Below are 56,144 nucleotides of genomic sequence, written 5' to 3' on the forward strand. Positions count from 1 at the left end.
AGGCCATTGATGACAGCGCCGATGCCCTGCGCCACACCGGCGGTGCCCGGGGTCATTTGCGGGTCAGCATGCCCAGTGAAATCGGGCGATTGCTGATGCCGCGAATTCACTCGGTGTTCCTCGCCGATCACCCGCAGGTGGAGCTGGACCTGACCCTGGTCGATCATCGTGTCGAACTGATTCGCGAGGGTTACGACGTGATCTTTCGCGTCGGCAGCCTGGCCGACAGCGACCTCAAAAGCCGCACCCTGGCCCAGCTCGACATGGCGCTGGTGGCGTCCCCGGCGTTTCTCGATCAATGGGGCAATCCCTCGTCCATCGACCAATTGCGTGCCCTGCCCTTTGTGCGTTATCAGCTCAATGGCCACACCCTGCCCATCGTTTTCGCCAACGGAGAAACCTTGGTGGCACGCGGGCGCATCGGGCTTGATTCGGGGTTCGGCCTGCGGGCTGCGGTACTGGAAGGGATGGGCGTCGCTTATTTGATGAAGTGCACGGTGCAGCAGGATCTGGATCGGGGTGATCTGCTGCAGGTGCTGCCCGAGGAAAAACTGCCAGCGCGGGCGATCCATTCGCTGCATGCGTTTGGCACGTTGACGCCGATTCGGATCAAGTTGTTTGCCGATTTTGTACAGCAAGAGTTGTTGCGACTGAACGAAGATTGACGGTCCAGCACCACCCAATCTGTAGGAGCTGTCGAGCGAAGCGAGGCTGCGATCTTTTGACCTTCAAAAGCAAAATCAAAAGATCGCAGCCTGCGGCAGCTCCTACAAAAAGCGGGTTATTTGTCGGATTTGATCGCCGTCCACACCCGCGTGCGCACCCGCTCCAGCTTCTGCGGCAACGGCTGTACCACGTATAGCGACGCCAGGGCCTGTGGCGTCGGCGTCAGGTTGGGGTTGCCGGTGATTTCCTTGTTGATCAGCGGCAACGAATCCTGGTTCACGTTCGGGTAACCAAGGAAGTCGCTGATCGGTGCAATGACTTTCGGGTCGAGCAAGGTGTTGAGGAACTCGTGAGCTTCCTCGACGTTCTTCGCGCTTTTGGGGATGGCGAAGGTGTCGAACCAGATCGGCGCGCCCTCCTTCGGCAAGCGCCAGTCGACCACCACGCCGTTGCCCGCTTCCTTGGCGCGATTGCCGAACTGGTAGAAGCTGCCGGAGTAGCCGATGGCCACGCAAATGTCGCCGTTGGCGATGTCGGTCATGTACTTGGCGGAGTTGAAGTAGGTGACGTACGGACGCACCTTGAGCATCAGCGCCTTGGCCTTCTCGTAGTCAGCCGGGTTCTGGCTGTTGGGGTCAAGGCCCAGGTAATGCAGGGCCAGCGGCAGGATTTCCGACGGCGAATCGAGCATGGCCACGCCGCAGGATTTGAGCTTCTCCATGTTTTTCGGGTTGAACACCAGGTCCCAGCTGTCCACCGGCGCATTCTCGCCCAGCGCCGCCTTGACCTTGGCCGGGTTGAAGCCGATCAGCACGGTGCCGTACATGTAGGGCACGCCGTACTGGTTGCCGGGGTCATTGGCGTCGAGCAGCTTGAGCAATGCCGGGTTCTGGTGGTTCCAGTTGGGCAACTTGGACTTGTCGAGTTTCTGGAACACGCCAGCCTTGATCTGGGTTTCGATGAACTGGTTCGAGGGCACCACCAGGTCGTAGCCGGAGTTGCCGGTCAGCAGCTTGGCTTCCAGGGACTCATTGGTGTCGAAGGTGTCCCAGGTGACTTTGATCCCGGTATGGTCGGCGAAGTCCTTGGGTACCGCCGGCAGTATGTAGTCGGCCCAGTTGTAGACCCTCAACTCGCGCTGTTCGGCGTGTACGGCGCTGGCCAGCAGCGACAGCCCGCAAACCGTGGCGCCCAGGATGCGTTTCATGGTGTCCATGGATCAGTTCCCCAATGTCAGCTCGTTGGTATTGTTTTCTGTTTTGTCGACGGCAGTGGCCTGAAAATCGGCCAAGGGTAAAGAAGATCAAGGTTTCTGGTTGTGGCGTCGATTCTTGCTGACTGCCTGGAGGGTTCACAGCGCGAGGCAGGCCAAAAGGGGATCAATGTGGCCAATATCCGTGTCCGGATGGATCAGGGCGTTGCCTTTGGGGGGAAGTTGATGGACATAAAAAAACGCCAGTCCCTTTCGGAACTGGCGTTTCTGATACCACGAATATGGCAGGGGCGGCTGGATTCGAACCAACGCATGGCAGGATCAAAACCTGCTGCCTTACCGCTTGGCGACGCCCCTGCAAATGTTGCGACGAATGCCTGGCATTCGACTCCTGATTCACAACCTGTTTAAGGGTGTGTTTCGGAATGCGCGGAAATTTACCAACATTTGTTTCGTCTGTGAAGCCCCTCCCCCACAATTTTTCTTTTAAAACAGCGACTTGTTAGTAGAGCCGATTCCGACTGGTAAAAAAATTTAACGCCATGGTTGAAATCCCGCCTCGGTCGAGTAAGGCTGTGCAACCAGAAACGTTATGAAAAACCTTTAAAGAGAAGTGAAGTTCCTGTGCCCGAGATCCACCGCCAGGCAAACACTCATCGTATTCCCTCTACTGCCGGTACTGACCGCATGATCCAAGTCACTGAAGTTTCCATTGCCCAACTGCGTGCTGCCCTTGAAGCTGGCCAGACCACCTCGGTCGAGCTGGTGCGGGCCTACCTTGCCCGAATCGACGCCTACGACGGCCCCGAGACGCCCACCGCGCTCAATGCCGTGGTGGTGCGCAACCCCGAGGCGCTCAAGGAAGCGCAAGCCAGCGACGAACGCCGCGCCAGGGGCCAGACCCTCGGACCGCTCGATGGCATTCCCTACACCGCCAAGGACAGTTATCTGGTCAAGGGCCTGACCGCCGCGTCGGGCAGCCCCGCCTTCAAGGACCTCGTCGCCTACCGCGATGCCTTCACCATCGAACGCCTGCGCGCTGCCGGGGCGATCTGCCTGGGCAAGACCAACATGCCGCCGATGGCCAATGGCGGCATGCAGCGCGGGGTCTACGGCCGCGCCGAAAGCCCGTACAACGCCAACTACCTCACCGCGCCTTTCGCCTCCGGCTCGTCCAACGGTGCCGGCACTGCCACGGCCGCCAGCTACGCCGCTTTCGGCCTGGCCGAGGAAACCTGGTCCAGCGGTCGCGGCCCGGCGTCGAACAATGGCCTGTGCGCCTACACCCCTTCGCGCGGGGTGATTTCGGTTCGCGGCAACTGGCCGCTGACGCCGACCATGGACGTGGTCGTGCCCTTCGCCCGGACCATGGCCGACCTGCTCGAAGTGCTCGATGTGGTGGTGGCCGAAGACACCGACACCCGTGGCGACCTGTGGCGCCTGCAACCCTGGGTGCCGATTCCGAGTGTCGCTTCGGTGCGCCCCGCTTCCTACCTGGAATTGGCCGTGAAGGCTGATTCACTGGCCGGCAAGCGCTTCGGCATTCCGAAGATGTACATCAACGCCGACCCTGAAGCAGGCACCAGCGAAGCACCGGGCATCGGTGGCCCGACCGGACAACGCATCAACACCCGCCCTTCCGTCATCGGTCTGTGGCAAGACGCGCGCAAGGCCCTGGAAGCCGCCGGCGCCGAAGTGCTGGAAGTCGATTTCCCGCTGGTGTCCAACTGCGAAGGTGATCGCCCGGGCGCACCGACCGTGTTCAATCGCGGCATCGTCTCCAAGGAATTCCTGCACCACGAGCTGTGGGACCTGACGGCCTGGGCCTTCGATGATTTCCTGCAGGCCAACGGCGATCCGAAGCTGAACCGTCTGGTGGACGTCGATGGCCCGCAGATTTTCCCGCACGACCCGGGCACGCTGCCGAACCGCGAGGGCGACCTGGCGGCGGGCATGGACGAGTACGTGAAGATGGCCGAGCGCGGCATCACCCCGTGGGATCAGATCAGCACGGTGCCTGACGGCCTGCGTGGTCTGGAACAGACCCGCAAGATCGACCTTGAAGACTGGATGGACCGCCTGGGTCTGGACGCAGTGCTGTTTCCGACCGTCGCCGATGTGGGACCTGCGGATGCGGACGTCAACCCGGCGTCGGCCGACATCGCCTGGAGCAACGGGATCTGGGTGGCCAACGGCAACCTCGCCATTCGCCACCTGGGCGTGCCGACGGTCACCGTACCGATGGGAATTATGCCGGACATCGGCATGCCGGTCGGCCTGACCTTCGCCGGTCGCGCCTATGACGATTCGGCGCTGTTGCGTTTTGCGGCGGCGTTCGAGTCCACCGGCAGCAAGCGGCAGATTCCGCCGCGTACGCCGCCGCTGTCCGGCCAATAACTGATGCTGTAGGAGCTGTGTAGGAGCTGTCGAGTGCAACGAGGCTGCGATCTTTTAAAAGCAAGATCAAAAGATCGCAGCCTTCGGCAGCTCCTACATTGGGCTGTGCAACTTCCCTCAGGTCAAAACGGCACCGTCAATTTCATCCAGTACGCATTCCCCTGCGCCCGGTTGCGCACTTCGGTTTCCTGCTCCCATTTCCCCGTGACAAACCAGCCCGACTTGCTGGTGTATTTGATCGATGGCCCGATGGCCAGCGACCGTCCCTTGTTGTCCTTGATCGTCTCGCCGTCCTGACGGTCATCAGTGGTCTGGCGGTAGTAGTAACCGCCGACGCCCAGCACCCAGCCATTACCCAACCCCCAGCCAATGGCATAGTCGACGTGGAATTCCTGGCCCGAGCGGTAGTCGGTCGCCGGGTTTTCGCGGTTGAAGTCGTACATGAACTTGGCGTCGAGGTTGAGCCCGTCGGGGTCGACATAGGTCATGGCGTAGACCGGCTCGATCACCCAGTAATTTCGCCCGATATTGGCCAGGTCGCCACGGTCATAACGGCCGGTCGGGGCGATCATGTCCAGGGACAGGATGCTGTGGAACTTGTCGCTGTGGTGAAAGCCCAGCGCCGAGCCGAAGATGATGTCGCCCATGCCTTGCTTGCTTTGCGACTGGCCGTTCAATTCAACCTTCAAATCCACCAGCGGCACGATCGCATGCAGTGCGACGCTGGCGCCGAACAGGGTGTAGTCACTGACCCATATGAACCGTGGGGTGATGGCGTTGGCGCGAACGCGAAAGTCCACCGGGAGTTTCTTGCCATCGTTGCCGCGCAGGTTGTCGGCCTCGTAGTGGTTGACGAACAGTTGCCCGTAGAACCCCGGCGGCGGCATCGCCCCGGACATGTAGTTTTCCGCGCCCAAGGGGTAGGAGGTTCCGCCGCCTTCGGTGGCGTGGGCCACCAGTGGCAAGGCGGTCAAAGCAGCGGTCACGATCAGTGATTTTGTTGTGCGAGTCATGCAGTTCAACCTTTCTTGTTGTTATGGGTCGGGCACACCCTGCCCCCTCGCTGGCAGCCGAGATTGCAGGATTGAAATGGGTAACTGACTGTCACCCGGATACCTGTGGGAGCGGGCTTGCCCGCGATAGCGGTGGATCAGTCACAAACAATGTTGGATGTGATGGCCCTATCGCGGGCAAGCCCGCTCCCACAGGGTTTAGTGGTGAAGTCAGATGCGCTTGAACAACGCCGAGCGCTGGGTCGACTCGCTGCCATCGGCGGCGCTGTAGAAGCGTTCCATGAAGATGTCGCGCTCGAACAATCGCCCCTGCATCAGGCAGGTGATGGCCGAGTCGATCATCACCGGCGGCCCGCACAGGTAGGCCTTGCGACTGCTGAAGCGACCGTCGAAATGCTGTTTGGCCGCGTCATGCACATAGCCCTTGAAGCCGGTCCATTCGGCATCCTCCACTGCCTGGCTGAGCGCCGGCACGTAGGTGAAGTTGGCGTGATCACGGGCCAGTGCCTCGAACAGTTCGCGGTTGTACAGTTCGGCGCGGTTGCGTGCGCCCTGGAACAGCGCGATCTGCCGGGTATCGCCGGCCTCCAGCAGGTCGAGAATCATCGACTGCGGGCTCGACAGACCCGAGCCGCCGGCGATGAAAATCAGGTCACCGCTTTGCGAGCCACGGACGAAGAACTGCCCGTAAGGTCCGGACAGGTCCACGGTATCGCCCACCTTCAACTCATCATGAATCATCCCGGTGGCGAGCCCACCCTCGACCCGCCGCACATGCAGTTCGACTTCATCGGCACGGCTCGGCGGATTGGCCAGCGAGAAGGCACGCGTGCCCTCGATGCCGGGCAATTGCAGATTGATGTACTGCCCCGCCTGGAAGGCCATGGGCCGATCAAGCTTGAGGTGCACACCCTTGATGGTCGGCGACAGGTCCACCAGTGCGCTGACCACCGCGCGGTAATCCTCCACCGGATGCCCGAGGAAATCCGGATCGGCATCGATGTCGGCCTCGATCACCATGTCGCTCTGGGGGATCGCGCAGCAGGCCAACACCTTGCCTTCATCACGCTCCATGTCCATCAGCGCAAAGGAAGACGCCGCGCCCAGGTCCGCTTCCCCTTCCAGCACCTGGACCTTGCAGGTGGCGCAGGTGCCATGGCCGCAGGCAAACGGCAGCCAGACACCCTGGCGCAAAGCAGCCTGGAGAATGGTCTGCCCTTCTTCCACTTCGATCTGCTCGCCAGTGGGTTCGATGGTGACTTGGTAGCTCATGACCTTGTCCTCAGTTGAAGCTGCCGGCAATGCCGTTCAAGCCTGGGGTGTAGAGGTGCAGCAGGCTTTTGTGATCAATGCCGTTGGCGATCAGGCTTGCTGTGGTGTCCGGGGTGAACGGTCGTTCGTTGAGGCGCCACTGCGCCTGGCTGAAATCGACCTGTGCCGCGTCCGGGTGAGCGGAAATCGAAGGCTTGACCACCTGTTCGATGAAGTCGGCGAAGGGCATGGCCGGTGGCAGTGGGAAGGTGAACGGGGCGCAGAACATCAGGTGTTTTTCCCAGCACAGGTACACCAGTTGCAGGCCGTGGAAATTGTCCTGGCGGTCCAGGGGTTGGGCGCTGTAGGCGCCGATGGCAGTCACGGGCATGATCGTTTTCCTTATTTTTGTTCGGATGAAATGTAGGAGCGAGCCTGCTCGCGATAGCGGTGCAGCAGGCGCTGAATAAGGTGAATGTGATGGCCTCATCGCGAGCAGGCTCGCTCCTACAGGGATTTGCGGTGGTCAGCCGGCCTTGGCCGGGTGCCAGTCCTGCCAGCGTCGATGCTCGGTGGAGCCCAGGTACTCGAAGTTGTCCTGGCCGGGGTTGATGTTGTAGTAGTCGCGCACCACCGACTCGACGTCGCCGCCACCGCAGTTGCCCTGCAGGATCTGGTGCACCGGCAGCCAGGCCTGGATGTACTTGGTCGGCTCGTATTCGAAGATGTCGCAGCAGCCCTGGGAGCAGAAGTGATAGCGCTCGCCCTCGTGCACCGCGCTGCGATGGCTGAGGGTGGCCGGGTCATCCGGCTCGCTGAAGGACAGCGGGATCTGGCAGATCTGGCAGAGCATCGGCAGGGTCGGATTGTAGAAACGCTCGCCCTTCTCCTGCAGTGCGCGCCAGTGCTCGTAGCGTGGGCGATAGATCTTGTCGAAGGTGTCCGGGTACTTGGACGACAGCCAATCCAGCTCCTCGTCGGTCGGCATCCAGGTGTGGAAGTTGGTGGCCTGGCTGTATTGGTAGAAGATCGACCAGGCCTGATGGCTGATGTGATCCTTGCCGATGTTCGCCTCTTCGACGTGCTTGGGTGGACGGATGCCGTAGCGCTCCAGGTCCTTGAACAGCGCCCCGCCCGCCTCTTCGAAATACACGCCCCAGGCTTCCGACCAGGACATGACTTTGTTGGGCAGCATGTAGTCCATCATCATTCCCACCAGCGTCAGCAGGCGGTAGCCGCGCCAGAACCACTTGTCGATCCAGCGCTGGATGATCGGCACGTTGTCTTCGTGCTGCTCCAGCAGGAACTTGATCACTTCCAGACCCAGGGTCATGTGCCGGGCTTCGTCGGACTGCGCCGAGAAACCGAAGGTCACCGTGGCCATGTCGCCGTTGAACGCAGCACCGGACATGAACGGCACGAACAGCAGGTTGGTCAGCACGTACTCGAAGGAAAACGAGATCGCCGTGAGGAACTCGAAGGGTCCTGCGGTGCGCGCATCCTCGAAAAACGACTTGGGCACCGAAAGGAACCACACGCGGTCGTGCATGTGGGCGAAGTCATGCAGGCCGTTGAAGTGCTTGTTGTAGTGACTCATGGCGTGGATCTGAGTCTGCACGTGGCGCAGTTCGTCGATGGCCTGCATCTGGCAGGCGACCCGCGCACCGGCACCGCTGAACTGCCGTCCGACCCGGGCGAAGCCCTGATAGGCCTGGTATTCCAGCGGCGTCACGCCGGACAGGAACAGCTTCAGCGCGTTGACATAACGGGCGTCCGAGAGCGTGGTGTGGCCGTTGTTCTGCGAGAACGCATCGAAGATCGCGTAGAGCTTTTTCTCTTTCTCGGCCTGGTACTTCCAGTAGGTGTCCATGGTCAGGCGGAACGGGTCTTCCCACTTGTCCCAGTCGGTGATCTTGATCCCCTCGAAACGCTCGTGGGGGTAGATGGCCTCATGGGTCTGGTAGCTCGGCTCCCAGTCCAGGTCACGGGTCATGCAGCGATATTTTTCTTTGGCATTGAGGCGTTTTTTCACGGCCATGATGGCGCTCCCGAATTCTTGTTATGGATCGGTGGATACCGGCGATCAGCTGTTCCAGTACAGGGAAAAGCTGTCGTCCTCTTCCACCACGTTGCCGCCCAGGGTGATCACGTACATCAGCATTTCCTGGATGTCCCAGGGGCTGCCGGTGAGCTGCTCCACCGTGTCGCGACGAATGTCCAGGCGGCCCTTGGCCTCGATGCGGATCATCGACGGCTGGTGCTGGATCTCGGCATGGGGGTTGTCCTGCACGATGGCGTCGACGATCGAGCGGGCGTAGTCGGTGTCCTGCAGGTTCATGTAGACGAGGGAAGTCATGGGCGTGCTCCAAGTCCGATTTTCTTCAGGCGGGCGGCGAACTCGCTGCACACGGTATCCAGCGCGGAATCATCGAGCCCCAGCCCGGCCAGTGGACGCAGGGCCTCGACCGAGCGCTGGCTCCATTGGTCGATCCAGCCCTGCACCAGGTCCTTGTTGGCCTGGCTTTCGTTGACCACGGTCTTGAGCAGGCCATCGACCCAGCGCTGGCTCTCGGCGAACCACAGACGCATGAACTCGGTGAGCATGCCGACCTGGCCGGCGCCGTTGGCGGTCAGTTGCTCGTCGAGTTTGTGGAACAGCAGCGGGTACACCAGGCCGTCGCTGACCAGATTCTGCGCCACGGTCAGTTCGAACCAGTCGCGCACCACCAGGGTGTCCTCGACGTAGCGGCGCATGCCCTGCCATGCCGGATCGTTGAGCCACTGCTGCTTGGCCTGGGCCAGCAGCAACACGTCGCCGTCATCGAGCATCAGGCCGATGCGCGACAGGTACTGGGCGATGCCCAGACGGTCCATGGCCTGGTACATGTGCATCTGCGTGACGCTGGTGCCGAAGCCGTCGGCGGCGATGTTGCTGTTGTTCATGTTGGCGCCCATCTCGGCGTGGCGCAGGGGCAACAGCAACTGGCTGATCAACTGGATATTGGCCGCGGACAAGCCGGCGAGCATGTCGCGTTTTTCGCAGAAGGCGTAATCGTGCTCGGCGTTTTCCTGCATCTTGGCCCGGGCCTGAACGTAGGCGCCGTAGTAGTACTGGCGCGGGTCACTGACCGCGTACCAGTCGGCCATGACCACCGCCGTGCGGGTGGCATCGTTGAGCAATTTGTCCGGTTGCCATAGCGGCCGGTAGTGAAAATTGGTCGCCGATTCCAGGTCGAAACTGGCTTCCTGATAACGGCTGGCGACCTTGTCGCCAAACCGGCGACGGGTGTGGCTGAAGGTGTTGCGGATCGTCTCGACGGTGGCCGTCTTGATCTCGACACTCATGGAGTGGACTCCTGTGGTTATTGTTCTGTTGGGGGTACTGGCGGGAGAGCCGGCTCAATCGGCATCGCGGCCTTCGCCGTAGCGCCACTTGCGCGCATCGGCATCGAGGGCCTCGCACATCTGCGTGTCCATGTGCTGCACCTGGTTGACTTCGCAGAACTGGGCGAACGCCTTGCGCGGCAGCACCAGTTCGACGAACAGGTCGGGAAAACCGATGGCGAAATCGAATTCGACGAAGGTGTCATCAGGTGCGCTGCGTACGCGGACGTAGCGCGGCATCTGGTCGAAGTGGCTGGCAGGTTGGCTCATGCTCGGGTACTCCCTTGTTCTGTACGGGGTACTCAGCAACAAGGGTGCCAGCGCTGGAAAATCGACTTGAACTGATTTTTTATTTGTTTGATAACAACGAGTTATGAGTTCATCTTTCGAAAATCGAAGGATCGATTCCCGGTAAGGAGTCCGCTCCAGAGACCGGCAAATTGATCATTTGCTCAATCGTCCGCGGCGCCTTCGATCAAATGAACCAATCACGCGGCGATTGACTTTTTGCGCGCTTTCAGGCCGCTTAGAAAAAGAAAAAACGACCTTGCCTGCCTGCAAACACCGGTCGCTATCGATGCGTAAAAAAGCCGCCACGGCCTGAGCGGAACGCATCACCACCCCAATAACTACAACCCCAGGGGCGCAGTGAATGATCACCACGTACAAGGCTTCGCAACAGCCGCCATCGCTCAAGGACCTGAGCGACCAGGTGCGCTTTCTCGGCCGCGAGGGAAAGATCTGGCTGGACGAGCAACGCATGCTGCTGATCCAGGTGTCGATGATGGCGTCGTTCCGGCGCGAGCTGATCGAGATGCTTGGCGTGGAGCGCGCCAAGGGCTTTTTCCTGCGCCTGGGCTATCAGTCCGGGCTCAAGGATGCGGAGCTGGCGCGCAAGCTGCGGCCCCATGGCAGCGACGTCGAGATGTTCTTTACCGGGCCTCAGTTGCACTCGCTCAAGGGCATGGTCAATGTCCGCCCGCAGGCCATCGACATCGATCTTGAGAACGGCCAGTTCTACGCCGACATCGAATGGCAGGACTCCTTCGAGGTGGAAAACTGCCAGACCGAAAACCTGCATTCCGAGCAACCGGTGTGCTGGATGCTGCTGGGCTATGCCATCAGCTACAGCTCGTTTTTTCTCGGCCGGCAGATCATCTACAAGGAGGTCAGTTGCCGGGGTTGTGGCGATGCCCAGTGCCGGATCATCGGCAAGCCGGCGGAGCAATGGGAGGATGCCGACGAGATCATGCGCTACTTCCAGAGCGACCCGATCATCGATGAACTGCAAGCCTTGCAGGTGCAGGTGGCGAACATGCGCCAGCGCCTGCAGATCGAGGCAGGCAAGTTCTACGGCATCGGCCAGTCGCCGATCTACCGCCGCACCTGCGCGTTGATCGACAAGGTAGCGCTGGGCAAGGCCTCGGTGTTGCTCTTGGGCGAGACCGGCGTGGGCAAGGAGGTCATCGCCCGCAGTCTGCACCTGCGCAGCGAGCGCGCCGGCGGGCCGTTCATTGCGCTCAACTGCGCGGCGATCCCGTCGGATCTGATCGAAGCCGAGCTGTTCGGCGTGGAAAAAGGCGCCTACACCGGGGCCCAGCAGTCGCGCATGGGCCGCTTCGAACGCGCCAACGGCGGCACGCTATTCCTCGATGAAATCGTCGAATTGACCCCACGGGCGCAAGCCACTCTGCTGCGGGTGTTGCAGGAACAGGAACTGGAACGTGTCGGTGATTCGCAGACGCGCAAGGTCGATGTGCGGGTCATCACCGCCACCCACGAAGACCTGGAAAACGCGGTCAAGCAAGGAAGGTTCCGCGCCGACCTGTTCTACCGCCTGAACGTGTTTCCGGTGCGGATTCCGGCCCTGCGCGACCGCCGCGAAGACATCCCGCTGCTGATCGAACACTTCCTGGAAAAGCTCCACGCCAGCTACAAGAAAAAGACCCTCGGCCTGTCCGACCGCGCCATGGAGGTGTGCCTGCACTACGACTGGCCGGGCAACATCCGCGAGCTGGAAAACCTGATGGAACGCGGGGTGATCATCACTGACGACAACCAGAGCATCGCCGTCGATGCGCTCTTCCCGCACTCACCGCAACTGGCCGACAGCATTGGCGTGGCCAGTGACGGGCGGCTGGTCAAATCCACCCCGGCAGCCGGTCAGGGCTGGATCGACACCATCATCGACAGCGGCATTGCCCTGGACTCGGTGGAGGATGCGCTGATTCACGCGGCCATGGAACGCAGCCACCAGAACGTTTCGGAAGCGGCGCGCCTGCTGGGCATCACCCGACCCGCGCTGGCGTATCGCTTGAAGAAATCCCCCACGGGTTGATCATTTGCTCAACGCCGACCACTTTTCTGTAGGAGCGAGCCTGCTCGCGATGGACGTCAACGATAACGCGCGCAACCTGACACCCCGCGGCGCCATTGGGTTTATCGCGAGCATGCTCGCTCCTACAGGGAATGCATACGCCTGCAAGCGTTACATCAACGGAATCGCGTAGTTGATGATGAACCGGCTCTGATCCACATCGCGCCCTGCCTCGGTGTTCGACTGGCCATTGCGCAACGAGAAGCCGACGTTCTTGAAGGTGCCCGACTGGATCACGTAGTCCAGGGTCATATCACGCTCCCATTCCGATTGATCCGCGCTGTTCTGTGCCTGGATCCCGGTGCCCTTGAGGTAAGCAATCGACGCCCGCAGCCCCGGTACGCCCAGCGCCGCGAAGTCGTAGGTGTACTGGCCGAAACCGGTTTTTTCGCCGGCACGGGTGAAGCTCTGGATCATGCGGTCGGTGGGCAGATAGACGCTGCCGCCACCAGCGCCCTTGTCCGGCAGGCTGCCCTGGTTGGGCTGGACGAAGTTGCTGCCATCCCCCACCTGCTGATACCCCAGCGCCAGCGCATGGCCGCCGTTGGCGTAGGTGACCATCGCGGCCCAGGTGCTGTTGTCGATTTCGCCATCGTTGCCGTCGGTATAACCCGACACCCGATACCCCGCCGCCCTCCCCGCCGCTGAACTATTGGCCCCGCTGGAGGTGGTGCGGAAGTAACGCAGGTCGGTGGTGAGCGAACTGCCGCCGTCCAGCGGCAGCGTGTGCATCAGGCCGACAAAGTTCTGGTTATAGAAGTCTTCCAGTTGCGCGAAGTAATACTGGGCCTTGAGGTTGCGGGTGACCTCGTAGTCGCCACCGGCGAAATAGAACTTGTTGCTGTCACGGGTCGCGCCGGCCACCGACAGGCCGGTGCGATCGGTCGAGGCACGGCCCACCGCCTGCTCCAGCAAACCACCGGTCAGGGTCAGGCCGTCGATGTCTTTGGACGTGACCTGGGTGCCGGTGAAGGACTGCGGCAGCACGCGGGCATCGTTGGACAGCAGGATCGGAAGCTTGGGCAACAGCGTGCCGTAGCGCAGTTCGGTTTTCGCCAGGCGCATCTTTGCGGTCGGGCCGAAGCTGCTCCAGCTGTCCACCGCATCGTCGCCGTCCGAGGGGATCATGCCACTGCCAACGTGGCGGCCTTTTCCGCTATCGAGCGTTATGCCCAACAGCGCCTGGGCATCCAGGCCTAAACCGACGGTGCCCTGGGTGAAGCCGGACTCGTAACGCAGCACGAAACCCTGGGCGGTTTCCTCGGTTTTCGAAGGGTCCGCCGCGCCGTCGCGGTTGTCGCTGTTGAAGTACAGGGTGCGCATCGACAGCGTGGCTTTGCTGTCTTCCAGAAAGCCGTGGCTGTCGGCGGCCTGGACGCCTGCCGAACTGCTGGCAAGAAGGATGGCGGCGGGGATTGCTCGTTTGAACATACGGGGTTCCTGGGTGGTTTCTTATCGTTATTGGGGTGTTCTGTGGCTGGTTTCAGGCGCGCAGGATCCCGCGCCCGATGGGTGAACATGGGCTTGAAAAGTTAGAGTTGAGATTCGATCCCCCTGTAGGAGCGAGCCTGCTCGCGATGCACGACAGAACAACGCGGGGTGTCAGGCCGCCAGCGTTATCGTTGTCCTCCATCGCGAGCAGGCTCGCTCCTACAGGAGATGACGTGAAAGTCTTAAAACATTTCGAGAGGCGATTTTCAAACGCGGTGAAAGTAGTTTTCGTGGAGGGATAAGGCTTGTCGTGCAGAGGCATGGATCGCGGTCGTATTTGAAAATCCACCCCGCAGGTTTTCATCGATGGTCAATACTGCTTGCACACCCGTACCGAGGTGACCACCCATGTCCCTGACCCTGTACTACCACCCGCTCTCGTCGTTCTGCCACAAGGCGCTGATTGCGCTTTACGAGCACCGGATCGACTGTGAAAAGCTCCTCATCGACCTTTCCAGCGAAACCGATCGCGCGGAGCTCGAAGCGCTTTGGCCGCTCATCAAGTTCCCGGTGATCCGCGATCACGCCCGGCAACGCACCGTGGCCGAGTCGAGTGTCATCATCGAATACCTGGACCATTTCCATGCCGGTCAGCACCGGCTGATCCCCGAAGATTGGGACACGGCGCTGCAGGTACGGCTGTGGGATCGCTTTTTCGACCTCCACGTGCAGCAGCCCATGCAGCAGATCGTTGCCGATCGCATACATGCCAGCGCCGGCGACCTGAGCAAACAAAGGGCCGCCCTGCTCACTGCCTACGGCATGCTCGAAAGCCAGCTGGACGGTGCCGGCTGGATCGCCAGCCCGGACTTCAGCATGGCCGACTGCTCCGCCGTGCCCGCCCTGTTCTATGCGCGCACCCTGGTGTCGATCCCCGACGATTGCCCAAGGGTGCATGCGTACTTCGAGCGCCTGATTCAACGTCCTTCGGTGCAACGGGTGCTCGACGAAGCCCGGCCGTGGTTTGCCTGGTATCCGTTTGCCGAGGCGCTTGAGGACCGCTTCCGCTGACTGTTACATAAATTTATCACCGCCTCCCGCCGCTTGGCCTGCCCCTTGCTTTGGCACCTGTCGCCGGGGAGCGTCAGCCGACCTCCCTATGGCGCAATCGTCTGCGGAGGTGTGCATGGCGGGGCAATCGACGTTGGCAGTCTTGTTGGCTGCACTGGTAGCCATCATGGTCGTCACTGCTGTAGTTCTGACCGCCGCCGCGGCGGCGCTGGTGAGCGCGGCAACCCTTTCGGCCATTGGCCTTGCCGAACGGTTCATGCCGGACATCCAGCCCCTGGCGGGCCTGGCCCTGACGCCCTACCAGGCGACGCTCATGGCCGGCATGCAGGCCTGTGGCCTGACGACCATCACCGAGGTCATGCAACACATCAACCTGTTCATGATCACCGTCACCCTGTAGGAGCGAGCACGCTCGCGATGTACGTCAACGATAACGCTCGCAGCCTGACACCCCGCGTTGTTCTGTCGTGCATCGCGAGCATGCTCGCTCCTACAGGTACAGGGACGGCCTGATGGCCCCTCGCCTCTACCCAGAAACCACCCCATCGCAGGTAATTTCCCCAATGTCGGGGCTACTTTCAGCAAGTCGGTTGCGAGGGTGGCGATCCAGGCCTATGGTCCAGACGAGGCAATGCCGCGAACGTTGCGAAGACTCGCAGGCGATCGATGGCAAACCACCAAGGATCCCTGCAGTGAGGTGACGATATGCCGAACGACTCCCGCCCTGCCGTGCTCGAACTGATTGGCAACACGCCGCTGGTGCGTGTCAGCCGTTTCGATACGGGCCCCTGTACCCTGTTTCTCAAGCTCGAATCGCAAAACCCCGGCGGTTCGATCAAGGACCGCATCGGTCTGGCGATGATCGATGCCGCCGAACGCGATGGCCGTCTCAAGCCCGGCGGCACCATCGTCGAAGCGACCGCCGGCAACACCGGCCTGGGCCTGGCCCTGGTGGGCCGGGCCAAGGGCTACCGCGTGGTGCTGGTGGTGCCGGACAAGATGTCCACGGAGAAAGTCCTGCACCTCAAGGCCATGGGCGCCGAGGTGCACATCACCCGCTCCGATGTCGGCAAGGGTCACGCCGATTACTACCAGGACGTGGCCGCGCGGCTGGCCAGGGAAATTCCCGATGCGTTTTTCGCCGATCAGTTCAACAACCCGCACAACCCGCTGGCCCACGAGTGCAGCACCGCGCCGGAGATCTGGGCGCAGACCCAGCATGATGTCGACGCGATTGTCGTCGGTGTCGGTTCCGCCGGCACCCTCACCGGCCTGACCCGTTTCTTCAAGCGGGTGCAACCGGACCTGGAAATGGTCCTGGCCGACCCGGTGGGTTCAGTGATGGCCGAGTACAGTCGCAGTGGCACCCTCGGCGCCCCCGGGTCCTGGGCGGTGGAAGGCATTGGCGAGGACTTCATTCCGTCGATCACCGACCTGTCGAGTGTGCGTCACGCCTACTCGATCAGCGACGAAGAAAGCTTCGACCACGCCCGCCAGTTGCTGCGCAAGGAAGGCATTCTCGGCGGTTCGTCGACCGGTACCCTGCTGGCGGCGGCGCTGCGTTATTGTCGCGAACAGACCGAGCCGAAACGGGTGGTCAGTTTCGTCTGCGATACCGGCACCCGTTACCTGTCGAAGGTCTACAACGATCAATGGATGTCCGATCAGGGCCTGCTGCAAAGCAAGCGCTATGACGACCTGCGCGACCTCATCGCCCGGCGCTTCGAGGATGGCCGGGTGATCAGCGTCGGCCCCGACGACACCCTACTCACCGCGTTCCAGCGCATGCGCCTGGCGGATGTCTCGCAACTGCCGGTGCTGGAGGACGGCAAGCGCCTGGTCGGGGTGATCGACGAATCCGACATCCTGCTGAACGTGCAGAGTGGCGATGCGCACTTTCGCATGACCGTCACCTGCGCCATGACCGACAAGCTGCAAACCCTGGCGCCCGATGCCAGCCGGGCGCAGCTCGAAGCGGTGCTCGACCGCGGGCTGGTGGCGATCATCGCCGACGCTTCAGGTTTCCACGGCCTGATTACCCGGGTCGACATGCTCAATCATCTACGGAGAACCCTTGCATGAGTCAGCACGATAAAGACGCCGCGCCCCGGGGCATCGCGACCCGGGTGATCCACGCCGGCCAGACCCCGGACCCGACCACCGGGGCACTGATGCCGCCGATCTATGCCAACTCCACGTATTTGCAAGACAGCCCCGGCGTACACAAGGGCTTTGACTACGGCCGCTCGCACAACCCGACGCGCTTTGCCCTGGAACGCTGCGTGGCGGATCTGGAAGGCGGCACCCGGGGCTTCGCCTTCGCCTCGGGGCTGGCCACGATCTCCACGGTGCTGGAACTGCTCGAAGCCGGCTCCCACGTGGTCTCCGGCAATGATCTATACGGCGGCACCTTCCGCCTGTTCGACAAGGTCCGCCAGCGCAGCGCCGGGCACCGCTTCAGCTTCGTCGACCTGACCGACCTGTCGGCGTTCGAAGCGGCGTTGCAGGACGACACCCGCATGGTGATGATCGAGACGCCGAGCAACCCGCTGCTGCGCCTGTCGGATTTGGCCGCCATCGCTCGCATCTGCCGCGCCCGAGGGATTATCTGCGTGGCTGACAACACCTTCGCCAGCCCGTGGATCCAGCGTCCGCTGGAACTGGGTTTCGACATCGTGCTGCACTCGACCACCAAGTACCTGAACGGCCACTCCGACGTGATCGGCGGTATCGCTGTGGTCGGCCAGAACGCCGAACTGGCCGAACGCCTGGGCTTCCTGCAAAACGCCGTGGGCGCCATCGCCGGCCCGTTTGACGCCTTCCTCACCTTGCGCGGAGTGAAGACCCTGGCCCTGCGCATGGAACGCCACTGCAGCAATGCCCTGGACCTGGCGCAATGGCTGGAGCGCCAGCCACAGGTGAAGCGCGTCTACTACCCCGGCCTGACGTCGCACCCGCAGCATGAGCTGGCGCGCAAACAGATGCATGGCTTCGGCGGGATGATTTCCCTGGACCTGAACACCGACCTCGCAGGCTCCCGGCGCTTTTTGGAAAGCGTGGAGATTTTCGCCCTGGCCGAAAGCCTGGGCGGCGTGGAAAGCCTGATCGAACACCCGGCGATCATGACCCACGCCACCATTCCGGCAGAGACTCGTGCGCAACTGGGGATTGGCGATTCGCTGATTCGGTTGTCGGTGGGGGTTGAGGATGTGGAGGACCTGCGGGCGGATCTGGCGCAGGCGCTGGCACAGATTGGCCAATGACCTGTGGGAGCGAGCTTGCTCGCGATGGACGTCAACGATGACGCGGGCTATCTGGATGCACGCGGTGTCTGAGCGTTTTTCGCGAGCAGGCTCGCTCCCACAAGGGGTTATTGGTGTGGTTAATCTTCGAAGCGGTCTGAACCTTCACGATCATGCTCGTAATGCCGGCCAACCGGAAACGCCGGCAACCACGCCTCACGCCGCACGGTCCAGCTTTCATAGGTAGGTGTGAGCTGGTCCGGCGCATCCAGCGCCCCCAGGTTCACTTCAATCTCATCGTCAGTACGGTTGAACACCGAAGACCCGCACCGGGGGCAAAAACACCGTCCGGCGTAGTCTCGTGTTTCACCCTCGATGGTCACCGCGTCCTGGGGGAATATCGCCGATGCATGAAACAGCGCCCCATGGTATTTGCGGCAGTCCAGGCAATGGCACAAGCCCACCCGATAGGGCCGCCCCGTTGCCACGATCCGGACATCGCCGCACAGGCAACCGCCGGTGAATCGGTCCATGGTGCGTCTCCTCTGCTTGCGAGTTCCCTGTGGGAGCGAGCCTGCTCGCGAAGGCGTCGGCACTTCCAGCATCAATGGCGACTGACCCACCGCCATCGCGAGCAGGCTCGCTCCTACAGGTTCTGCATGGCCTTACGGCTTGCGCGCCGGCATGCCCGGAACGCCGCCCAGCGCTTCGATCGGGTTCGCTTCAATGCCATCCTCGCGAACCACCGCCCGTGAAGTATAGGCCTGGCGCCGCTCGATCCAGCGCCGCAGGGCCAGCAGCAACGCACTGACGAAACCGTACATGACCGTGACGATGAACGCCGATTGCAGCAGCGATTGCGGGGCGAAGCTGGAGATCTGCTGGGACCTTCGCAGCAGCTCTTCGTACGGAATGATGTAGCCCAGCGACGTGTCCTGGACGATGGCCAGAATGGAACTGATCAACGCCGGCAACATCAGCTTGAGCGCCTGGGGCAAGACGATCCAGATCATCGCCTGGTGTTCGCGCATGCCGATCGACAGCGCCGCTTCGCGCTGTCCGCGTCCCAGCGAAAGAATGCCGGCGCGGACGATCTCGGCGGTCATTGCGCTGTGGTGCAGCACCATGCCGAAGATCAGGTAACCCAGGGCCGACCAGTGCAAGCCGATCGAAGGCAGCAGGATGACCGTGAACAGGATCAGCAACAGCAGCGGGACCGCACGGAAGCAACCGATGTAGCTCGCCGCCAGCGTGCTCAGCCAAAGCCGGTCAGACAGACGCGCCAGCGCCAGGGGCACGGCGAGACTGAAGGCCAGCACCGTGCTGATTACCGCGGCCAGCAAAGTGGCCACAAGGCCATCGAACAGAAACTTCAGGGTCCCCGGATGCAGGAAGATTTTCCAGCGATGGGCGTCGAACTGACCGCTGGCATCCAGGCGATGCCCCACCGCATAGAGCAGGCCGAACAACAGCACCACGCCGATCACCGAGATGATCCGGTTACGTCGTCTGGCGATCGGCCCCGGCGGTTCGTAAAGCAGGTTATCGGCGTTCATCGCACCACCGCCATTTTTTGTTCCAGGAAGCGGAAGAACAGGCCCGCCGGCAGGGTCAGCAGGAAATAGGCCGCCATGGCGCCGAGGAAGGTCGGTACCGCCAAAGCAGTGTCGAAGTTGATCTTCTGCGCGGTGTAGGTGATGTCCGCCACCCCGATCGCCGCGCCGATGGCCGACGCCTTGATCTGGATGATGAACAGATTGCCCAGTGGCGCGATCACCGATTGCACCGCCTGGGGCAGCACCACTTCACCGAGGATCTGGTCGAAACGCATGCCGATGCTGCGCGCGGCTTCGACCTGCCCGATCGGCACGGTATTGATACCCGCACGCACCACCTCACAGATCCACGCCGCGCTGTACAGCCCGAGGACCAGCACGGTGGAAGTGAACAGCGAGTACATGAAACCCAGCTTCGGCAGGCCGAAGGTGAACAGCAGCAACAGCGCCAGCAGCGGCATCATCCGCATCAGTTCTACGTAGCTGCTGGCAAACCAGCGAAAGGGTGGCCACGGGCTCACCCTCATGATTGCCAGCAGCAGCCCGAGAACGATCGCAATGGCGAAGGACAGCAGGGTCAGCTGTATGCTGACCCCGATCCCCCCCAGAAAGCGTTCGATATACGACATCAGGTTCGCCTCGACCGGTTCTTATTGTTCAATCACCGGCACCTGCGGTGCGCCCAGTCCCTCTTCCAGGTCCTTGCCGTACATTTCCTTCCACTGGCCATTGGCAATGGAGGCGCTCAACTGGCTGTTGAGCCAGTCACGCCAGGTGGTGTCTTCCTTGATCACGGCAATGCCGTAAGGCTCCTCGGTGAACGGCGCGCCGACCACGCGCATTTTTCCGGGCTGGCGCATGGATTCGCCGACCAGGGTGGCACCGTCGTCGACATAGGCGTCGAAGCGTTTGTCGATCAGCCCTTCGACGCAGGCCGAGGCGTCGCTGAAGGTGACGATTTTCGCGGTCGGTGCCAGTGGCTTGAGGTTGCGCTCCACGGTGGTGCCGCTCAGGACGCAGACGGTCTTGCCATCCAGGTCGGCGGTTTTCTTGATCGACTGATCATCTGCACGCACCAGCGAATCCTGTCCGGCCAGGTAGTACGGGCCGGCGAAGCCGATGACCTTCTTGCGCTCATCGGTCACGGTCATGGTGGCGATGACCATGTCGACCCGCTTGTTCTCCACCAGCGGGATACGGTTTTCCGGGGTGGTGCTGACCCATTCGATATTGTCTTCGGAGCCGGTGAGTTTCTTCGCCAGCATCCGCGCCAGATCAGCCTCGAAGCCCTCGACGTCACCGGTCATGGGGTTGCGCGAAGAGAACATCAGGGTGTTGAGCGAGCTGCCCACCACCAACTTGCCGCGCTGCTGGATCTTGGCCATGGTCGAATCGGCCGGGAACTGCTCAGCGGTGGAGGCCGATGCGAACGAGGCGAAGATGCAGGAAGCCAGGAGGGAGACGCCGAAGGAAACGATTCGATTTGAACGCATGGTTGTTCTCTCTTTTTATTGTGATGTCGGTTGAGTGGATCAGTGTGCAAGAACCTTGGACAGAAACTCGCGGGCGCGCTCCGAACGAGGCGCGCTGAAGAAGGTTTCCGGGGGCGCGCTTTCGACGATCCGCCCGGCGTCCATGAAAATGATCCGGTCGGCGGCGGAGCGCGCAAACCCCATTTCATGGGTGACCACCACCATGGTCATGCCGGTGCGGGCCAGGTCGACCATGACCTTGAGCACCTCGTTGACCATTTCCGGGTCGAGCGCCGAGGTCGGCTCATCGAACAGCATCACGCTGGGCTTCATCGCCAGCGAACGGGCCAGTGCGACGCGCTGTTGCTGGCCGCCCGACAGTTCAGCGGGATAGGACTTGCCCTTGTGCCCCAGGCCCACCTGATCGAGCAGCTGCATGGCCCAGGCGTCGGCCTCGGCGCCGCGCATGCCAAGGACCTTGCGCGGCCCCATGGCGACGTTCTGCATGGCGGTGCGATGGGAAAACAGGTTGAAGCTCTGGAACACCATCCCGACCTTGGCGCGCATTTTTGCCAGTGCCCCGCCCTCTTCCGGCAGGCGTTCGCCGTGCAGGAAAATCTCGCCACTGGTGATGGTTTCCAGACGGTTGATGCAGCGGCACAGGGTCGATTTGCCGGAACCGGACGGGCCGATGATCACCACCACTTCACCGGGCTGCACCTCCAGGTCGACGTCAAACAGCACCTGCTGGCTGGCGAAGAACTTGTTGACGGCGCGCAGCGAGATGGCGGGGACCGGCTGATTTTGCGAGTGAGTCGAAAGCATGATTGGTGATCTGCCCCTAAGTCTGATGTGTGCCCGGCAGGCATCCTGTACTAGACGAACTTCAATTGCACCGTGGCTTTCAATTGGCCCGCGCGCTCGCCGTTGTAGCTCTTGATCACCGGGTCGGCCCACGGGGCCAACAGCGGATTATCGCTGTCCACCTCCAGCACGCCCAGTTGCTTGAGCACGGCAATGGTCACGGCGAACACGCTGGGGAAATCGCCATCGCTGACTTTCACCGCCACACCCAGGCCACGGCTGCGGATCCCGACCGTCTGCAAGCCATCGGCACCGGTCTTCGCGACCCAGTCGCCATTGGAAGCCAAGGTGATCCCCAGGTCGGCGCGTCCGGTGCCCGAGACCATTTGCGGATGGCTGCGCATGGCATCGAACAAACGCTTGAGTATCGGTTCGAGGCTGGCATCGCCACCGCCATCGCCGCTGGCCAGGCGCGCCCACATCAAGGCCAGGCGCGACAACGGCATACCCAGATTCGGCGCATTGCAGCCGTCGGTGCCGGTCCATAAGCCTTTTTCCGGTACACCGCTCAGGGAGGCGACGACGCGCTGAATATCACGCTGCAAGGCATGATCGGGGGACAGATAGGTCTCGCTGGGCAAGCCATGCAGGCGGCAATAAGCGAGGAACCCGCTGTGCTTGCCGGAGCAGTTGTGGTGACGCTGGTCGTAGCGGAAACCGGCGGGCGGCAGGTTGTCCAGACCGTAGATGTCCGGCAGGTGGCAGCCACAGCCGAGGTCGGTGCAGGTATGCCCGATTTTCGAGAGCATGCTGCTCACGGCATTCGCGTGAGTGTCTTCCCCGGAGTGACTGGCGCACATCAGGGCGACTTGATCGTCGGAGAAACCGAAGTGCTCCACCCCGCCGTCGCGAACGAACGGAATGGCCTGAAAGGGCTTGAGCGTCGAACGGGAAAACATCATTGCGCCAGGATCGCCGGCATACGCCAGCAAGGAGCCCTGGTGATCGACCACGGCCACCGAGCCCCAGTGGATGCGCTCCACGTGCTCGTTTCGGGTAGCTATGGCCAGTGGAACGTGTGCGGGAAAATCCATGTGATCTCGATACTCCAAAGATTGCCCCGTGGACCAAGGTTGCTGCGGGGCGAATACGGGGTCGGTGGTGATGAACGACGTGCGCACTTCGATCGAAAATGAGTCTATATTCCAGCAAATACCGATGGAATATCATGAAACAGAATTCGGTTTTGCATCCCACGCAAAGGCAATCACTTCAACCATGACGTCTGAAACGACACGTATCGATCACCTGGGGGTCATGAGGGCTCTGGTCAAAGTGGTGGAATTGGGCACCTTTTCCGCGGCGGCCCGGGAGATGCACGTCTCCCCTTCGACCTTGACCCGGATGATTTCGGCACTGGAAAAATCGCTGGGCACCACCCTGCTGCACCGCACCACGCACATCGTCGCGCTCACGGAAGCGGGCCAGATCTACCACGCGCGGGCGTTGTCGATGATCGCGGACCTGGACGACACCTTGCGTGTCGTCAGCGATCTCAACCTGGCCCCCAGCGGCCCGTTGAAACTGGTCTCACCGGTGGCGTTCGGCAGGCGCTTTCTGGCGCCGCTGATCGCCCCCTTCCTGCAGATGTACCCGGGGATCCAGATGGACCTGCGCCTGACCGACAACCACAACGACATGATCGTCGGCGGCTTCGACCTGGATATCCATGAAGGGGAAAATCATCTGGAGAACCTGATCGCCTGGCCGATCAGTCGCAACGATTCACTGTTGTGTGCGTCCCCCGACTACCTGGCGCGTTGCGGCCATCCCGCCACACCGGCCGAGCTGAGCGCTCATAATTGCCTGATCTACCTGCACCCCGACGCCGACCCCCATTGGTACTTCACCCAGGGCGAAGTGAAGCATTCGATTTTTCCCAAGGGCAACCTGCAGTCGGACAACTCCGAGCTGCTGCTCGAAGCGGCCTGCGGCGGCCTGGGCATCGCCGAATTCGAAATCTGGCTGGTGCGCGACTTGCTGCTCAGTGGAGAACTGCAGATCGTGCTGCCGGACTATCGATTCGTAAACTCGCTGACCGGCAGGCAGATCTACATGGCCTACCTGCCCAACCGGCGCTACTCCACCAAGGTTCGGGTGCTGCGCGAGTTTCTCGAAACACGCTTGAAGGGCATTGGTGAATTGCCGCCGGAGCTGTTTCGGCCAGATGTGGATCAGCCCATCGCTGATGACCCCATCCGGCCTTCGGCAGAGTGATGATTACTGCTGGCCCGCTTTCGCTTCCCGGCTGAACGCCGCCACTTCCTTGACCAGCCCCTGCGCCGCGAGCATCACCAGCTCGCGGCCTTTTTCCGGAGTGGCCAGCGCCGGGTCGGAGCCCATGCGGCCGTCCGGGTGGCGGGCGCGGAAGTCCGCTGCTTCACGGATCGGCCCCCAGTTGGCGATCTGCGGCGAGTAGTCGGCGGTCTTGATCGAATCCGGATAGGCCCACTGGGTGATGGCGATTTCCGACGGTGTGGCATGCACGCCGTGGCCGGTGGGGAACTGTTGCTTGGCCAGTTCATTCACGCCTTCCAGATCCCACCAGTTGCACAGCTTCAAGGCGAAGCCGGCCGGGCGACGGGCGAAGCTGGCTTCGGCGTAGATTTCCGAGAAGGCCGCCTCAATCGACGCCACGTTACCGCCGTGACCATTGAGGAACAGGATCTTCTCGAAGCCGTGGGCCGCCAGCGAACGCACCCAGTCGCCAATTGCCGCCATGAAGGTCGAAGGACGCAGGGAAATGGTGCCGGGGAAACCGAGATGGTGTTGCGCCATGCCGATATTGAAAGTGGGCGCAATCAGGATGTCCGCGTCTTGCTGGGCCTGGCGGGCGATGATTTCCGGGCACATCCAGTCGGTACCCAACAGCCCGGTGGGGCCGTGTTGCTCATTGGAGCCGATGGGAATCACGATGGTGCGGCTGCGTTGGAGAAACTGGTCGATTTCGGCCCAGGTGGACATGTATAGCAGCATCTGAGTTCTCTCTTTCAAGGGTTGCTTGGAGGTGTAGTCGAGCGTTGGCGGATCAGCCAGCACTCCATTCAGGAACAGGTGTTTGGCTCACTGACGATTTGTGGAAAAGCACGATCAGCGTCGCACACAACGCGGCACAGCCGACAGCGACGACGCCCAGGCTCATGGTGCCGGTGGCCGTCTTGGCCCAACCGATCACCGCCGGCCCCCAGAACCCACCGGACAGGCCGATGGTGTTGATGAAGGCGATGCCGCCGGCGGCCGCGTCACCCTTGATGTGCTCCGAGGGCATGGTCCAGAACACGGTATAGGCCATGAACATCGCGGCGGTGGCCAGCGACAACAACATCAGCGACGGCAGTACATGCCCGGCGGCCAGGGGAAACATCAGCAACAGCACGGCGCCGATGCCCGCCGGTACCGCGCAGTGGTAGCGCCGCTCGCCCAGGCGATCGGAGCGTCGCCCGATAAAGTACATGCCAATCGCCGCGCCGACATAGGGGATTGCCGCAAACCAGCCCAACTGTTGCGTGTCACTGACGCCCTGGTCCTTGAGGATCGCCGGGAGCCAGAAGCTCATGGCATAGATCGCGAAGATGATGCAGAAGTAGGCCGACGCCAGTACATAAGTTTTCGGGTCGCGCAGCACGGCCTTGAAGGAATGCGTGTGCCCTGTCGATGGACCAAGTTCCGCCGCCAGCAGTTGCTTCTCTTCAGCATTCAGCCAGCGGGCCTCGGCTGGGCGGTTGGCCAGCACGAAATACATGAGGATGCCAAGGAACACACAAGGCAAACCTTCGATCAGAAACATCCACTGCCACCCCGCCAAGCCGCCAACACCGGACAACGTGGTCATCAGCCAGGCCGACAGCGGTGCGCCGACAATGCCGCCAATGGGCCCGGCGATGAACACGATGGCGATGGCCCGGGCCATCCGCGTCGGGCCGTACCAGCAGGACAGGTAATAGATCATGCCCGGCGCAAAACCGGCCTCGAACACACCCAGCAGGAAACGCATTACATAGAAGGTCGGCACGTCGCGCACGAACAGCATGCACGCCGAGATGATGCCCCATAGCACGAGGATGCGGCTGAAGGTCTTACGTGCGCCGACCTTCGGCAGCATCAGGTTGCTGGGTAATTCGAACAACACATAGCCGAGGAAAAAGATTCCGGCACCGGCGCCATAGGCCGCATCGGACAGCCCCAGGTCACTTTGCATCTGCAGTTTGGCGAAGCCGACATTGATCCGGTCCAGATAAGCGAACACATAGCAGATGAACAACAGCGGCAGCAGGCGCCAGTTGAGCTTGCGATAGAGGACCGCCAGCGCCTCCGTTCTTGCCGCGGGTGTGAAGGTGGCCATGCGCGTCTCCCATTATTGTTGTTCACAGAGGTCGTGGGATGAATGTTGCCCCGCACCCTTGAGGCCAGCAAGAGCAACTAAGTTCGCGTATCGTTGCCCTGTAAGCAACACTCAGGAATGAAGGGATAAACCACATGCGCGAGATCAATCAGCAACGGCTGCGGTATTTTCACGAAGTGCTGGTCCACGGTTCGATTCGTGGCGCGGCGGACAGCATCAACACCTCGCCTTCGGTAATCACCCGGCAAATCAAATTGCTGGAAGAGGAATTGGGCGCGCAGCTGTTCGAACGCCAGGCACGGGGCGTGCAGCCGACCGAAGCGGCGGCGCATCTGCTGGAGTTCTGGCGCGGGTATCGCTCCCACCAGGAGCGGCTCGAAGACCAACTGCAAGCGATCAAGGGCCTGCAACAAGGCCATGTGCGTGTGGTGATCAGCGAAGGTTATGTCGATGCCCTGATCGACAACGTGCTGGCGCCGTTCTGCAAGCAGTACCCCAAGCTCGATATCACGCTGGACATCCTGCCCGTCGACGATGTGCTGGATGAAGTGGCGCAAAACCGCGCGCATATCGGCCTTGCCTACAACCCACCGCCCCACGCGCACATCGATTTCTGCGCCACCTCTTCACAGCCGGTGATGCTGCTGGTGCGGCCCGATCACCCCTTGGCGGTCAGGGGCGGCGTCGCAACCGTCGAGGATGTGCTCGCCTGCCAACTGGTGCTGACACCCACCACCTTCGGCATCGGTCACGCCATCAAAATGCTCGAATACGCCGAGAAGATCGAGATCCACCCGGCGCTGGTCAGCAACTCGCTGGCGGCCCTCAAGCGCTTGGTGGCTTGCGGGGATTTTGCCTCGTTGCTCGGTGAGTTCGCCGCCTACCGGGAGATTGCCCAGGGCAGCCTGACGGCAGTGTCAGTGGACCACCCGACGTTTCTCGGGGTTGAGGCCAAGCTCCTGGTCAAATCGGGACGAGCCTTGACCGCGCCGGCCCAGGAGTTGCTCAACTGGATGCTGCAACGCCTGCCGATGTTCGAGCCCGGCGACTGAACCTCAATGTGCGGCGGACAATCCGGCAGCGGTCTCCACCAGCAACTGGCGGAACCACTTGTGCGCCGGATCGTTGCGATAGCGCACGTGCCAGGCGATCTGCACCGGGAAGGTCCCCAGATCAACGGGGGCTTCCACCACTTTCAGGCGCGGGTCCTTGGCGATTTGCTTGCAGATCAGCCGAGGCAGGGTCGCGCAGTAATCGGTGACCGCGATGATCTCCGGCACCGCCAGGAAATGCGTCACCGAAATCGCCAGTTCGCGCCGCAGGCCCTGCCGGTCGAGCGCCTGGAACAGCCCGGCCCTGAGGCGCCCCGGCGGCTGGATGTTAACGTGGCGCAGCGCCTCGTATTGCTCGCGGGACAGGCTGTCGCCGATGTCCGGATGGTCGGCGCGCACCACGCACGCCAGGCTGTCGTCCATCAGGTGCTGGATGATCAGGTTGTCGGGCGGCTCGACGATGCGCCCGAGCACCATGTCAGTGGTACCGGATATCACCCCGGTCTCAGCCAGGTCATTGCCGTAGGGCGCCAGCGACATTTTTATTCCGGGCGCCAACTCCCGCAGCCGGGCGACGATGCCCGGCACCAACACCACTTCCACGTAGGTATTGACCGCGATGTTGAGCTGGCGCGTGGCGGTCGCCGGATCGAAATGCTGCCGTCCGACCAGTACTTCGTCGAGACGGCCCAGGCTCTCGACGATCACCGGAGCGATCTCTTCGGCAAACTGGGTCGGCTTGATGCCGTAGCGTTCGCGGATGAACAGCGGGTCTTGCAGGGTGTCGCGCAGCCGATTGAGGGCGTTCGACAAAGCCGGCTGAGTGATGCCCAGGCGCAGGGCGGCGCGGGTGACGCTGCGCTCTTCCATCAGCGCAATGAAGACCGGCAAGAGATTGAGATCGTAGCGCATGGGTTGCCACCGTCTGGATCGAAGGATTCAGCACACATAATGCCTGATGAATATCTAACATCAAGTAAGTAAATTTCTTGAATATCTCACCCTGAATCATAGTTGGGCCCATCCAGAAGGCGCTGCCGCAACCGGCAACCGGCTTCAAAGGCTCAACTCCAATCAAGGTGATTCAGATGACCGACACCCTCCCCCCGAACAAGCTGACTCGCGCCCTGGCGCTGTTTGCCCTGGCCCTGGGCAGCTTCTGCATCGGCACATCCGAATTCGCCAGCATGGGCATTATCCAGCTGTTCTCTGCCAGCCTTGGCATCGATGTGCCAGAGGCCACCAACGCGATCACCGCTTACGCCCTGGGCGTGGTCATTGGCGCACCGGCGGTGACCCTGGCCGCGGCGCGGCTCAACCGGCGCACGCTGTTGCTGGGGTTGATGGCGCTGTTTGTGGTCGGCAACGTGCTGTCGGCGATCGCCACCGACCTGAATCTGCTGATGGCTGCGCGCTTTCTCAGCGGCCTGCCTCAGGGCGCCTATTTCGGTGCCGGCGCCATGGTTGCGTCCTGGATCATGGGCCCGGGACAGGAAGGCAAGGCGTTCGCCATTGTCATGACCGGGCTGACCATCGCCACGATCATCGGCTCGCCCCTGGCGACCTTTCTCGGTCAACACCTGGGCTGGCGTGAAACCTATCTGGCGGTGGCCGTGTTGTCGGGTCTGGCTCTGCTTGCGATCCGCCAATGGCTGCCACGCAGCGAGGCGCTCAACGGCACGCCGATCATTCAGGAACTGTCGGCCCTGCGCCAAGGCAGCGTCTGGGGGGTGATGGCGGTGGCTACCGCCGGTATCGCCAGCCTGTTCGCGGTCTACACCTTTATCGGCCTCATCGTGACTGACGCTGCACAGCTGGCACCGAGCCTGATCCCGGTGGCCCTGGCGATCTTCGGCCTGGGCATGACCGCCGGCAACAGCGTCGGCGGCCCCATGGCGGACCGCTACCCGATGCGCGGCATCGTGCTGGGATTCGGCGCGGCACTGGCGATGCTGGCGACGATCGCCACCGCCGGCCAATCGCCCTGGGTGCTTTTCCCTGCCCTGTTCGTCCTCGGTGCCGGCCTGATGGCTTCGCTGCCGACCCTGCAAGTTCGCCTGACCCGACTGGCCCCGCAAGCGCCATCGTTGATGGGCGCCATGACCCTGGCTGCGTGCAACCTCGGTAACGCGATTGGCGCCTGGGGTGGCAGCGCCTCGATCGATGCAGGTTACGGCCTGCTGTCGGCAGGCTGGGCCGGCTTTGCCATGACCCTGACCGGCCTGGTGCTGTTCGGACTCACCCTGATCCGCCGCCCTGCCCCGCTCGCCCCTGTGGCAAGCGTCGCCTGAATCTTTAACTCAAAACCCGCGTTTTCCATCCTGTAGGAGAGACATCCATGAGCATCAAACACGTCCTGTTCATCCTGACCAACACCGCCGAAATCGGCCCTAACAATCGCCAGACCGGCTACTTCTTCCCGGAAGTCGCCCACCCTTACGAGGTGTTCGCCGAAGCGGGCGTGGCCGTCGAGTACGCCTCGCCACTGGGTGGCAACCCGCCGGAAGACGGCTACGACGAGACCGACCCGGCACAACTGGCCTTTCGCAACAGCTCGGCGATCCGGCGCATGGCCAACAGCCGTCGGTTGTCGGAGGTGGATGTGCTGGACTATGACGCGATCTTTTTCCCCGGCGGCCTTGGCCCGATGGTCGATATTGCCAAGGATCCTGAGGTGAAACGTGCGGTGGAACGTGCGTGGAATGGCGGCAAGATCGTCGCGGCAGTGTGCCACGGTCCGGCGGCGTTCCTTGGGGTCAAGCAGGCGGACGGCACCCCGCTGGTCCAGGGCCGCAGATTGACCTCGTTCTCCAACGACGAGGAAGCCGGTTACGCCCAGGCGGACGTGCCGTTCCTCCTAGAGGACGCGTTGCGCGCCGAGGGTGCCGAGTATTCATCGGCGGCGGTGTGGCAGGAAAAAGTGGTGGTCGACGGTCGCCTGATGACCGGCCAGAACCCGGCCTCCGGCGGGCCGCTGGCGAAGGCGATGGTCGAAGCGCTGAAAACCCTCTGAATCTTTTTACCTCCTGTAGGAGCGAGCATGCTCGCGATGGTCGTCAACGATGACGCTTACCCCCTGACACCCCGCGGTGTTCTCGGGTTCATCGCGAGCAGGCTCGCTCCTACAGGGATCACACCCAGGAGTTCATCATGTCCGCTTATGTTATTTTCATCCGCGAAAACACCCTCGACGAAGCGCAAATGCAGCAATACGCGCAGAAGGCCCCCGCCGCCCGCACCGGCCACGACATCACCCGAATCGCCTTCTACGGCCAGCTCGAGGTGCTGGAAGGTCCATCGGCCGAGGGCGTGGCGATCCTGCGGTTTCCCGACATGAACGCCGCCCGGGCGTGGTACAACAGCCCGGCCTATGAACAAGCGCGCGAACATCGTTTCAAGGGGGCGCAGTACCGGATGCTGCTGGTTGAAGGCAGCGACGTCGCACCGGCCTGACGCTCCACGAGCAAAGCCCACCACCAGGAGGTCCCTTTCGTGAGTAAAAAGCCCTACGTCCCGCCCAAGGTCTGGAAGCACGAAGCACCGTCAGGCGGCCAGTTCGCCAACATCAACCGCCCGGTTGCCGGCCCGACCCATGACAAGACTCTGCCAGTCGGCAAGCACCCATTGCAGCTGTATTCGCTGGCCACGCCCAATGGCGTGAAGGTGACCATCCTGCTTGAGGAGTTGCTGGCACTGGGGCACACCGGCGCCGAATACGACGCCTGGCTGATCCGCATCGGTGAAGGCGACCAGTTCTCCAGCGGCTTCGTCGAGATCAACCCGAACTCGAAGATCCCGGCGCTGCTGGACCGTAGCGCAGAACCGCCGATTCGCGTGTTCGAGTCCGGTTCGATCCTGTTGTACCTGGCGGAAAAATTCGGCGCCTTCCTGCCCAAGGACCCCGCCGGGCGCACCGAAACCCTGAACTGGCTGTTCTGGCAGATGGGCGCGGCGCCCTACCTGGGCGGCGGTTTCGGGCACTTCTTTGCCTACGCGCCGGAAAAGTACGAATACCCGATCAACCGCTTCACCATGGAGACCAAGCGTCAGCTGGACGTCCTCGACCGCCGCCTTGGCGAAAGCACCTTCCTGGCCGGCGACCACTACAGCATCGCCGACATCGCGGTCTGGCCGTGGTATGGCCAACTGGTGCGGGACAACGTGTACTCGGCGGCGGAATTCCTCTCTGCCCACGAGTACAAAAACGTGCAGCGCTGGGCCGAAGACATCGCCAAACGCCCGGCCGTGATCCGTGGCCAGCGGGTCAACCGGACATGGGGCGACGAGCAAAGCCAGGTGCCGGAGCGGCATCAGGCCAGTGATCTGGACTGAACTGTAGGAGCGAGCCTGCTCGCGATGGACTCCTGAACACCGCTGGGTGTCAGGTTCTTCGCGTCATCGTTGACGACCATCGCGAGCAGGCTCGCTCCTACAGGTTTATCGGCCGGCCCCGGTATTTGTGTACGACCACAAACCCTGTGGGAGCGGGCTTGCCCGCGATGAGGCCCACACATCCAATATCACCAGCGACTGACACACCGCCATCGCTGGCCAGCCAGCTCCCACAGGTTTATCTGCCAGCCCTGGCATTTGTGTAAAAGCACAAACCCTATAGGAGCGAGCATGCTCGCGATGGACCTGAGAACACCGCGGGGTGTCAGGTTTCCCGCGTCATCGTTGACGTCCATCGCGAGCATGCTCGCTCCTACAGGGATTTCTGCAAGCCCTGGCATTTGCGTGCAACCCGCCGCGCGTCAGTGCGGCCACAGATCGGTCGGGAAGTACTTCTGCGAAATCTGCGTGTACTTGCCCGATTCATACAATTGGGTCAGCGCCTGATCGATCTGGGTCTTGAGCTCGACGTCGCCCTTGCGCAGGCCCGCGCCGACGCCAAGGCCATATTTCAAGGGGTCCATCTTGATGCTGCCGGTGCCCTTCTCTTCGAACGCGCTGCCGTCCCGGGACTTGAGGAAGTCGATGTCGCCGACCTTGTCGAGGAACATGACGTCGATGCGCCCGGCAATCAGGTCGGCGTTGCAGTCGTCCTGGGTGTTGTAGATGCGGATATCCGAGGTGTTGCCATAGGCGGTGCGGATGAATTCGGCGTTGGTGGTCGAGCCCTGCACGCCGATAGCCTTGCCGGCGAGACCTTCGGGAGTCAGGGTCACGTCGACGTTTTTCGGCGCGACGAAGATGCCGGTCGTTTCATAGTAGGGACGGGAAAACGCGATCACCTTCTGCCGCTCCGGGCTAATGCCCATGGAGTTGAACAGCACGTCGAACTTGTTGGCGATCAACGCGGGAATGATGCCGTCCCACGCCACTTCCTTGATCTCACACTCGGCCTTCAATTGTTCGCACAACGCGCGGATCAAATCGGGCTCAAAGCCGGTGAATTGCCCGCTGGGCGTCTTCACCAAAAACGGCGGGTACGGCTCGGCGGCGACGCCAAAACGCAGTTTCTCCTGGGCCGCCGTGGCGGGCGCTGCAAAGGTACATAAGGTCAGGCCGAGGGAGGCCGCCAGGGTCAGGTTGCGCAGTATTCGTTTCATGGTCGATCCCTTTTTTATTGGAGGACAGTGATAAACGCATGGCTTGGAAAACGCATGTTCAAGCCGCCGGCAACGGCAGCGGCAACCAGCCCTGAATGGCTTGCCAGTCAGATTCGAGGGCGCTGAAACGCGAGAGTGAGAAGGTGGAAAGATCGGCAAAACTGCACACGCCGTCCACGACCAGGTCGCGAATGGCATGACCGCTCGCCGGTGAAAGCCCGAAGCCGACACCCGACATCGTGGCAACGGTGACGTTGTCCAGCGCGGCAGGCCGATCAATGACCGGACGCCCGTCCGGGGTGTTTTCGATGAAGCCGGCCCAACTGCGAATCACCCGCTTGTGGGCGACCTTGGGGAACAGCTCGGCCAGGCGCCTGGCGATGTTGCATTGCAGCGGCGTTGATTGCGCCCGGGTGCCGCGCACATCCGCCAGATCGACCCACTCGTGGGGGCCGCCACCGTAGGCGAGATTGCCGCGCAGGGTTTGCCGGCCATACAGGCCGTTGCCATCCACGCCGCCGACGTCAAGCAAGGGCAGCGGCTCGGTGACGATCATCTCGGCACGGGCGGTTACCAGCGGAATCTCGACCCCCAGCTGCGCTGCCAATTCACCGGTGTGCGGCCCTGCGGCAATCACCAGATGGTCACAGGCGATCAGGCCCTGGGCCGTGCGCACGCCGGTCACCCGGTCGCCATCGCGCACGATGTCCACGACCGGCGTGTGTTCGAGCACCCGACCGCCGAGGTTCTGCAGCGCCCAGGCATAGGCCTGCAAGGTGCGGTGCGGATTGGCGTGGCCGCCGAAATGGTAGTAGAAGCCGGCCAGTACGTTGTCGCCGGCAAAGGGCACCAGGTCGCGCACCTGCTGCGGGTCCAACTGGTCGACGCGCAAGCCATACCAGGCCGCATCGTTCACCACCTTTTGATCGAGGGCAACCTGATGTTCGGTGAGGTCGATGCTGATGCGATCCCGGCGGTATTCGGTGGGATAGCCGAGCAGTTCGTCCATCATCGGCCACAGTCGCTGCTCTTCGACGAACAGTGGGCTGTGGTGATGGGAACAACCGCCGCCGTTACGCCCCGAGGCGCCCCAACCGATCAGGCCGGCTTCGAGCACCAGCACATCGACGCCATCGCGCGCCAGCCACCAGGCGGCGCTCAAGCCGGTCACGCCGCCACCGACGATGACCACGGAGGCGCTGGATGAGGATTTCTTGACTGTCTGCATGGTGTCAGCCCTCTGCATTGAGTTGAGGCGCGGCGTCTGTCCTGCGCCGGGCGACGGTCTGCTCCCCCGCGCACAGCCAGAACGGCGTCCACTGCGACGGCATGTCGAACCACGCATCCCAGCGGCTTTGCATCTGTGGCGTTTCCTCGACCTGCCCGGCCTGGCGCATCGACAGCGGGCGCACCGGCGGGCGAAACGAGGCCAGCGCAATGGCGTCGACACTCAGGCCGGCGCCGAGGCCGAGCAAGGCCGCCACCTGTTCACGGCAACGGCGGCCCTGGCACGGGCCCATGCAGGCGCGCGTCAGGCGCTTGGTCACGTCCGGGTTGGGCGAATCGTTTTGCATGGCGATTTCCAGCGACGCCTGGGCCGGCGTCCATTGCAGATAACGCGGCGGTTGCTGACCGAGAATCTCACTGGCGGTCACTTCTTCGCACTGGCAGACAAAGGGTTGGTTCTGTGCGTGGAGCGTGGAGGCCCGCACCCAGGCCGTGCGATGGGCAGCCGGGTCGACGACGGGCGCGTCGGGGACCGGGGCCCGCCCGCTCGGCGCGATGTCGACACCCAGCGCCACCAGCGCGGTGTGCGCGGCGATGCGGCCTTCGCGTCGGGCAATGTCCTCGTCGAGGCTTTTCGACGGCCAGACACCCGCGCAGTCACCGGCCACCAGCACGAAGGGCAAGGAAGTTCGCTGCAGCGGATCCGCGTCCGGGACGTGACCGCCTCGCTCAGCCTGGAAGGACACGCGGCATCCCGCCGATTCCAGTAGTTCGATGGCGGGAATGGCAGCCACGCCCAGCAGTACCGTGTCGCATTCGATCTCGACCAGCGCCTCGTCAACCGGACGACCGCTGTCGTCGATCGCCACGGCGGTCATGCCCTTGACCCCGAATCCATCGCCGAACGCCTCGCGCACCACATGCCCGGTCAACAGCCGCGCGCCCTGCTCCACCAGTTGCGCCAGTAGCGCCGGATCGCCACTGACCTGCGGCGCCTGTTCGATGATCGCGGCAATTTGCACGCCGCTGGCGATCAGCGCCTTGGCCGTGGCCAGCGCCTGGGTGTCGCTGCCGACCAGCACCGCACGCTTGCAGTCCAGCGCCTGGTAAACTGTGGCCAGCCGATGCGCCGCGCTGACACCCATCACACCGGGGCGATGCCAGCCGTCGAAGGCCAGGCCCATGTCGCGCCGGCCAGCGGCGACGATCACCTGTTTGAAGCGCAGCAGCCAGGCGTTGTCCTCGTCGGCCAGTCCGGCCACGGCGCCGTCGATCCATGCAGCGGTGGGCTGCTGGGGAAACAGGCCCCAGACCGCCGTGCCGAGCCGTACGTCGACACCGGCTTCGAGCGCCTCGGAGATTTCCGGGCGGGCATCGAGCAAGGTCTGCAGCACGCTGTTGCGGTTGGCCACCGCCGCGCCCATGCGCCCGCCGAAATGCAGCGGCACCTCCTCGCCCATGGTTTCCAGCGGCACCGGGTTTTCATCCACCAGGGTGACGCGCAGGCCATGGCCGATGGCGCTCAAGGCTGCGGCGAGCCCTGCGGGGCCGGCGCCGACGATCAGGATGTCAGTCTCGTCGCTGATCGGCGGCGCCTTGCCCGCCACCGACGCCGGATCGTAGTAGTTGTTTTTGTTATGTGTGGCCATCGGGTTTCCCTCGAGTCGACTAGAACAACGAAGAAGGCGGCTTGACGTCGCCTTCGGCAAATCGCGACAGGCGCAGCTGGCGCATGTCCAGGCCCGGATCGCCCGAGTCGATCCAGTCCGCCAGGGTCTTGCCCACGATCGGCCCCATGGCAAAGCCGTGGCCGCAGAAACCGGTGGCGATCGCCAGGCCCCGGGGTGAGGTTTGCGCATCGATCACCGGAATGCCGTCGGGCAAGACGTCGATGGCCCCCGCCCAGCGATCGGCAATCTGCGTATCGACCTGCCCCGGGAACGCTGCCTTGAGCGCCCGCATGGCGGTGCCCAGGCCCTTTTCATTGGGCTTGATCAGCGGATTGCGCTCGTGGATGCCCTCGCCCAGCCGCGACGCCTGCGACCACGGCATGCGCTGGTGCAGGTCCGTCAGGCAGGCACCGTTGAGGTTGAAGCGAAACGACTTGCGGTGCGCCCACAATGAAGGTGCATACCAATGCAGGGCGCGCAGGTGGCCGAGGGTCATGTCGACGTCGACATGGGCGTCGTCGGCGATGTTGAAGCTACCGTCGAGCCGCTGGCGGAAACCCACGCCATTGGCGATGGTGGAAATGCCGCTCAGGGTCGGGCCCGAAGTGGTTCGCGCCACCGTGCCACGGACCAGTTGCTGCGGCAGTTCGATACCGAGCAGGCGCAGCAGGCGGAAGGTAGTGACGCCGGCGGCGCAGACCACGGTTTTCGCCTTCACATAACCGCGCTCGGTTTCGACACCCACCACTTGCCCTGCGGCGACGTCGATGCCCCTGGCGCCACAGTGTTCCACCAGTTGCGCCCCCAGCTCGCGGGCACGCATGGCGAAGGCCCGCGCCACCAGCGTGGGTTCGGCCTGACCGTCGCTGGCGGTGAACAGTCCACCGTGTTGTGGCACAGCGTATCCCGGCAATTTCTTGAGCACTTCACTGGGCGAGAGCATCACGGTGTTCATGGAAAAACTGCGGGCAACGCTCAGCCAGGAGGCATATCCCTCACGCTCTTCCTCGTTGCCCGCGACAAACAGGCAGCCGTCGTTGCGCCAGCCCAGATCGGTTTGCAATTCACGCTCCAGCGAGCGCCAGAGGCCGATGCTGGCCTGCATCAGCGGCACTTCAGCCTCGTCCCGCGATTGCTGGCGCACGAAGCCCCAGGCCCGGGACGATTGCTGGCCGGCGAGCAGGCTTTTTTCCAGCAGCAGCACCTTCACCCCGGCCTTGCCAAGGTAATAGGCACAGGCACAGCCCATCAGGCCACCGCCGATGATCACCACGTCGACTTCACGGGGCAGTGGATTGTCCTGGGGCGTCGATACGCCGGCCAAAGCTGCTACTGGAGTGTTCATAAGGGAAATCGCCGAGTGGGAAATGACGCATGGCGCTGCGTCGTGGTTTCGGCTAAGAATGTGCCCCGTCAGGCTGAAATTACAGTGATGTCTGCGCATTAATTCCATGTGAGGAACGCATAGAAACATGAGCCGCCAACTGCCATCGATCGAGCTTTTGCAGGCCTTCCTGACGGTTGCCAAGACCGGCAACTTCGGCAAGGCGGGCGAGCAGCTCAACCTCAGCCAGAGCGCGGTGAGTCGCCAGGTCGCGCAGCTGGAAGCACGCCTGGACACCCGCCTGTTCGAGCGGCACACGCGCAGGATCGTGCTCACCGCCGAAGGCCGCTCGCTGGTGCCGGTGGCGGAACAGGTCATCGGCCTGCTCTCGGACGCCTCGCACATGCTCGCCACCGTGGGCACCAGCGTCAGCCTGCGGGCGCATCCGACCATGGCCGCGCGCTGGTTGATTCCACGGCTGACGGCGTTCTATCGCGAGCATCCGCAGGTCACGGTCAGTGTCGACACGGTGTATCACCGCTTTCCCGATTTCGCCTTCGAATCGATCGACGCCATGATCGCCTACGGAACCGCCACCTGGCCGGACTTCGAAGCGCTGGATTTATGGGAGGAAGAGCTGATTCCCGTGTGCTCGCCGCAGCTGCTCGAAGGCACCACACCCGAAGATCTGCTCAAAACCGCGCGGCTGGTCGACTCGAGCATGGACCGCCTCGACTGGCGTCGCTGGGAAGAGTACTACCCGGACTCGATTGGCCCGGATAACGCGCATCTGACCTTCGACACCCTGGAATCGGCCATTGTCGCGGTGAAATGCGGTCAGGGGATTGCCTTGGTCGACGCGGTGCTCACCCAGGATGAATTGCGCAACGACCAACTGGTTCGCGTGCATGCCGGACGCATTGTGACCGGTGGGCGATACACGCTGGTGTATCCGCGGCGGGTGAAACATTCGAGCGGGTTTTCCGAGTTTCTCGGCTGGTTGGAAAACCAGAGAACCGCTTAACGGGCAACATCGATGTTGAATGTGCCGGTCTCATCGCGAGCGGGCTCGCTCCCACAGTTTTTGTGTCGACCACCCGTTATTCGGCCAGCCCCAGAAACTGTAGGAGCGAGCCTGCTCGCGATGGACTCAAGAACGCAGCGTTTATCCAGATACCCCGCGTTATCGTTGACGACCATCGCGAGCAGGCTCGCTCCTACAGGGAGAGGGCAAACGATGTGCTTAGTGCCATCACACTAAGGTGCATTCGCGCTATACCCGGGGATGATATCGATGGCAGTGCCTGTCCCCGCACACTCACCTCCTGGGCGAACCCGTCGCTTTCACGTCGAAAGTGTGGCTCTTGCCCCCCATCAGGAGAGTGACCATGACAACGTACCTGAACCACTTCGCCCAAAAGAAAGCCTCGCAGACGCCAGTCCTGGTCCCGCACAACCCGGCGTTCGAATACCAGATTCCTTCGCGCTACGCGGTGCGGGTCGGTGATATCGATGTGATGGTCATCAGCGATGGGGTGTTGCCGCTGCCGACCGAGACCATGTCCACCAATGCCGCCCCGGCGGAGCGCAAGGCGTGGTTCAAGGAGATGTTCCTGGGGCCGGACGCGTTCGACTGGGCGCTGAACGTGCTGGTGGTGCGCAGCGGCGAGCAGGTCATCCTGGTCGACGCGGGCCTGGGCAATCAGTTCCCCGGCTTTCCCCGGGCCGGGCAGTTTCCCAAGCGCCTGGCAGCCGCCGGCATCGATCTGGCATCGGTCACCGACATCGTCATCACCCACATGCACATGGACCATATCGGCGGGCTGCTGGTGGACGAGGTGAAAAACAGCCTCAGTCCTGACGTGCGCATCCACGTGGCGGCCACCGAGGTCGACTTCTGGGCCGAGCCCGATTTCACCTTCACCGAAATGCCGGCACCGGTACCGGATGTGCTGCGGGCAACCGCCAACGCATTCATGAAGGAGTTTCACAGCAAGCTGCGCACCTTCGACGACGAATACGAAGTGGCACCGGGTGTGGTGGCGAAAATGACCGGCGGCCATACCCCGGGCCACAGCGTGGTCTACGTGCAATCGGGCGACGAGAAGTTGACCTTTGCCGGTGACGCCCTGTTCCCGGTCGCCTTCGAACACCCGGACTGGCACAACGGCTTCGAACATGACCCCGAGGAATCGGTGCGGGTGCGGGTCCGTCTGATGCAGGAAGCGGCGGCCAGTGGAGAACTGTTTGTCGCCACGCACCTGCCCTTCCCTTCGGTGGGCCGGGTGGCGGTCGATGGCGAGGCCTTTCGTTGGGTGGCGGCGTTCTGGGATTTCTGACCGCTGCGGCAAACAAAAAACCGGCGCCTGTTCAGACGCCGGTTTTGTTTGTCAGATGCGGGCAAATTTGTCGGGACAATGTACAGCCCTTGGTCAACCGCCCTGCCCGTTCCCCAGCGCCTCGGCCATGCGCACCAGATCGGCAAAGGACTTGGCGTGCATTTTTTTCATGGCATGGGAGCGGTGGATCTTGATGGTGATTTCGCTCAGGTTCATCTGCCCGGCAATTTGCTTGTTCATCAGGCCTTTCACGGCCAGCGCCATCACTTCCCTTTCACGAGGTGTCAGCGACTGGTAGTCGGCATGCAGGTTCGAGGATTTGCGCTCCAGTTCACGGCGCTTCATGTCGGTCTGCAGTGCGGCCGACACCGCGTCCAGCAGATCCTGCTCGCGAAAGGGCTTGGCCAAAAAATCCACGGCACCGGCTTTCATTGCCTTGACGGACATTTCGATGTCCCCGTGGCCGGTGATGAAAATGATCGGGATATTGATGTTCGAATCCACCAGCTGACGCTGGAAATCCAGACCGCTGCTGCCCTGCAGGCGCACATCGAGGACCAGGCAACTGGCGCCATCGGTCTTTGAATGCTGGAGAAATTCTGCAGTCGAGGCGAAGGTCTCGACCCGCATGCCGGCAGAGCGCAACAGGTTGCTGAGCGCATCGCGGATGGAGGCATCGTCATCCACCACGAACACAATGGAAGCAGTGTTTTGCGACTCGCTGAGCGGAGCGTTCATGCACGGCAATCCCTGGGAGAATGGTGGAAAAAAAGTGTAGCACAACGCCACCCACAGCCCGGATGCCCCTCCGAGCGGCTTTATTCGTTTGGGAAAACTTGCGGGCGTCACGCAATCAGGCTGGATTCCAGCGCCGAGATCATCGAGAAAAAACCACGGGGCGAATGCAGGAGCAATTCCACCTGGGCACTGCGACTTTCCCCCCGTGTGCACCAATTGCAGAAATGCTCGCAGTTGTTGGAGAAAATCCGGTAATGGCGCTCACCCACTCTTGAGTACGCGCGACGGACGATTTCTTCACTGGAGTACTCGCTCTGCGCTTCAAGAATCCAGACGGGTCTGCCATTGGCGAACTGTTCCAGATCGGTCACCTCGATGGGCCCCGGCGTGAATGAACCGCTGTACCCGGCGTAGTGGGCGACCCGACCTTCACCCAGGTAGATGCCATGGTGAATGTAGAATTTTCGCGATGTGATCAGATGCGAACCGGCCCGGATTTGAGGCAGTGCCTGTTCGACATCGGCTATCAGGCTTTTCACGATAAAGTTCTCCGCAACCCTTGAAATGACTATATCGCCGGGGTTGCGGCACTACATTTGTACAAGCGATTACTTCGTCAGACCCATTGATATGCGCCCGTTAAACCAAAGTATGAAGCCGGGCGCCAATGGGTCGCTGCCGAGGACTGAACGCGCCAAAAGCGTTCACTCCTGCAGCACCGGAAGGGTGAATTGAACAGTGGCGCCACAGGGCTGGTGGGCACTCGCCCACAGACGGCCACCATGGGCCTCGATGATCGAGCGACAGATCGACAGGCCCATGCCCAGCCCGGTGGGCTTGGTGGTGTAGAAGGACGTGAACACCTGGTCGACGTTCTCCGCGGCAAAACCCGGCCCCGAATCGCTGACGCTGACCAACACGTAGCCCTGCTCACCCGGCACCGCGCTGATCTGCAACTGGCGCTCGCCCTCGGGCGTCGCGCCCATGGCTTCAAGGGCATTCATGATCAGGTTGAGCAGCACCTGCTGCAGCTCCACACGGTCACCGACGATGAGCTGCAAGCCATCAGTGAGTTGCGTCTGCAACACCACGCCATTCTTCATGATCTGGCCACGGGTGAATTCGATCATTTCGCCGATGGCAACGTTGATGTCCAGCGGCCCTTTCTGCGGCGGCGCCTTGCGGATATGCCCACGGATCCGCCCCAGCACATCGGCTGCGCGGTTGGCATCCTGGATCAGGCGAGCGAGCACCTGACGCACTTCATCGAGTTCCGGTGGCTGGATATTCAGCCAACGCTGGGCGGCATTGGCGTTGAGGATGGCCGCGGCAATCGGCTGGTTGACCTCATGGGCGATAGACGCCACCAATTGCCCCATGGTGGCGACGCGATTGGCGTGGGCCAACTCGGTCTGCACCTCGCGATACCCACGGTACAAACGCGCGTTTTCAAGCGAGATCGCCGCTTGCGATGCCACCAGCTTGAGCACGGCGATTCGGCTTGGGCTGAACACCCGCGCGGTCAGATTGTTCTCCAGATACAACGCGCCTGTCAGCTTGGCCTGGTTCATCAAGGGCAGGCAGAGAATCGAGCGGGCGCGTTGCTGGCGCACGTAAGGGTCGGTGGCAAACGGCGCCTCGGCCATGGCATCGTCCAGGACGATGCTCTCGCGGGTGCGCAAGACATGATAAAGAACCGACTCCGGCAACAGTTGCGTGCTGACCGGTATCTCGCGCAACAGCGTCGCGTCATCGCCGGTGGTCACCTGCGCCGCGATCCGGTGCTCGCCAGCATCGGACAGAATCAGCAGCCCACGCTCCGCGCCAGCCTGTTCGATCGCCGTGAACATGACCATGTCGATCAGTTTTTCCAGCACGATCTCGCCCGACACCGCCTGGGAGACCTTGAGCACGGTGGCAAGATCCAGGTGCTCGACTGCCGTGGCCATGGTGGTGGTCGGACCCAGCGCGTGCTCCTCAGTGCGCAGCGCGGGGTACTTCGCATCGAGCTGGCGCACCTTGCCGTCGGCCCCCCAGCGCAGATAGCCGTAGCGGGCATCTTGCAGATAGACCCGGGCGATCTTGCCCAGGCCCCGGGCCGCGTAGAAGCGCGACGCCAGTTCGTTGGCCAGCGCCTCGATGTGGATGAAGCCGCTTTGCTGCGCCAGATGGATGCTGTGCTCGTAAAGCCCTTCGGCCTCCACAACGCGCCCTTCGACACGGGCGATTTCCGCCGCGACCAGGGCGGCCCGGCTGGCAAAATTCTCCGGACACTGCTGCGCCCAGCCCTGCAACTGCTGGTGATCGACCGCCATGGCGGCCAGATGCTCCGCATGCCTGCTGCGGGCAGCACCCTCACAGCACGCCGCCCGGGTCAGCGCGTCATAGAAGTAGTATTCCGCCTCCTCGAAAAACGACTGGCAAACCCACAGCAACTGCTGCGCCCTGCCCGCGGCCTGCAGGGCGGCTTCAGGCTCGCCGGCCATGTAGCGCGCCTGCAGTTTGCGCACCCAGTACAGACACTCGGCCAGTACCAGATCCGGGGTGCTGGCCAGATGAGTTTCAGTGTCGGCTTCGTTGAACTCGCTGTCCTCCAGGCGCCCGAAGGTCGGCGTCAGGCCGCGCAGCATGCGAATTTGCAGCAGTTGCGTGGTGATGAAATCCGTCACCAGGCCGAAGCGTACTTTCTTCGCATAATCCAGGCCCTGCTCGGCCTCGCCCTGCACCTCGGGCAACGGCTCGCCGGCAAACAGCAGATCGGCAGTGAGGTTGTTGCCCGAATAGGCACCATAGGGCAAGTCGCCGATCCGGTTGGCCGCCACGAACGAGCGGCGCAGCAGGTCCCGGCATTGCGCCACGGGTCGCATCCAGCGCACGGCAAAACACGAAAAACACAGATAGGTGCTGGCCTCGAACCGTGTCAGCCCGCGTTGCTCGACCAGGTCGCAGCCCAACTGCCCGAAGCGGAACCCCACCTCATGGTCACCGAAGCGTCGACCGGCCACCCGGAAGGCATTGGCATAAAGCACGCAGGAGGCATCGCAGTTGCCCCACTCCAGGCTCATGCTGATGGCCTTGCAGATCGACAGGTCTGACAGGTTCGCATCGCTCTGCAATGCAGGGGCAAAGAGTTTGCCCAGCACGTTGACGGTCACCAGGGACGTCGCGTCCTCCATCAACGGCAAGTCGATCAGATCCTCGATGGCCCGGTCCCCCAGCAATTCGCCGATGCGCTCATATTCGCGCCGCACATCATCATCGCTGGGGTGAGGCGACCACTCGATGCCCACATGCCGCAAGTAGTCAAGACAGACCGCACAGGCGGCATCGCTGCGATCCAGCAGCAGATGAACGTCCATTTGCAGGCAGGCAACGCTGGCCCGCTCGATCACGGTCATGGCACGCCGGGACAGAGCAATCAGGCGCCCGTCGGCGATGGCAAGCTGTCCGGTCAGGAATTCGCATTCGGCCCTGTTCAGTTCCAGCGCGAAACTGAGGGTACTGCGACGCGTCCAGCTACCCTCACCCAACAGCCGGGCACCCGTGGTGAGGTACTTGAGCGCCGAGGCGTAGGCAGACGAAGCCTTGGCACGCTGGCCGGCAATCAGGTTGAACTCGGCCAGTTGTTCCCGCTCGCTCTGTTCGGTGAGCAGTGCGGCGCCACGATTGAGCTGGCCAACGATTTCAAAGATCGACTCCTCCAGCCCTTGCGCGAGCGCCTGCGCTGCAAGCAACCGGCCGATCCGCAAATGGGCCTGGGCCCGCTCTTCCCTGGGGATCAGCGAATAGGCGGCCTCATGGATACGGTCATGAACAAAGGCATAGGCACCGTCCAGCCGCTCGACGAGTTCCTGGCGAATGGCCTCCCACAGCACCGTGCGCAGTTGCGCTTTGGGTACTTCCATCGCCGTCGCCAGAGCGCTGATACCGGCAACGTTTCCCAGACAGGCCAATTGCTGCAGCGCTTGCTGGGTATCGGTCGGCAAGCGGCTCAGTTTGCCGACCATCAGGTCCACGATGTTGTCGGTATAGCCCTTGGCATGGATGCGATCGGTGTCCCAGATCCAGCGACCCAAAGGGTGATCGAATGTCAGCAACTGCTCCTCGGCAAGGGCTTGCAGGAACTGGATCACGAAGAACGGATTGCCGGCGGTCTTGTCCAGTACCAGCTGTGCCAGCGGCTCCACCCGCGCGATCTCGTCATCGAGCGCCTCGGCGATCAACTGCTCGATGTGCGCCTTGGCCAGCGGCGCCAGGGTGATTTCGTCGACCCTGCCGTCCGCCTTGCGAATCGCCTGGATCTTCACCGACAGCGGGTGCCCGTCATCCACCTCGTTGCTGCGGTAGGCGCCGACCAGCATCAGGTGCCGCGTGTCCGAGCTGGTCAACAGATCTTCCAGCAAGTCGAGGGTTGCTGCGTCGAGCCATTGCAGGTCGTCGAGAAACAGTGCCAGCGGATGTTCGGCCTGGGCGAATACACCGATGAAGCGCCGTAGCACCAGCAGGAACCGGCGTTGCGCCTGTTGTGGATCCAGCGCCGGAACGGGTGGCGGTTCGCCGATGATCAGCTTCAGTTCGGGAATCAGGTCGGTCATCAGCCGCGCATGGGGCTCCAGCGCGTGCTGCAGGGCGTCGCGCCAATCCGCCAGTTCCGTGTCGTTCTTGCCCAGCAGCGTACGGACCAGGCTCTGGAATGCCTGCACCAATGTCGAATAGGGAATATCGCGGCTGTATTGATCGAACTTGCCGGAAGCGAAGAGCCCGCGCGGGGGGACCAGCACCTTGTGCAGCTCATTGACCACCGAGGATTTGCCGATACCGGAATAGCCGGTGACCAGCACCAGTTGCGGCGCGCTGCTGGCAATGATCCGGCCGAACGCGGCCACCAGCGTCTCGACCTCGCGCTCGCGGCCGTAGAGTTTTTCGGGAATCAACAGCCGGTCGCAGGCACCGTGTTCGCTGAGGGTAAAGGCCGTGATCCGGCCGGTCTGCTCCCATTCGGCCAGGCATCGGCGCAGGTCATGTTCAACCCCGGCGGCTGTCTGATAGCGCTCCTCGGCAGTCTTGGCGAGCAGCTTGGCGACAATGTCGCAGAGCACCTGGGGAATGGATTCGACCCTTGATTTGGCCGGCACCGGCATTTTCGCAATATGGCAATGCACCCATTCGATGGGGTCTGCAGCGGTAAACGGCAGTGTGGCGGTCAACATCTGGTACAGCGTGACGCCAAAGGAATAGAGGTCACTGCGCGAATCGATCGAGCGATTCATCCGGCCGGTCTGCTCGGGTGCCATGTAGGCCAGCGTGCCGGCGATTGTCTCGGGCGCCTGGCGCTCGCGCGGCAATTGTGAAGCGAGGCCGAAACCGGTGAGCCTGGCCTGGCCGTCGGTGCAGTTCACCAGGATATGGCTGGGCTTGATGTCTTTGTGGACGAGGCCGCGTTGATGGAGTTTGCCGATCGCCATCGCGATGTTGATGGCGTGATGCAGAAAAACCGTTGTCGGCATCGGCGCTGTCAGCAGTTGCACCAATGGCTCGCCACCCGGGTCTTCGAGCACAAGCTGCACATGGCCGTTCTCGCGCGCGATCTCCAGCGGTCGAACCGCCCAGCCACCTTCGAGTTCATCCCTGAGGGCAAACTCGTGGGCCAGACGACCAAGGCAGGCCGGAAGCGGCTGCTCGGCGGCAGGTCGCGTGACCAGGACCGAGTTCTCGCCATCGGCACCCGAGCGCAGTTCCCGACAGAAGACACGCTCGCCGTCGTCCCAAAGTATCTGCATGCTGTCATCCATCTGAATTGGAATGAAACCAGTCAGTTGCGCCACAACACTGTAGCAGGACAGGGAACAGCGACCCCCGCCGCCTGATCAATCGACAAAGATGACATTGAATGAGCTTGTCTACATCAACACTTAGATCTTAGCGACCTATACCTAGATATGATTTTCCCCCATCAAAGACCGCGTATCGTGTGAGGACAACGGCGCAGTAACGAGCAAATTCAATGATGCAAGACACTCAGCAGCGCACTGCACCGAACATTGCAGTTGTGGATGATGACGATTCGGTTCGAGGTGCCCTGGAAAGCCTGTTGCGCTCCAGCGGTTATAAAACCCGAACCTTCTGCAGTGCGCTGGAGTTTCTCGCGGCGAACGTTTCAACCCAGACCGATTGCCTGGTGTCAGATATCCAGATGCCGGGCATGAGTGGCGTAGAGATGTTCGAACAGTTGATTGCATCAGGCATTCACATCCCCACGATACTGATCACCGCCTATCCCGCCGCCGCCCCGCCCCTGAACGAGCACCGCCCGGAACTTATCGCCTGCCTGCCCAAACCCTGCGATGCCGACAAACTGCTGAACTGCATCGAAACCGCGCTGACACAGCGCCACTGAGACCCATTCGGCACGACCGCCAACAAACCTGTAGGAGCGAGCCTGCTCGCGATGGACTTGAGGACGCCGCGGGGAATCAGGTACCCAGCGTCATCGTTAACGACCATCGCGAGCAGGCTCGCTCCCACAAATGGAGCCGGTCAGCGCTTGAGGTTGGCCCGCGCGCTGTGCAGTTTCTTGTAGCTGTCGATCAGGCGCAGGTGGCGGTCGAGGCCTTCGAGTTTCATGCTGGTCGGCGTCAGGCCGTAGAAGCGTACGCTGCTGTTGACCGAGCCGATCGCGGCGTCCATCCGTTCGTTGCCGAACATCCGGCGGAAGTTGACCTCGTAGTCTTCCAGCTCCAGATCTTCGTCCAGTTCCATCTCCAGCACCGCATTCACTGCTTGATAGAACAAGCCGCGCTCGACGGTGTTGTCGTTGTACTGCAGGAAGGTTTCCACCGCCTCTTTCGCCTCTTCGAATTGCTGCAGGGCGAGGTAAATCAGCGCCTTCAATTCGAGGATCGTCAACTGGCCCCAGGCCGTGTTGTCATCGAACTCGATGCCGATCAGGGTGGTGATGTCGGTGTAATCGTCCAGCTCGCTTTCCACCAGACGCTCTACCAGATCCTTCAACTCGTCTTCGCTCAGGCGATGCAGGTTGAGGATGTCAGCACGGAAGAACAGCGCCTTGTTGGTGTTGTCCCAGATCAGGTCGTCGACCGGGTAGATCTCAGAGTAATCCGGCACCAGGATGCGGCAGGCCGTGGCACCGATGTGCTCGTACACCGCCATGTACGCTTCCTTGCCCATGTCCTTGAGGATGCCGAACAGCGTCGCGGCTTCCTCGGCATTGGAGTCCTCGCCCTGGCTGGTGAAGTCCCACTCGACGAACTCGTAATCGGACTTGGAACTGAAGAAGCGCCACGACACCACACCGCTGGAATCGATGAAATGCTCGACGAAGTTGTTCGGTTCGGTGACCGCATGACCTTCGAAGGTCGGCTGCGGCAGATCGTTCAGGCCTTCGAAACTGCGGCCCTGCAACAGCTCGGTCAGGCTGCGCTCCAGCGCCACCTCGAAGCTCGGGTGCGCGCCGAACGAGGCGAAGACACCACCGGTGCGCGGGTTCATCAAGGTCACGCACATGACCGGGAACTCACCGCCCAGCGACGCATCCTTGACCAGCACCGGGAAGCCCTGGGCTTCCAGGCCCTGGATACCGGCGAGAATCCCCGGGTATTTCGCCAACACGTCGGCCGGCACGTCCGGCAGCGCGAACTCGCCTTCGATGATTTCGCGCTTCACCGCACGCTCGAAGATTTCCGACAGGCACTGCACCTGGGCTTCAGCCAGGGTGTTGCCGGCGCTCATGCCGTTGCTCAGGTACAGGTTTTCGATCAGGTTGGACGGGAAATACACCACCTCGCCGTCGGACTGACGCACGAACGGCAGCGAGACGATGCCGCGCTCCTCATTGCCGGAGTTGGTGTCGAACAGGTGCGAGCCACGCAGCTCGCCATCGCGGTTGTAGATCTTCAGGCAGTACTCGTCGAGGATCTCCGCCGGCAATGCGTCCTTGCGCCCGGGCTGGAACCAGCGCTCATCGGGGTAATGCACGAACGGCGCGTTGGCGATCTCTTCGCCCCAGAACTGGTCGTTGTAGAAGAAGTTGCAGTTGAGCCGCTCGATGAACTCGCCCAGTGCCGAAGCCAGCGCGCTTTCCTTGGTCGAGCCCTTGCCGTTGGTGAAGCACATCGGCGAGTGCGCATCGCGGATGTGCAGCGACCACACGTTGGGCACGATGTTGCGCCAGGAGGCGATTTCGATCTTCATGCCAAGGTCGGCCAGGATCCCTGACATGTTGGCGATGGTCTGCTCCAGCGGCAGGTCCTTGCCGACGATGTAGGTGCCGCCATCGGAGGTCGAGTTCGGCATCAGCAAGGCCTGGGCGTCAGCGTCGAGGTTCTCCACCTCTTCGATCACGAACTCGGGGCCGGCCTGCACCACCTTCTTCACCGTGCAACGGTCGATGGAGCGCAAGATGCCTTGGCGGTCCTTGTCGGAGATGTCGGCCGGCAGCTCGACCTGGATCTTGAAGATCTGGTTGTAGCGGTTTTCCGGATCGACAATGTTGTTCTGCGACAGGCGGATGTTGTCGGTGGGGATGTTGCGGGTCTCGCAGTACAACTTCACGAAGTAGGCGGCACACAACGCCGACGAAGCCAGGAAGTAATCGAATGGACCCGGTGCCGAACCATCGCCCTTGTAGCGGATGGGCTGATCGGCGATCACCGTGAAGTCATCGAACTTGGCTTCAAGTCGAAGGTTGTCGAGAAAGTTGACCTTGATTTCCATGGGGGAATACCAGAATAGCGAGCTAAGCGAAATTGGCCGCCATTATCCGGTTTTTGAGCGGCAAGTCTTGTGCTTTTCCCCGGTGGCCGCTGACCGGTTCTACATACCCTGCGCAGGATGCGCCAGCGCAGGGTCGTATAGGGCCTTACTTGCGGATCGCGGTATAGGACTCACGCAGATCACTGGCCCAGCCATCGAGCACGACCTTGACGTCATCCGGGGTCAGGACCTGTTTGTCGTCGTCCAGCGCCAACCCGGTGCCCTTGCGTACGACCTCGGCCACCACTTCCCCGGTGGCACCGTCCTCGAAGGACACTTCGGTGAAGATTTCACTGTCCTGGTCGCGGATGCCGGTGGCGGTGCTGACACCGGCGGCGACCAGGGTGACCGGCAGCCATTCATAGAATTTCAGGCCCTGGGTACTGGTCGCGACCCGGGTGATGGCCGGCCGGACAACCAAGGTGTCGGAGTCCGGTTTCGTCACCAGCGGCAGCATTTTGCTCAGTTCGGCGCGCAGGGCGGCGTCGTAGTAGTCGGTGACGCCGGACAACGTGCTCAGAGGAATCCGCTCGGTCGGCTCCGGCCCCGGATAGAACTGGCTAGGCGCCAGATAGACCTTGCTGTAGCGGCCGCGCTTGACCGCAGGGCTGACCCAGCTCAAAACCGTCTGGCCCGAGGGCGACTGGCGTTCCGTCAGCAGACTGTAGTCATACAGAAACCCGGTATACATTTCAGGGGTGACTTTCTTGCTGCTACAGGCCGACAGGCTCAGGGTGGCCGCAAACAACAGCGACAGCGAGCGAATGCTTGTGATCATGGTGATTCCTTGTAGGGCGGGACGGCCTGCACCGTCAGGCATGGGCTTGGAACTGGGTGTGCGGGGCATCATCCGAATGCTCGATGCGCAACTGGCCATGAGTCATGATCCAGTGGATGAATTCGGCGGTCGGGATGGAGTGGATGTATTCCACCCAATGGGAATCTTCCGGGCTGTAGCGCTCGAAATAGCGGCGCATCACGATCTGGCTCTGATCGCTGGCCAGCCCCAGGCAGGTCTCCTGGAACAGGATCGACTTGTCGCCCCCGGGCAATGCCGTACGTTGGGTCAGGATCAAGGGACGGCCAGTGGTGTGCCCCCCGGCGCTCTGGCTGCCGTTCAATACCTTCATGAATACCTCCGTGCAATGGAATGCCCGCAGGTTGCCCGAGAGTTTTTGCCTGAGGATGTCCGCTTGATGTCTGCGCCGAAGGAATGTTGCTCGATTGAAATAAATGACCGGGGCAGCGAAATGGTTTTAGATGCGCTCTTTTTTCGACCCGGGATGCGGTAATCGTGAGCAGACTGCTGATCGTCGACGACGATATGGAAATTCTGTCCCTGCTGAAGAAGTTCTTCGTTCAGCATGCCTATGAGGTGGACGTGGCGCCCCATGGCGAGGCCATGTGGGCGGCGATTGCGCAGAACCGCCCGGACACGATCATCCTCGACGTGATGCTGCCCGGCGAAAGCGGCCTGAGCCTGTGCCAGAAAGTACGGGCGCAGACCGGGATCCCGATCATCATGCTCACCGCCATGGCCGAGTTGAGCGATCGCATCGTCGGCCTGGAACTGGGCGCCGACGACTACCTGACCAAACCCTTCGCCCCCCAGGAACTGCTGGCCCGGGTGCGCGCCCTGCAACGTCGTGCCGGCGAACAGAAAAGCCCCGTTAGCGAACCGTCTCGGCCGGTCAGCAGCTTCGCCGGTTGGCACCTGGATATCACCTGCCGCGAATTGCGCTCACCCGATAACGTGATGATTCCGCTGTCCGGTGGCGAGTTCGACCTGCTGGTGGTGTTCCTCGAGCATCCCCAGCGCATCCTCACCCGCGAGCAACTGATCGACCTCACGCACGGCCAGGGCCATGACGCCTTCGACCGCAGCATCGATGTGCAGGTCAGCCGCCTGCGACGCAAAATCGAACCCGACAGCAAGCGCCCGGACCTGATCCGTACCGTGCGCAATGGAGGCTATATGTTCACCGCCAAGGTCACCCGCTCGTGATCGGCCGCCTGTTCCGTCGCGACACCTTGCGGCGCCGGATTGCCCTGACCATCGTCGCCGCGATGGTGGCCTCGCTGACCCTCAATGCCCTGTTCGTGCAAGTCGCCGGCACCTGGGCCCGCCCGCCCATCGAGCGCACCGGCCTGCTGGAGCAGATTGCCGCGGCCACCCGGGTGATCGAAGCGGCGCCGCCCCAGCTGCGAGGGCAATTGGCGGGCGCGGCCAGCAACCCCATGCTCGATGTGGCGTGGAGCGCCGATCGCGGCACCCTCAACCTGCCGGCCGGGGGCGCGCCCGTGGAAACCGGCAAGGTGCCGGTCATGCATCAATTGTTGGGTGATGAGCGCGAGATCGACGTGTTCAACCCTTCCAATTGGCCGGCTGACAGCCCCGAGGCGCGTTACGTCGCGCTGGTGCGCCTGGTCGATGGCAGCTGGTTGACGTTCACCCCGCCCGAACGCAGCTGGGGCCTGGACACCCGCACAAGGATCGCCGTGATCATCGCCCTGGGACTGATCGCCACCCTGCTGGTTGCCTGGATCGCCACGCGCCAACTGGCCAATCCCCTGCAACGTTTCGCCAGTGCCGCGCGGCGCTTCGGCGGCGACCTGAGCGCCCCGCCCATCGTCATCGAAGGCCCCCACGAAATACGCCAGGCGATCATCGCCTTCAACACCATGCAGGCGCAGATCCAGCACTTCATTGGCGAACGCACGCACATGCTCGCCTCCATCTCCCATGACTTGCGCGCGCCCCTGACGCGGATGCGCTTGCGCAGCGAGTTCATGGAGGATCTGGACCATCAGCGCAAAATGATTCGCGACATCGACGAGATGCAATCGATGATCAGCGCGGCCCTGGCGTTCTTCCGCGAAGACACGCACCTGGAGCCATCCACGGCGTTCGACCTGTCGGAACTGCTGCAAACCATCATCGACGACTTCCGCGACCAGGACCTCGTCATCGCCTTCACCGGCCCGGCGCACTGGGTGTATGACGGCCGCCCGCTGGGGATCAAGCGGGTGGTGGTCAACCTGCTGGAGAACGCCGTGAAGTACGGACTACGCCCGGGCACCACGCTCAAGTTCGATGAAGACTGGGTCTACATCGAGGTCAGCGACGAAGGGCCGGGCATTCCCGAAGACGCGCTGCAACGGGTGTTCGATCCGTTCTTCCGCCTGGAGACCTCGCGCAATCGCGACACCGGTGGGGTCGGGCTCGGACTGTCGGCCGCGCGGGCGATCGTTCGCGAACAGGGTGGTGAGCTGACCTTGAGCAATCGCAGCACCGGAGGATTGCTCGCGCGGGTGGCGTTACCCCGCAACCGATAAGCTTCAGGGAGCAGGTTTGCGTCGTGCCTCTTGTTCCTCCAATGCCTGACGCACCAGCGCCCTCGCCGCCCAGGCCGCGGCGCTCAAAGACTCGTCGACGCTCGCGCCGCCCACATCGCGTACCGCGATCAACGCCTCGGTGCCCATGACCATTGACAGCGCCTGCTTCAGCCGCTTGCGCGCCCGGGGTGGGAGCACGCCCTTGAGCGAGTCGACAATCGGCTCGATATAGCTCATGCGTCGCCCCGGCCGCAGAGGCGATTCGTCGGGCTGGTTTTCCAGCCACACGGTCATGAACGAACGCTCCATCATGCGCAGGCCCACCTCGTCGCCGATCAGCAGCCGGTTCAGCGCATCCGCTGCCAGGCCCATGCCCTTGGCCGGGTCGTCTCCCGGTTGCCAGAAGTGCTCCAGCGGCTGCATGTCACGGTCCATCGCCGTCTCGCTGATCAACGCTTCCGGCGAGGGAAAGTAGCGATAGGCCGTGGCCCGCGACACCATCGCGCGCTCCGCCACCTCGGCAATCGTCGGGTTCAGCCCCTCCTCGCGCAACGCCACAGCGGCCTCGATCAGTGCCTGACGGGTTCGATTGCGCTGGTTGGCGCGGCCCTGATGACCGTTCGGGGATGAGATGCTTGACTTCGATTTGGCCATGGAATAAATGATACTCCGTCTTATTGTGAGACTCGCGTCTCATAATAGATACCAGGAAGCGCGCCAACAAGTGCTCGCCTCAAGAGCCCGACCGCGCGCCAGAAGGACCTCATTTCAATCGTCCTGCAACTGAGCGCGCCTGCCGGCGCATGAGGTGAATGCCATGAATCACAACTCCCGTTCGCAAACCTGGTTTCGGCTCGCTGTCGTCTACTTCGCCATTGGCGTGGGGCTGGGCGTGACGATGGGCGCCTCCGGCGACCACTCACTCTTCGCGGTCCATGCCCATGTCAATTTGCTGGGGTGGGTGTCGATGGCGCTGTTCGGACTGATGGGGACGGTCCGACCGTCAATCACCGAAGGCCGCCTCGCCGCTGCGCAATTTTGGAGCTGGAATATTGGGGTACCGGTGATGCTGGGTGCGTTGACCTTGCGCCTTAAGGGTTTTCCGTCTGTTGAGCCGGTGATTGGCGTTGCCTCGATACTGATTGGGTGCAGTGTGCTGATGTACGTGTGGCTGGTTTTTTCGCGGGTCGGGGTGGCGGCTGAGGATTTGGAGAGAATGGCGGAGGAATCGCGGGTGTCATGATCCGAACCAACGTAGCTGCCCTTCGCCGGGGGCAGCTACCGAGTCCCACTACACTGCAACGCCGGCACCTGCGAAAAATCGCCCCAAGCCTTACAATCGCGCCCATTCATCGCAAAATCAGACAGGCTACAAGGCTATGGCGCTCGACCCTCCCACTATGTTGACTATCTCCGTCGCCCTCGCTGCGGCCGCCGCGTTGTACCTGGCGATCGAGTGGCGCAGCATTCGGGAACCTTCTCTGCTGTGTTTCAGCGCGGGTTTTACCACGATCACCGTGGGCTCCACCCTCGCCCTGTTGCGCATGAGCGGTCTGTTGCTGATCGGTATCTGGTTCGCCAACGGCCTGTTGGTGCTGGCTCACTGGCTGTTCCTGCTGGGGGTTGCGCGTTTTACCCGTGTGCGGCTGGCCCGGGCCTGGTACCTGATTTTCGTGGCGTGGCTGGCTCTGCTGTTTCTGCCGGATGATCCGTCATGGTCGAAGATCATGCTGGTAGCCAATTCGCTGCTGGTGGCGCTGTTGTCGATCCGGGCCAGTTTCCTCCTGCGCCCCCACGGCAAGTCGTTGAGCGTGGGGGCGGTGCAGTTGCGTTATGTGCTGATGGCCCACGGGATTTTCTATATCGCCAAGGCGTTGACGGCGGTGGTGCCGGGCACGCTGATCGATCTGGCGTCGTTGCGCGGCGAGATCATCCAGATTTCGCTGGTTGAAGGGGTCATGGCGATCATGCTGATTGCCTTGTCGATGACCGGCACCGAGCGTTATCGGCGCGAGAAAAAGATCGCGCACTTGGCCGAGCGTGATCCATTGACCACCCTGTACAACCGTCGCGCCTTTGAAGTGCGGGCCATGCGTCTGCTGGGCGAGGTTTCGGTGGACCGGCCGGGCGCCCTGCTGCTGATTGATATCGACAACTTCAAGCTGGTCAATGATCTGTATGGACACACGGCGGGCGACCGTCTGCTAGTGACGTTGAGCGAGATCATCGTTTCGCAGTTGCCTGAGGGTGCACTGGCGGCCCGTTTGGGCGGCGACGAATTCGTCATCGTGTTCCGCGATGCATCAAATGAGCGAATCATCGAATTGGGCAGCACCTTGCGCGACCGTTTCTACGGCGCGGCTTCACAGGCGTTCGACACGCCGGAAGCGGTGACCCTGAGCATCGGCGCCCACCTGTTCGACCAGCCACCGGCCAGCCTGACGGAGATCATCGAGCCCGGTGACGTGGCGCTGTACCAGTCCAAGCGCGGTGGGCGAGACAGTATTCGTCTGGTCGATGGCACCCGCACTGGGGCCGAGCCGTTGCGGGTGGACTGATTGACGATCGCCCACCCCTGTAGGAGCTGCCGAAGGCTGCGATCTTTTGATTTTGATTTTTTAAAAGCAAGATCAAAAGATCGCAGCCTTCGGCAGCTCCTGCAAGGGTTAAGCTCTCTCCCGCTGAACGGTTCCAAGTCAATAAAGAGCAGCGTCTAAGCTAAGCAGACACCCCGCCCAATCACGCCGCCGAAGGGGAATCAGGATGCCCGGAAAATCTGTGCGCCCCTGCTCGTCATGGGTCCTGCCCTCGCTACTCATCCTCGACCTGCTGCTGACTGCCGGGTGTTCGCACAAAACCGCCACGGCTCGCCCGGCCGCCTCAAGCCTGGGTGATCCCTGCTATGCCAAGGCCCTGCCGACCACCGGAGAAGGCGGCCTGGCCTGGGGCGCCACCTTGGGCGTGGCGCGCAAGAAATCCCTGGATAACTGCATGCGCTATGCCGGGCGCTCCGGCGGCACACCGGACACCTGCCAGGTGGTGCTGGCGCAATGCAAAAAATAAAACACGCATCAACAAAAAAACGCCCCGGCTTTTCGGCCAGGGCGCTATTGATCAAGCTATCAATCAGAAGTCTTGCGCGGTCGGACGCAGGACGATCTCGTTGATGTCCACATCAGCCGGTTGCTCGATGGCGAAGGCGATGGCCCGTGCGACCGAAGCGGCCGGAATGGCCTTCTTGTAGAACTCGCCCACCACCTCGGCGCTCGGCTGGTGGCCGCTGCCGAACTTCAGTTCGGATTCCACCGCACCCGGTTCGATGGTGGTGGTGCGGATGTTGCCGCCGACTTCGTGACGCAGGCCGTCGGAGATGGCGCGGACCGCGAATTTGGTGCCGCTGTACACCGAACCACCCGGGCTGAACACCTTGATGCCAGCCACCGACGAGATGTTGATGAAGTGCCCGCTGGCCTGTTTCTCGAACAGTGGCAGTGCCGCGGCAATCCCGTACAGCACGCCCTTGACGTTGATGTCGATCATGCGATCCCACTCATCGACGCGCAGCTCGGAGATCGGCGAAATCGCCATCAGGCCCGCATTGTTGATCATCACATCGACCCGTCCGAACGCTTCGACCGCCTTGGCCACCAGTGCCGTCAGATCCGCCTGGCGGGTGACATCGATCGGGTGGGCAATGGCCTTGCCGCCTTCTGCGGTGATCTCCTGGACAATCGCGTCCAGACGATCCTGGCGACGGGCGCCCAGCACCACGTGGGCACCGAGTTTGGCCAGATGACGCGCCGTTTCTTCGCCCAGACCGCTGCTTGCACCGGTAATGACGACCACTTTGCCTTG

General features: G+C 62.2%; 51 protein-coding genes and 1 tRNA gene (2 of these 52 cut by a window edge). 21 read left to right on the forward strand and 31 right to left on the reverse strand.

Annotated features, from left to right (window positions below; genetic code table 11):
- Positions 1-665, forward strand: the 3' portion of a protein-coding gene (locus tag DKY63_RS06920; protein WP_110963419.1) for a LysR family transcriptional regulator. It extends 232 nt beyond the left edge of the window; the window shows 665 of its 897 coding nt (coding positions 233-897); the start codon falls outside the window, past its left edge; it ends in the stop codon at positions 663-665.
- A gap of 116 nt (positions 666-781) precedes the next feature.
- Here the strand turns inward: DKY63_RS06920 and DKY63_RS06925 are convergent, their stop codons facing one another.
- Entirely contained in the window at positions 782-1,882 is a 1,101-nt protein-coding gene (locus DKY63_RS06925) for a polyamine ABC transporter substrate-binding protein (RefSeq protein WP_110963420.1), read from the reverse strand.
- Between the two features lie 279 nt (positions 1,883-2,161).
- Positions 2,162-2,236, reverse strand: a tRNA-Gln gene (locus DKY63_RS06930).
- Between the two features lie 330 nt (positions 2,237-2,566).
- Between DKY63_RS06930 and DKY63_RS06935 the strand changes: the two genes are divergently transcribed.
- Positions 2,567-4,276, forward strand: a complete 1,710-nt coding sequence (locus DKY63_RS06935; RefSeq protein WP_110963421.1) for an amidase — start codon at positions 2,567-2,569, stop codon at positions 4,274-4,276.
- Between the two features lie 122 nt (positions 4,277-4,398).
- Here the strand turns inward: DKY63_RS06935 and DKY63_RS06940 are convergent, their stop codons facing one another.
- The 7 genes from DKY63_RS06940 to DKY63_RS06975 all read right to left on the reverse strand — a co-directional run bounded on the left by DKY63_RS06940 (position 4,399) and on the right by DKY63_RS06975 (position 10,194).
- Positions 4,399-5,289 (reverse strand): SphA family protein, encoded by an 891-nt coding sequence (locus DKY63_RS06940; protein ID WP_110963422.1) that lies wholly within the window; start codon positions 5,287-5,289, stop codon positions 4,399-4,401.
- A 210-nt stretch (positions 5,290-5,499) separates the two neighbouring features.
- Positions 5,500-6,561, reverse strand: a complete 1,062-nt coding sequence (locus DKY63_RS06950; RefSeq protein ID WP_110963423.1) for an NADH:ubiquinone reductase (Na(+)-transporting) subunit F — start codon at positions 6,559-6,561, stop codon at positions 5,500-5,502.
- A 10-nt stretch (positions 6,562-6,571) separates the two neighbouring features.
- On the reverse strand, positions 6,572-6,931 hold the full coding sequence (locus DKY63_RS06955) for a phenol hydroxylase subunit P4 (RefSeq protein ID WP_110963424.1): 360 nt from the start codon (positions 6,929-6,931) through the stop codon (positions 6,572-6,574).
- Positions 6,932-7,066: 135 nt separating this feature from the next.
- Positions 7,067-8,578 (reverse strand): aromatic/alkene/methane monooxygenase hydroxylase/oxygenase subunit alpha, encoded by a 1,512-nt coding sequence (locus DKY63_RS06960; protein WP_110963425.1) that lies wholly within the window; start codon positions 8,576-8,578, stop codon positions 7,067-7,069.
- A 45-nt stretch (positions 8,579-8,623) separates the two neighbouring features.
- Complete coding sequence (locus tag DKY63_RS06965; RefSeq protein WP_110963426.1) at positions 8,624-8,896, reverse strand: MmoB/DmpM family protein; 273 nt, start codon at positions 8,894-8,896, stop codon at positions 8,624-8,626.
- The gene (locus DKY63_RS06970; protein WP_110963427.1) at positions 8,893-9,885 is read right to left on the reverse strand and encodes an aromatic/alkene monooxygenase hydroxylase subunit beta; all 993 of its coding nucleotides are present in this window, start codon (positions 9,883-9,885) and stop codon (positions 8,893-8,895) included. Before DKY63_RS06970 ends, DKY63_RS06965 begins: the two co-directional genes overlap by 4 nt.
- Positions 9,886-9,939: 54 nt before the next feature.
- The gene (locus DKY63_RS06975) at positions 9,940-10,194 is read right to left on the reverse strand and encodes a phenol hydroxylase subunit (RefSeq protein ID WP_110963428.1); all 255 of its coding nucleotides are present in this window, start codon (positions 10,192-10,194) and stop codon (positions 9,940-9,942) included.
- Positions 10,195-10,576: 382 nt separating this feature from the next.
- Between DKY63_RS06975 and DKY63_RS06980 the strand changes: the two genes are divergently transcribed.
- On the forward strand, positions 10,577-12,262 hold the full coding sequence (locus DKY63_RS06980) for a sigma-54-dependent Fis family transcriptional regulator (protein WP_110963429.1): 1,686 nt from the start codon (positions 10,577-10,579) through the stop codon (positions 12,260-12,262).
- Between the two features lie 150 nt (positions 12,263-12,412).
- Here the strand turns inward: DKY63_RS06980 and DKY63_RS06985 are convergent, their stop codons facing one another.
- Positions 12,413-13,732 (reverse strand): OprD family porin, encoded by a 1,320-nt coding sequence (locus DKY63_RS06985; RefSeq protein ID WP_110963430.1) that lies wholly within the window; start codon positions 13,730-13,732, stop codon positions 12,413-12,415.
- Positions 13,733-14,140: 408 nt separating this feature from the next.
- Here DKY63_RS06985 and DKY63_RS06990 point away from each other — a divergent pair, with 408 nt between their 5' ends.
- The 4 genes from DKY63_RS06990 (at position 14,141) to DKY63_RS07005 (ending at position 18,066) form a co-directional block, all read left to right on the forward strand.
- Positions 14,141-14,803: a glutathione S-transferase family protein gene (locus DKY63_RS06990; RefSeq protein WP_110963431.1), complete on the forward strand. Its 663-nt coding sequence runs from the start codon at positions 14,141-14,143 to the stop codon at positions 14,801-14,803.
- 88 nt (positions 14,804-14,891) lie between these two features.
- Positions 14,892-15,203 (forward strand): hypothetical protein, encoded by a 312-nt coding sequence (locus tag DKY63_RS06995; RefSeq protein ID WP_162634879.1) that lies wholly within the window; start codon positions 14,892-14,894, stop codon positions 15,201-15,203.
- 305 nt (positions 15,204-15,508) lie between these two features.
- Entirely contained in the window at positions 15,509-16,885 is a 1,377-nt protein-coding gene (locus DKY63_RS07000) for a pyridoxal-phosphate dependent enzyme (RefSeq protein ID WP_110963433.1), read from the forward strand.
- Positions 16,882-18,066 (forward strand): trans-sulfuration enzyme family protein, encoded by a 1,185-nt coding sequence (locus DKY63_RS07005; RefSeq protein WP_110963434.1) that lies wholly within the window; start codon positions 16,882-16,884, stop codon positions 18,064-18,066. Before DKY63_RS07000 ends, DKY63_RS07005 begins: the two co-directional genes overlap by 4 nt.
- A gap of 119 nt (positions 18,067-18,185) precedes the next feature.
- On the opposite strand, the gene DKY63_RS07010 is transcribed toward DKY63_RS07005, so the two are convergent.
- The 6 genes from DKY63_RS07010 to DKY63_RS07040 form a co-directional block, all read right to left on the reverse strand.
- Positions 18,186-18,578 (reverse strand): GFA family protein, encoded by a 393-nt coding sequence (locus DKY63_RS07010; RefSeq protein WP_110963435.1) that lies wholly within the window; start codon positions 18,576-18,578, stop codon positions 18,186-18,188.
- 132 nt (positions 18,579-18,710) lie between these two features.
- On the reverse strand, positions 18,711-19,601 hold the full coding sequence (locus tag DKY63_RS07020; protein WP_110963436.1) for an amino acid ABC transporter permease: 891 nt from the start codon (positions 19,599-19,601) through the stop codon (positions 18,711-18,713).
- Entirely contained in the window at positions 19,598-20,230 is a 633-nt protein-coding gene (locus DKY63_RS07025) for an amino acid ABC transporter permease (protein ID WP_110963437.1), read from the reverse strand. The genes DKY63_RS07020 and DKY63_RS07025 overlap by 4 nt, the downstream gene beginning before the upstream one ends.
- A 21-nt stretch (positions 20,231-20,251) precedes the next feature.
- On the reverse strand, positions 20,252-21,094 hold the full coding sequence (locus DKY63_RS07030) for a glutamate ABC transporter substrate-binding protein (RefSeq protein WP_110963438.1): 843 nt from the start codon (positions 21,092-21,094) through the stop codon (positions 20,252-20,254).
- 39 nt (positions 21,095-21,133) lie between these two features.
- Entirely contained in the window at positions 21,134-21,898 is a 765-nt protein-coding gene (locus DKY63_RS07035) for an amino acid ABC transporter ATP-binding protein (protein ID WP_110963439.1), read from the reverse strand.
- 50 nt (positions 21,899-21,948) lie between these two features.
- Positions 21,949-22,971, reverse strand: a complete 1,023-nt coding sequence (locus tag DKY63_RS07040; protein WP_110963440.1) for an asparaginase — start codon at positions 22,969-22,971, stop codon at positions 21,949-21,951.
- A gap of 184 nt (positions 22,972-23,155) precedes the next feature.
- Between DKY63_RS07040 and DKY63_RS07045 the strand changes: the two genes are divergently transcribed.
- Positions 23,156-24,154, forward strand: coding sequence for a LysR family transcriptional regulator (locus tag DKY63_RS07045; protein ID WP_110967869.1), 999 nt, complete (start codon positions 23,156-23,158; stop codon positions 24,152-24,154).
- Between the two features lie 3 nt (positions 24,155-24,157).
- Here the strand turns inward: DKY63_RS07045 and DKY63_RS07050 are convergent, their stop codons facing one another.
- Together DKY63_RS07050 and DKY63_RS07055 are read right to left on the reverse strand one after the other, a co-directional pair.
- Complete coding sequence (locus DKY63_RS07050; RefSeq protein ID WP_110963441.1) at positions 24,158-24,913, reverse strand: creatininase family protein; 756 nt, start codon at positions 24,911-24,913, stop codon at positions 24,158-24,160.
- A gap of 52 nt (positions 24,914-24,965) precedes the next feature.
- Positions 24,966-26,279, reverse strand: a complete 1,314-nt coding sequence (locus tag DKY63_RS07055) for an MFS transporter (protein ID WP_110963442.1) — start codon at positions 26,277-26,279, stop codon at positions 24,966-24,968.
- A gap of 134 nt (positions 26,280-26,413) precedes the next feature.
- On the opposite strand from DKY63_RS07055, the gene DKY63_RS07060 reads away from it, so the two are divergent.
- Positions 26,414-27,331: a LysR family transcriptional regulator gene (locus DKY63_RS07060; RefSeq protein ID WP_110963443.1), complete on the forward strand. Its 918-nt coding sequence runs from the start codon at positions 26,414-26,416 to the stop codon at positions 27,329-27,331.
- A 3-nt stretch (positions 27,332-27,334) separates the two neighbouring features.
- On the opposite strand, the gene DKY63_RS07065 is transcribed toward DKY63_RS07060, so the two are convergent.
- Positions 27,335-28,243, reverse strand: a complete 909-nt coding sequence (locus DKY63_RS07065; RefSeq protein WP_110963444.1) for a LysR substrate-binding domain-containing protein — start codon at positions 28,241-28,243, stop codon at positions 27,335-27,337.
- Positions 28,244-28,419: 176 nt separating this feature from the next.
- On the opposite strand from DKY63_RS07065, the gene DKY63_RS07070 reads away from it, so the two are divergent.
- The 4 genes from DKY63_RS07070 (at position 28,420) to yghU (ending at position 31,663) form a co-directional block, all read left to right on the forward strand.
- Complete coding sequence (locus DKY63_RS07070) at positions 28,420-29,622, forward strand: MFS transporter (protein WP_110963445.1); 1,203 nt, start codon at positions 28,420-28,422, stop codon at positions 29,620-29,622.
- Positions 29,623-29,669: 47 nt separating this feature from the next.
- Complete coding sequence (locus DKY63_RS07075; protein ID WP_110963446.1) at positions 29,670-30,344, forward strand: type 1 glutamine amidotransferase domain-containing protein; 675 nt, start codon at positions 29,670-29,672, stop codon at positions 30,342-30,344.
- Positions 30,345-30,481: 137 nt separating this feature from the next.
- A complete protein-coding gene (locus tag DKY63_RS07080) occupies positions 30,482-30,784 on the forward strand; it encodes a DUF1330 domain-containing protein (RefSeq protein WP_110963447.1) in 303 nt (100 codons plus the stop codon).
- 39 nt (positions 30,785-30,823) lie between these two features.
- A complete protein-coding gene (yghU, locus tag DKY63_RS07085) occupies positions 30,824-31,663 on the forward strand; it encodes a glutathione-dependent disulfide-bond oxidoreductase (protein WP_110963448.1) in 840 nt (279 codons plus the stop codon).
- 422 nt (positions 31,664-32,085) lie between these two features.
- On the opposite strand, the gene DKY63_RS07095 is transcribed toward yghU, so the two are convergent.
- From DKY63_RS07095 to DKY63_RS07110, 4 genes are read right to left on the reverse strand one after another with little or no spacing between them, the layout of a single operon-like run.
- Entirely contained in the window at positions 32,086-32,883 is a 798-nt protein-coding gene (locus tag DKY63_RS07095) for a transporter substrate-binding domain-containing protein (protein ID WP_110963449.1), read from the reverse strand.
- 58 nt (positions 32,884-32,941) lie between these two features.
- A complete protein-coding gene (locus tag DKY63_RS07100) occupies positions 32,942-34,111 on the reverse strand; it encodes an NAD(P)/FAD-dependent oxidoreductase (RefSeq protein WP_204354308.1) in 1,170 nt (389 codons plus the stop codon).
- Positions 34,112-34,115: 4 nt separating this feature from the next.
- Positions 34,116-35,759 (reverse strand): FAD-dependent oxidoreductase, encoded by a 1,644-nt coding sequence (locus DKY63_RS07105; RefSeq protein ID WP_110963451.1) that lies wholly within the window; start codon positions 35,757-35,759, stop codon positions 34,116-34,118.
- Positions 35,760-35,778: 19 nt separating this feature from the next.
- Positions 35,779-37,125: an NAD(P)/FAD-dependent oxidoreductase gene (locus DKY63_RS07110; protein ID WP_110963452.1), complete on the reverse strand. Its 1,347-nt coding sequence runs from the start codon at positions 37,123-37,125 to the stop codon at positions 35,779-35,781.
- Between the two features lie 127 nt (positions 37,126-37,252).
- Between DKY63_RS07110 and DKY63_RS07115 the strand changes: the two genes are divergently transcribed.
- Together DKY63_RS07115 and DKY63_RS07125 are read left to right on the forward strand one after the other, a co-directional pair.
- The gene (locus DKY63_RS07115; RefSeq protein ID WP_110963453.1) at positions 37,253-38,128 is read left to right on the forward strand and encodes a LysR substrate-binding domain-containing protein; all 876 of its coding nucleotides are present in this window, start codon (positions 37,253-37,255) and stop codon (positions 38,126-38,128) included.
- Positions 38,129-38,492: 364 nt separating this feature from the next.
- The gene (locus DKY63_RS07125) at positions 38,493-39,443 is read left to right on the forward strand and encodes an MBL fold metallo-hydrolase (RefSeq protein ID WP_110963455.1); all 951 of its coding nucleotides are present in this window, start codon (positions 38,493-38,495) and stop codon (positions 39,441-39,443) included.
- Between the two features lie 93 nt (positions 39,444-39,536).
- Here the strand turns inward: DKY63_RS07125 and DKY63_RS07130 are convergent, their stop codons facing one another.
- The 3 genes from DKY63_RS07130 to DKY63_RS07140 form a co-directional block, all read right to left on the reverse strand.
- Positions 39,537-40,181 carry a response regulator transcription factor gene (locus DKY63_RS07130; RefSeq protein ID WP_110963456.1) on the reverse strand — a complete coding sequence of 215 codons (645 nt, stop codon included), beginning with the start codon at positions 40,179-40,181 and terminating at the stop codon, positions 39,537-39,539.
- A gap of 107 nt (positions 40,182-40,288) precedes the next feature.
- The gene (locus tag DKY63_RS07135; protein WP_343327508.1) at positions 40,289-40,720 is read right to left on the reverse strand and encodes a lecithin retinol acyltransferase family protein; all 432 of its coding nucleotides are present in this window, start codon (positions 40,718-40,720) and stop codon (positions 40,289-40,291) included.
- A gap of 165 nt (positions 40,721-40,885) precedes the next feature.
- Complete coding sequence (locus DKY63_RS07140; protein ID WP_110963458.1) at positions 40,886-45,961, reverse strand: trifunctional serine/threonine-protein kinase/ATP-binding protein/sensor histidine kinase; 5,076 nt, start codon at positions 45,959-45,961, stop codon at positions 40,886-40,888.
- Positions 45,962-46,185: 224 nt separating this feature from the next.
- On the opposite strand from DKY63_RS07140, the gene DKY63_RS07145 reads away from it, so the two are divergent.
- Complete coding sequence (locus DKY63_RS07145) at positions 46,186-46,578, forward strand: response regulator transcription factor (RefSeq protein WP_110963459.1); 393 nt, start codon at positions 46,186-46,188, stop codon at positions 46,576-46,578.
- Between the two features lie 140 nt (positions 46,579-46,718).
- Here the strand turns inward: DKY63_RS07145 and DKY63_RS07150 are convergent, their stop codons facing one another.
- The 3 genes from DKY63_RS07150 to DKY63_RS07160 all read right to left on the reverse strand — a co-directional run bounded on the left by DKY63_RS07150 (position 46,719) and on the right by DKY63_RS07160 (position 50,083).
- Positions 46,719-48,914: an OsmC domain/YcaO domain-containing protein gene (locus tag DKY63_RS07150; RefSeq protein WP_110963460.1), complete on the reverse strand. Its 2,196-nt coding sequence runs from the start codon at positions 48,912-48,914 to the stop codon at positions 46,719-46,721.
- Positions 48,915-49,059: 145 nt separating this feature from the next.
- Positions 49,060-49,728 carry a DUF3313 domain-containing protein gene (locus DKY63_RS07155; protein ID WP_110967870.1) on the reverse strand — a complete coding sequence of 223 codons (669 nt, stop codon included), beginning with the start codon at positions 49,726-49,728 and terminating at the stop codon, positions 49,060-49,062.
- A 37-nt stretch (positions 49,729-49,765) separates the two neighbouring features.
- Positions 49,766-50,083 carry a hypothetical protein gene (locus DKY63_RS07160; protein WP_110963461.1) on the reverse strand — a complete coding sequence of 106 codons (318 nt, stop codon included), beginning with the start codon at positions 50,081-50,083 and terminating at the stop codon, positions 49,766-49,768.
- Positions 50,084-50,247: 164 nt separating this feature from the next.
- Here DKY63_RS07160 and DKY63_RS07165 point away from each other — a divergent pair, with 164 nt between their 5' ends.
- A complete protein-coding gene (locus DKY63_RS07165; protein WP_110963462.1) occupies positions 50,248-50,958 on the forward strand; it encodes a response regulator in 711 nt (236 codons plus the stop codon).
- A complete protein-coding gene (locus DKY63_RS07170; RefSeq protein WP_110963463.1) occupies positions 50,955-52,289 on the forward strand; it encodes an ATP-binding protein in 1,335 nt (444 codons plus the stop codon). The genes DKY63_RS07165 and DKY63_RS07170 overlap by 4 nt, the downstream gene beginning before the upstream one ends.
- A 3-nt stretch (positions 52,290-52,292) precedes the next feature.
- On the opposite strand, the gene DKY63_RS07175 is transcribed toward DKY63_RS07170, so the two are convergent.
- Positions 52,293-52,943, reverse strand: coding sequence for a TetR/AcrR family transcriptional regulator (locus tag DKY63_RS07175; protein WP_110963464.1), 651 nt, complete (start codon positions 52,941-52,943; stop codon positions 52,293-52,295).
- A gap of 163 nt (positions 52,944-53,106) precedes the next feature.
- Between DKY63_RS07175 and DKY63_RS07180 the strand changes: the two genes are divergently transcribed.
- From DKY63_RS07180 to DKY63_RS07190, 3 genes are all read left to right on the forward strand, one after another.
- The gene (locus tag DKY63_RS07180; RefSeq protein WP_110963465.1) at positions 53,107-53,532 is read left to right on the forward strand and encodes a hypothetical protein; all 426 of its coding nucleotides are present in this window, start codon (positions 53,107-53,109) and stop codon (positions 53,530-53,532) included.
- 136 nt (positions 53,533-53,668) lie between these two features.
- Complete coding sequence (locus DKY63_RS07185; RefSeq protein WP_110963466.1) at positions 53,669-54,847, forward strand: GGDEF domain-containing protein; 1,179 nt, start codon at positions 53,669-53,671, stop codon at positions 54,845-54,847.
- Between the two features lie 205 nt (positions 54,848-55,052).
- Complete coding sequence (locus tag DKY63_RS07190) at positions 55,053-55,352, forward strand: hypothetical protein (RefSeq protein WP_110963467.1); 300 nt, start codon at positions 55,053-55,055, stop codon at positions 55,350-55,352.
- A 63-nt stretch (positions 55,353-55,415) separates the two neighbouring features.
- On the opposite strand, the gene DKY63_RS07195 is transcribed toward DKY63_RS07190, so the two are convergent.
- A protein-coding gene (locus tag DKY63_RS07195; RefSeq protein WP_110963468.1) for an SDR family oxidoreductase crosses the window boundary here: on the reverse strand, positions 55,416-56,144 show its 3' portion. Its footprint extends 15 nt past the window's final position; the window shows 729 of its 744 coding nt (coding positions 16-744); the start codon falls outside the window, past its right edge; its stop codon occupies positions 55,416-55,418.

The organism is Pseudomonas putida (genome assembly GCF_003228315.1).
Taxonomy (GTDB): domain Bacteria; phylum Pseudomonadota; class Gammaproteobacteria; order Pseudomonadales; family Pseudomonadaceae; genus Aquipseudomonas; species Aquipseudomonas putida_S.

Excerpts from the sequence above, each read along its gene's own strand:
- DKY63_RS06925 (WP_110963420.1), bottom strand. The coding sequence starts at position 1,882 with ATGGACACCATGAAACGCATCCTGGGCGCCACGGTTTGCGGGCTGTCG.
- DKY63_RS06935 (WP_110963421.1), top strand. The coding sequence starts at position 2,567 with ATGATCCAAGTCACTGAAGTTTCCATTGCCCAACTGCGTGCTGCCCTT.
- DKY63_RS06940 (WP_110963422.1), bottom strand. The coding sequence starts at position 5,289 with ATGACTCGCACAACAAAATCACTGATCGTGACCGCTGCTTTGACCGCC.
- DKY63_RS06950 (WP_110963423.1), bottom strand. The coding sequence starts at position 6,561 with ATGAGCTACCAAGTCACCATCGAACCCACTGGCGAGCAGATCGAAGTG.
- DKY63_RS06955 (WP_110963424.1), bottom strand. The coding sequence starts at position 6,931 with ATGCCCGTGACTGCCATCGGCGCCTACAGCGCCCAACCCCTGGACCGC.
- DKY63_RS06960 (WP_110963425.1), bottom strand. The coding sequence starts at position 8,578 with ATGGCCGTGAAAAAACGCCTCAATGCCAAAGAAAAATATCGCTGCATG.
- DKY63_RS06965 (WP_110963426.1), bottom strand. The coding sequence starts at position 8,896 with ATGACTTCCCTCGTCTACATGAACCTGCAGGACACCGACTACGCCCGC.
- DKY63_RS06970 (WP_110963427.1), bottom strand. The coding sequence starts at position 9,885 with ATGAGTGTCGAGATCAAGACGGCCACCGTCGAGACGATCCGCAACACC.
- DKY63_RS06975 (WP_110963428.1), bottom strand. The coding sequence starts at position 10,194 with ATGAGCCAACCTGCCAGCCACTTCGACCAGATGCCGCGCTACGTCCGC.
- DKY63_RS06980 (WP_110963429.1), top strand. The coding sequence starts at position 10,577 with ATGATCACCACGTACAAGGCTTCGCAACAGCCGCCATCGCTCAAGGAC.
- DKY63_RS06985 (WP_110963430.1), bottom strand. The coding sequence starts at position 13,732 with ATGTTCAAACGAGCAATCCCCGCCGCCATCCTTCTTGCCAGCAGTTCG.
- DKY63_RS06990 (WP_110963431.1), top strand. The coding sequence starts at position 14,141 with ATGTCCCTGACCCTGTACTACCACCCGCTCTCGTCGTTCTGCCACAAG.
- DKY63_RS06995 (WP_162634879.1), top strand. The coding sequence starts at position 14,892 with ATGGCGCAATCGTCTGCGGAGGTGTGCATGGCGGGGCAATCGACGTTG.
- DKY63_RS07000 (WP_110963433.1), top strand. The coding sequence starts at position 15,509 with ATGCCGAACGACTCCCGCCCTGCCGTGCTCGAACTGATTGGCAACACG.
- DKY63_RS07005 (WP_110963434.1), top strand. The coding sequence starts at position 16,882 with ATGAGTCAGCACGATAAAGACGCCGCGCCCCGGGGCATCGCGACCCGG.
- DKY63_RS07010 (WP_110963435.1), bottom strand. The coding sequence starts at position 18,578 with ATGGACCGATTCACCGGCGGTTGCCTGTGCGGCGATGTCCGGATCGTG.
- DKY63_RS07020 (WP_110963436.1), bottom strand. The coding sequence starts at position 19,601 with ATGAACGCCGATAACCTGCTTTACGAACCGCCGGGGCCGATCGCCAGA.
- DKY63_RS07025 (WP_110963437.1), bottom strand. The coding sequence starts at position 20,230 with ATGTCGTATATCGAACGCTTTCTGGGGGGGATCGGGGTCAGCATACAG.
- DKY63_RS07030 (WP_110963438.1), bottom strand. The coding sequence starts at position 21,094 with ATGCGTTCAAATCGAATCGTTTCCTTCGGCGTCTCCCTCCTGGCTTCC.
- DKY63_RS07035 (WP_110963439.1), bottom strand. The coding sequence starts at position 21,898 with ATGCTTTCGACTCACTCGCAAAATCAGCCGGTCCCCGCCATCTCGCTG.
- DKY63_RS07040 (WP_110963440.1), bottom strand. The coding sequence starts at position 22,971 with ATGGATTTTCCCGCACACGTTCCACTGGCCATAGCTACCCGAAACGAG.
- DKY63_RS07045 (WP_110967869.1), top strand. The coding sequence starts at position 23,156 with ATGACGTCTGAAACGACACGTATCGATCACCTGGGGGTCATGAGGGCT.
- DKY63_RS07050 (WP_110963441.1), bottom strand. The coding sequence starts at position 24,913 with ATGCTGCTATACATGTCCACCTGGGCCGAAATCGACCAGTTTCTCCAA.
- DKY63_RS07055 (WP_110963442.1), bottom strand. The coding sequence starts at position 26,279 with ATGGCCACCTTCACACCCGCGGCAAGAACGGAGGCGCTGGCGGTCCTC.
- DKY63_RS07060 (WP_110963443.1), top strand. The coding sequence starts at position 26,414 with ATGCGCGAGATCAATCAGCAACGGCTGCGGTATTTTCACGAAGTGCTG.
- DKY63_RS07065 (WP_110963444.1), bottom strand. The coding sequence starts at position 28,243 with ATGCGCTACGATCTCAATCTCTTGCCGGTCTTCATTGCGCTGATGGAA.
- DKY63_RS07070 (WP_110963445.1), top strand. The coding sequence starts at position 28,420 with ATGACCGACACCCTCCCCCCGAACAAGCTGACTCGCGCCCTGGCGCTG.
- DKY63_RS07075 (WP_110963446.1), top strand. The coding sequence starts at position 29,670 with ATGAGCATCAAACACGTCCTGTTCATCCTGACCAACACCGCCGAAATC.
- DKY63_RS07080 (WP_110963447.1), top strand. The coding sequence starts at position 30,482 with ATGTCCGCTTATGTTATTTTCATCCGCGAAAACACCCTCGACGAAGCG.
- DKY63_RS07095 (WP_110963449.1), bottom strand. The coding sequence starts at position 32,883 with ATGAAACGAATACTGCGCAACCTGACCCTGGCGGCCTCCCTCGGCCTG.
- DKY63_RS07100 (WP_204354308.1), bottom strand. The coding sequence starts at position 34,111 with ATGCAGACAGTCAAGAAATCCTCATCCAGCGCCTCCGTGGTCATCGTC.
- DKY63_RS07105 (WP_110963451.1), bottom strand. The coding sequence starts at position 35,759 with ATGGCCACACATAACAAAAACAACTACTACGATCCGGCGTCGGTGGCG.
- DKY63_RS07110 (WP_110963452.1), bottom strand. The coding sequence starts at position 37,125 with ATGAACACTCCAGTAGCAGCTTTGGCCGGCGTATCGACGCCCCAGGAC.
- DKY63_RS07115 (WP_110963453.1), top strand. The coding sequence starts at position 37,253 with ATGAGCCGCCAACTGCCATCGATCGAGCTTTTGCAGGCCTTCCTGACG.
- DKY63_RS07125 (WP_110963455.1), top strand. The coding sequence starts at position 38,493 with ATGACAACGTACCTGAACCACTTCGCCCAAAAGAAAGCCTCGCAGACG.
- DKY63_RS07130 (WP_110963456.1), bottom strand. The coding sequence starts at position 40,181 with ATGAACGCTCCGCTCAGCGAGTCGCAAAACACTGCTTCCATTGTGTTC.
- DKY63_RS07140 (WP_110963458.1), bottom strand. The coding sequence starts at position 45,961 with ATGCAGATACTTTGGGACGACGGCGAGCGTGTCTTCTGTCGGGAACTG.
- DKY63_RS07145 (WP_110963459.1), top strand. The coding sequence starts at position 46,186 with ATGATGCAAGACACTCAGCAGCGCACTGCACCGAACATTGCAGTTGTG.
- DKY63_RS07150 (WP_110963460.1), bottom strand. The coding sequence starts at position 48,914 with ATGGAAATCAAGGTCAACTTTCTCGACAACCTTCGACTTGAAGCCAAG.
- DKY63_RS07160 (WP_110963461.1), bottom strand. The coding sequence starts at position 50,083 with ATGAAGGTATTGAACGGCAGCCAGAGCGCCGGGGGGCACACCACTGGC.
- DKY63_RS07175 (WP_110963464.1), bottom strand. The coding sequence starts at position 52,943 with ATGGCCAAATCGAAGTCAAGCATCTCATCCCCGAACGGTCATCAGGGC.
- DKY63_RS07180 (WP_110963465.1), top strand. The coding sequence starts at position 53,107 with ATGAATCACAACTCCCGTTCGCAAACCTGGTTTCGGCTCGCTGTCGTC.
- DKY63_RS07185 (WP_110963466.1), top strand. The coding sequence starts at position 53,669 with ATGGCGCTCGACCCTCCCACTATGTTGACTATCTCCGTCGCCCTCGCT.
- DKY63_RS07190 (WP_110963467.1), top strand. The coding sequence starts at position 55,053 with ATGCCCGGAAAATCTGTGCGCCCCTGCTCGTCATGGGTCCTGCCCTCG.